Source organism: Aeromonas sp. S12(2024) (assembly GCF_041402305.1).
GTDB lineage: Bacteria > Pseudomonadota > Gammaproteobacteria > Enterobacterales > Aeromonadaceae > Aeromonas > Aeromonas veronii.
On the sequence record NZ_JBGLRB010000005.1, the window covers coordinates 115,343 to 171,060 of the forward strand.

The window sequence follows — 55,718 nt, forward strand, 5'->3', positions numbered from 1 at the left end:
TGCTCGTGGCGTTTAATAAAGATTCAACCCTCGGCACCGTCAGCGTGGTCACCGGCCTCTGTCTGGCCTGTTCCATCGTGGTATCCGTTGCCGCTGTGGGCCTGCGTTCTACCCAGCAGGAAAACAAGGCGCTGGACAAGCAGAGCAACATTCTCGCCGTAGCCGGTGTGGATGTAAGCGAAGTGGCCAAGCGCGACCTGGCCAAACTGTATGGCGAGAAGATCGAAGCGCGTCTGGTGGATCTGGCAACCGGTGACTTTGTTGACGGCGATGCCGACAACTTCGACACCAAGCAGGCAGCCAAAGATCCGGCCCGCAGCATCCGTCTTGCCGCCGCTGACGACAAGGCCAGCCTGCGTCAGATCTCCAAGCAGATCCCGGTATTCTTCGCCAAGGATGCCGAAGGCAAGATCGACAGCATCATCCTGCCCATCTACGGTCAGGGTCTGTGGTCGACCATGTATGCCTTCGTCGCCGTTGCCGCTGATGGCCAGACCATCAAGGGCATCACCTACTATGACCACGGTGAAACCCCGGGTCTGGGTGGCGAGATCGAAAACCCGGCCTGGCAGGCGCTGTTCAAGGACAAGAAACTGTTCGACCAAAATGGCATGCCGGCGCTGCGCGTCATCAAGGGCCATGCTCCGGCGGGTTCCGAGCACGAGATCGATGGTCTCTCCGGTGCCACTCTGACCGGTAACGGCGTACAGCATACCTTCGACTTCTGGATGGGTCCCAAGGGCTTCGGTCCTTTCCTGGCCAAGGTTCGTGCAGGAGAAATCAACAATGGCTGACAAGAGCGAAATGAAGAAGTTGCTGTTGACGCCTGTGCTGGGCAACAACCCCATCGCCTTGCAGGTGCTGGGTGTCTGTTCTGCACTGGCGGTTACCAGCCAGATGAAAACTGCGTTTGTAATGACCCTCGCGGTCATGGCGGTCACCGCCTTCTCAAACCTGTTCATCTCCCTGATCCGCAACCAGATCCCGAACAGCGTCCGGATCATCGTGCAGATGGCGATCATCGCCTCACTGGTTATCGTGGTTGACCAGGTGCTCAAGGCGTACGCCTATGACATCTCCAAGCAACTGTCGGTCTTCGTGGGTCTGATCATCACCAACTGTATCGTAATGGGCCGCGCTGAAGCATACGCCATGAAGAGTGCCCCGCTGCCCTCCTTCCTGGATGGTATCGGCAACGGTCTGGGCTATGGCGCCATTCTGCTGAGTGTCGCAACCGTGCGTGAACTGCTGGGCTCCGGCACCTGGTTCGGCATCGAGCTGCTGCCGCTGGTGAACAACGGTGGCTGGTATGTGCCCAACGGCCTGCTGCTGCTGCCGCCGAGTGCATTCTTCATCATTGGTCTGATCATTTGGGGCGTTCGCACCAAGGATCCCAAGCAGGTGGAGGCGAAGGATTAAGGTATGGAACACTATCTGAGTCTGTTGATTAAATCGATCTTCATCGAAAACCTGGCACTCTCCTTCTTCCTGGGGATGTGTACCTTCCTGGCGGTGTCCAAGAAGGTAAAGACCTCCATGGGTCTGGGTATTGCCGTTATTGTGGTGCAGACCATCGCGGTTCCTGCCAACAACCTGATCTACAACTACGTGCTTAAAGATGGCGCTCTGGTATCCGGTCTGGATCTGAGCTTCCTGAGCTTCATCACCTTCATCGGTGTGATTGCAGCACTGGTACAGATCCTGGAGATGGCGCTGGACAAGTACTTCCCGGCACTCTACAACGCGCTGGGTATCTTCCTGCCGCTCATCACCGTGAACTGCGCCATCTTCGGTGGCGTCTCCTTCATGGTGCAGCGTGACTACAACTTCATGGAGTCTGTGGTCTACGGTGTGGGTTCAGGGGCAGGCTGGATGCTGGCGATCGTTGCGCTGGCAGGTATCCGCGAGAAGATGAAGTATTCCGATGTTCCGGAAGGCCTGCGCGGTCTGGGCATCACCTTCATCACCGCCGGTCTGATGGCGCTGGGCTTCATGTCCTTCTCTGGTATCTCCCTGTAATCGGCTTTCCTGCAATCAGAAAGGAACGATAGATGGAAATTATTTTGGGTGTGGTCATGTTTACCGTGATCCTGCTGGCACTGGTGGCAGTCATTCTGTTCGCCAAGTCCAAGCTGGTGACCGCGGGCGACGTGACAATCAGCATCAATGGTGACCCGGCCAAGGCTGTGACCAGCCCGGCCGGTGGCAAGCTGCTCGGCGTGCTGGCTGGCAGCGGTATCTTCGTCTCCTCCGCCTGTGGCGGCGGTGGCTCCTGCGGCCAGTGCAAGGTACGGGTGAAATCCGGTGGCGGCGACATTCTGCCGACCGAACTGGATCACATCAGCAAGGGCGAAGCCCGTCATGGCGAGCGTCTGGCCTGTCAGGTTACCGTTCGCTCCGACATGGATATCGAACTGCCGGAAGAGATCTTCGGGGTGAAGAAGTGGGAATGTACTGTTATCTCCAACGATAACAAGGCCACCTTCATCAAGGAGCTCAAGCTGCAGATCCCCGATGGCGAGAGCGTGCCGTTCCGCGCCGGTGGTTATATCCAGATTGAAGCCCCGGCTCACCACGTGCACTACAAGAACTTCGATATTCCCGAGGAGTATCGCGGTGACTGGGATCGCTTCAAGATTTTTGAGCTGGAGTCCAAGGTCGATGAGCCGATCATCCGTGCCTACTCCATGGCCAACTATCCGGAAGAGTTCGGCATCATCATGCTGAACGTGCGTATCGCGACCCCGCCCCCGAGCAACTGGACTGCCCCTCCGGGACAGATGTCCTCCTACATCTTCAGCCTCAAGGCTGGCGACAAGGTGACTATCTCCGGTCCGTTCGGTGAGTTCTTCGCCAAAGATACCGATGCCGAAATGGTATTCATCGGTGGTGGTGCAGGTATGGCGCCGATGCGTTCCCATATCTTCGACCAGCTGCGTCGCCTGAAGTCCAAGCGCAAGATGAGCTTCTGGTACGGTGCCCGTTCCAAGCGCGAAATGTTCTATGTCGAAGATTTTGACATGCTCGCCGCCGAGAACGAGAACTTCACCTGGAACGTCGCCCTGTCCGATCCGCAACCGGAAGACAACTGGGACGGCTACACCGGCTTCATCCACAACGTGCTCTACGAGAACTATCTCAAGAACCACGAAGCACCGGAAGATTGCGAGTTCTACATGTGTGGACCTCCGGTGATGAACGCTGCCGTCATCAACATGCTCAAAGATTTGGGCGTTGAAGACGAAAACATCCTGTTGGATGACTTTGGTGGTTAATCCATGCACAGTGTTGTAAAGACCTGGCTAGCCTTCGGGCTAGCCTTTTTCTTGACTGGGTGCGGTCAGGAGACGGTCCAATCCAAACCGGAGATCCACATCACCGGTAGCACCATGGGCACTTACTACTCCATCAAGGTGGCGGACAGCGCCATCAGCGATCCGGCCAAGCTTCAAGCTGAGGTCGATGTCTTGCTGGAGCGGGTCAACGACCAGATGTCGACCTATCGCCCCGATTCCGAACTGTCGCGCTTCAACCAGAGCCGTGACAACAAACCGGTAGTGGTCTCCCGCGATACCGCACGGGTCGTCACAGAGGCCATTCACATTGGCCGTGAGAGCCAGGGGGCGCTGGACGTCACCGTTGGCCCCTTGGTCAATCTGTGGGGCTTTGGCCCGGACAAGAAGCCGACCAAGGTCCCTTCCGACGAGCTGATCACCCAGACTCGCCAGAAGACCGGTCTGGGCAACCTGCACGTCACCACCTCGGTGGATGCCGATACCCTGCAAAAAGACATTCCGGATCTCTACGTTGACCTCTCCGCCATCGCCAAGGGCTTTGGTGTGGACAAGGTAGCCGAGTATCTGGAGTCACTGGGTGCGCGCAACTATCTGGTGGAGATTGGCGGCGAGCTGCGGATCAATGGCGTCAACGGCAAGGGTCACCCCTGGCGCGTGGCCATCGAGAAGCCCACCGCAGGCACCGGCACGGTGCAAGAGGTGATCGTGCCCGGTGACAACGGGGTGGCTACCTCCGGCGATTACCGCAACTACTATGAACTGGATGGTCAGCGCTTCTCCCACACCATAGATCCGCGCAGCGGCAAGCCGATCCAGCACCGTCTGGTATCGGTCACCGTGATCCACCCCTCCTGCATGACCGCAGACGGGTTGGCCACCGTGTTTATGGTGATGGGGACCGAGAAGAGCCTGGCCTATGCCAACGAGCGCGGCCTGGCGATCTTCGTGATCACCAAGACGGACAACGGCTTTGAAGAGGCTTACTCCGATGCCTTCAAGCCCTATCTGGTCAAGAAGTAAGAGGTAGAGATGCAGATTTTTCTGATCACCTTCGGGGTATTCATGCTGGTGATAGCCGCCATGGCTATCGGTTACATCTTCCAGAAGAAGACCATCTCCGGCTCCTGTGGCGGTCTGGGTAGCGTCGGCATCGAGAAAGAGTGCGATTGCCCGGAACCCTGCGACAACCGCAAGAAGAAGATGGCCAAGGAAGAGGCCCGTCGCAAGATGCTGGAAGAGAACCGCATCATCTGATGACTCTGGTTTTTCGGTAAACAAAAGCGCGCCATCGGCGCGCTTTTTACTGGCCGTTATCTTGCGTTAACGGTCAGGGCTGACGTTCGATATAGAGGATCACTTCGCCAAGATGGATACCGAACTTGCTGATCTCGGCACGATTGATCAGACGATCTTCGTCCAGCAGGTACATCCAGTCATCGAAGCTCACCCGCACCACCTCGCCATCCGGCAGCGCCAGATCGAGCTGATAACGCCAGTTGAGGGCAAACCCTTCGCTTTTACCCATCGCCTCCCCCACCACATCGGAAGCAGTACCTCGCCAGTGACCGTCAACCCCCTTGCTCAGATACCAGGTACGAGTCTGTTGGCGGCCATCATCAAAGTAGAACTGCTCGAACAGCTCTCCCTTGCCATCTTTCCAACGACCCACCATCTCGACCCGAAAGCGACTGGTCACTTCGCCGCTGCGGTCGGTCACCAGGCCGTGAGCCACCAATTTGCCGTTGAAGAAACGGGCGAGATCCCAGTTTGGCCCCTGCCCACGATAGTCATCGAGACTGGCACCACAACCACTCAGCAGCAAAAAGGGGAGCAACAGCAACCAGCGGTATGCACGATAGAAAGACATCAAAGACTCCATGTTCAGGGTTGGCCACGCAGGCGGCGGGTCAGGGCGGGATCGCGGCTATTGTCAGCCAGCCAGATGGCGAGAAAAGCGGCCGAGAATTGCGGATCGGCCAGGGTGCCGAGGGGTTTCTCCTGCCACCAGAAGTGGCCTGCCCCGCCCTTGTCGACATAGAAGGTGAGCTTGTCGCCTGCCTGCACATCGGGCCAGAGTGCAGCGAGCTGGCCGAGCCAGCGCTGACGCTCGGCGTCAGAGCCAAGACCGAGTCGCTGCCACTCGGCGGCAGTGGCGCTCAGCAGATCTTCCCGCTCGATGGATCTGGCATAGGTGAGGGTCAGGGCCTGCGGATAGTGACCGGGCTGATAGCGCCCGCTTTCACTGTAGAGGGTGGCATCGTAGAGCTTGAACCAGAGCCAGTTCATCTCCCCCTGCCCGACCGGGCGCAGCTGCTGCCAGGGGGAGGCAGAGGCCTGCACTGCGGTTGCAGCCAAGAGCGTAAACGCCAGCAGTAGCGGGTTAATTCCACCCCATATGCCAGTGGTTGGGGTCTTCCAGTTCATGCCAGTCCATCTCCTGTTCCTGCAGGGTGTTGATATCCTGCATCACCACCTGCACCAGCCGACCTTGCGCATCCCGCTGGCAGGCAACCACCAGATAGAAGCGATCAGTCAGCTCATGCTGGCTCTCTTTGGTCCATTTGGAAAAAAGCAACGAGTCGGTCGAAAAGGTGTTTGTCATGACTCACCCTCCAGCTTGACCATTACCCACAGGAGTACGGGTAACCACCACATCCAGATCACAGCCAGCAGCGCCGAACTGATCCAGATGCCCCAGGGTAAGTTTACTGCCCCCATGGCGGCCCCCGCCACATAGGAGGAAGCACCGCCAAATACGCCAAACAGCGCCTGCTGCCAGCGAGGCAAGCGCAACAGCCAGCGCATACCGTGGGCCAGCGTCAGGGCAAAACCGAGCCAGAGCAGTACCAGCCAGAGGGGAAAACCGGACGGAAACCGGAACAGGCCGAGCTGCCAGAGCAGGACATCCAGCAGACAGCCGGCCACCGCGATGGGGAGCAGCCGCCAGTCACGCTGGCGGCTGGGTGAGAAGAGAAAGTGCAGCAGCAACATTGCCAGCAGCGGGCCCGGCTGCTGCCACTTCACCGCCAGCAACCAGTAGAGGTTGAACCCCAGCAGGTGAGCCCACTGCCACATGGTCAGTGACCGCTTACTGGCACATCACCCGACCAGCCCGCAGGTCCGGGCTTGGCGGCCTCCAGCTGCACCAGACTGATGGTGCGCTCCCAGAATCCCCCCTCGCAATAGGCGAAGTAGAAGTGCCACAACCGGATGAAATCCTGGCTGTAACCGAGCTTGGGCAGCTCGGGCGCCAGCGCCAGAAAGCGATCGCACCAGTGAGCCAGGGTGCGGGCATAGTGATGGCCGTGATCGTGCAACCGCACCAGCTGCATGTCGGTCTCCCGCGCCAGCAAACCCGCCATCTGGGAGACACTCGGCAGGCAGCCACCGGGGAAGATGTAGCGCTGGATGAAATCAACCCCGCGCAGATACTGGGCATGGCGCTGATCGGCGATGGTGATGGCCTGGATGAGCAGGCGACCACCGGGCTTGAGCAGCCGTGACAACTGGCGGAAATAGTCGGGCAGGAAGGCGTGGCCCACCGCCTCGATCATCTCGATGGAGACCAGCTTGTCATAGGTCCCCTCCAGCTTGCGGTAATCCTCCAGCAGCAAGGTGATGCGATCCCCCAGCCCCTCCCGCGCAATCCACTCCTTGGCATAGTCATGTTGGGCCCGGGAGATGGTAGTGGTCGTCACCCGGCAGCCATAGTGGCGGGCGGCATAGACGGCGAGGCCGCCCCAGCCGGTACCGATCTCCAGCAGATGGTCGTCAGGCCCCAGCGCCAGCCGCTCGCAGATGGTGCGCAGCTTGGCCTGCTGCCCCTCTTCGAGAGTGGCCTCGGCGCTCGGATAGATGGCGCTCGAGTACTGCATATGGCTGTCGAGAAACCCCTGATAGAGGGTATTACCGAGATCGTAGTGGGCGGCGATGTTGGATCGCGAACCTGTCAGAGTATTGCGGTTGAGCCAGTGGCGCACCTTGTTGAAGGGGAAGCTGAGCCAGCCGAGGCGCCGCTCGAGGGAGTCGAGCAGGGTCAGGTTGCGGGCCAGCAGCCGCACCAGCGCCACCGGATCCGGGCTGGTCCAGAGCCCCTCCACCCAGGTTTCCCCAGCGGCAATGCTGCCCCCCAGCAACAGGCGACGATAGAAGGCCGGATCCTGCACCACCAGTTCGGCATGCAGATCGGTACCCGCGACGCCAAAGCTGTGGCGCTCACCGCCATCCCGCAGCAACAGCTGGCCATGTTCTAGGCGACCCAGCAGATTGAGCAGCAGTTGTCTGGCCCCCTTGTCGATGAAAGAGGCAGAGAGGGTTGATTGAGCAAGTTCCATTAGCGGCTCTCCGGATGGGTAAATATCGGGGTTCGTTTGATAAAAAGACGCAGGGCCTGCCAGTAGATCCCGAGCAGCACCTTCATGGTCATCCATGGCCAGCGGGCCAGCAGAGCCACCAGCCCCTTGCGCGACAGCGGTTCGCGAGTGAGCGCCAGGGTTGCGTCAAACAGCTTAGCTTCACCGGATACGGGATGACTCTCGATGTGGATCAGTGTCTCCTGCGCGGGCGGCCTGATCCGCCAGTGATAACGCATCGCCAGCCCCATAAAGGGGGAGACGTGAAAATCCTTGTCATGGGGTGCCAGCGCCGCCAGATCCAGCAGGTAGTAGTGACGCTCGTTCCAGGGAGTGTTCGACACCTCTGCCAGCAGATAGCGCGCCTCGCCCTGCCGGTAGCAGAAGTAGAAGTTGACCGGGCTGAAGTAGAACCCCAGACAGCGCACATTGCCGAGCAGCAGCACCCGCCCCTCGGGCTCGGCATCGCCACCCAGCTCGCTCACCTTCTGCCACACCGCCTGCTTGAGGCTTCCCTCACTCCCCTTGAGATAGTCATGGCGGTGAAACGAGAGCAGCCCAGCCCGCTCCACCCCGAACCAGCGCCCCTGATCGAGCTGCGGCAGCTCGTCGAGATCCAGTCCCAGCATAAAGAGGCTGTAGGAGAAGGCGTGAGCCCGCGGTGCGAAACGGCGGTGGCGTACCGAGCCCTGCCAGATGGCGCTGGTGACGCCAGCCAGTTCGTCGGCACCCTCATGTGCGGTGGCCACGGTGGCGCCGTTCATAGCTCGGCTCCGAAGCGCCTGGCGACATCCAGCGCGCTGCGCACCCCATCCTCATGGAAGCCGTTGTACCAGTAGGCGCCGCAGAAGTGGGTGTGCTGCTGGCCGCAGATCTCCGCGCGCCGCTGCTGGGCGGCGATGGAGGCCTGATTGAACACTGGATGGTGGTAGACGAAGCGGCGCAGTACCTTGCTCTCATCCACCTTGCCCTTGGGATTGAGGCTGACGCAGAAGGGCTCTGGCGAGTTCACCCCCTGCAGGATGTTCATGTTGTAGCTCACCAGCGGCCGCGCCTCATCGTTGCCATCGAGCTGATAGTTCCAGCTGGCCCATGCCTTGCGGCGGGTGGGCAGGCAGCGCACATCGGTATGGAGCCAGACATCGTTGGCCTGATAGGGCATGTCGCCGAGGATGGCCTGCTCCCGCTCGCCGGGATCCGCCAGCAGCACCAGCGCCTGATCGCTATGGCAGGCGAAGATCACCTCGTCAAACCGCTCCTCACCATAACTGCTCTGGATCACCACACCGTCCGCGTCCCGCCGTACGCTCTGCACCGGACAGGCGAGGCGGATCTGCGACTGCCAACCCGCGGTAAGGGGGCCGATATATTCCCGCGAGCCACCCGGGATCACGTACCACTGGGGGCGATTGGCCACATCCAGCAGACCGTGGTTGGCAAAAAAGCGCAGGAAGAAGCCAAGGGGGAAGGCGCGCATATCGGCCAGGGTCGATGACCAGATTGCCGCCCCCATCGGCAAGATGTAGTGGCGGGCGAAGTAGTCGCTAAACTCCCCCGCCAGCAGAAAGTCTCCCAGCGTCAGCTCGGGGCCAGCCCCCTGATGTTGACCATCTGCTAGCCAGGCCCGTGCCTCCCGGTTGAAGCGCAAAATCTCGCCAACAAAACCGTAGAAACGGGGGCTCAACAGATTGCTGCGCTGGGCAAACAGGGTGTCGAGGTTGTGGCCGTTATACTCCAGCCCCTCCGGGCTCTTCACCGAGAAGCTCATCTCGGCCGGTTGGCGCGCCATGCCGATCCGCGCCAGCAACTTCAAGAAGTTGGGGTAGGTGCGATCGTTGAAGACGATAAAGCCGGTGTCGATGGCATAGCTGCGGCCAGCCTGATTCACATCGACGGTCGCAGTATGGCCGCCCAGAGTCGGCGCCGCCTCGAACAGGGTGATGTCATGGAGTTTGTGGAGCAGAAAACCGGCGGTGAGCCCCGAGATCCCTGAACCGACGATGGCGATCTTTTTCTTCATGAATGACTTCCTTTCGATACGAGTGCGCGGCCAAGGCGCAGCCAGAGCCCCACCGGCAGCGCACCAAGCAGGCGCAGCAACCAGATGAAACGGCGGGGAAAGTGGATCTGGTGACGACCAGCGGTCAGCCCGTCCATGATGGCGCGGGAGGCCTGCTCCACCGTCACCAGACAGGGCATGGGAAAATCATTTTTGGCGGTGAGCGGCGTCTGGACAAAGCCGGGGCGGATCAGGGTCACCCCGATCCCTTTGCTGGCCAAATCGAGGCGCAAGGTATCCGCCAGATAGTCGAGGGCCGCCTTAGAGGCGCCATAGGCCTCGGCTCGCGGCAGCGGCAGCCAGCTCACCGACGAGCTGACGATGGCCAGCCGAGATCCAGCCCCGAGCAACGGCAAGAAGGCGGCCAGCGCATGGCCTGTGGCGGTCAGATTGGTGTCGATGACACGGGCAAACAGCTCGCTGTCAAACCCATCGCCGACATCCATGTACTCGCAGTTGCCTGCGTTAAGGATCAGCAGATCGAGGGATGGCAGCGTAGCAGCCACCCCGTTCATAGCGGCCAGATCCCGGGCATCGAACTGCAGCGGCGTGACACCGTGCAGCCCCAGCGCCTGCAGCCGTTCACCATCGCGGCCACAACCCCACACCTGCCAGCCTGCCCGCCGGTAATCCAGCGCCAGCTGACGACCTATGCCAGAGGTCGCGCCTGTAATAAGCACTCGGCCGCTCATGCGCCAAGCCTCATCTTGATAGTGCGCACCACGGGCCCGAGCAGCGGCAACTGCTCGTAGAGCATGGCGCCCAGGTCAAAATAGTCCCGGTGCTGGCACACCTTGCCCGCCTCGTCGAATTCGAGGCGGGTGGCCCCCTCCACCGTCACCGGCTCACCACCACGCAATCTGGGGTGAGAGAAGGTCATAGTCCAGCCGAGCCAGGCCTGCGGCCCTTGCTGCTGCTGACTGGTGATGACGAAACGGCAGTAGGCGAGGCGCTGATAGAGGGCGGCAAAATAGTCGCCAAGGGCCGCCAGCCCCTCAATGCGGTGAGCTGGGTCGGTAAAGACCACCTGTTCGGCATAGACCTCGGGCAAGCGGTGCAACTGCTGTTTGTCCAGTTGCTGATAGAGGCCAATAAAGCGGGCCAGCGGCTCGTTCATCCTATTTCTCCAGAGAGCGAAACATCTCGATGGCTCTCACCCGGGCAACGGCGTGATCCACCATAGGTGCCGGATAATCCTGTCGCCCCTTGAGTCGCAGCCAGTCGTGGGGCTGATGCACATAAGCGGCGGGAATATCGGCAAGTTCAGTTACCCAGGTACGGATAAACTCCCCTTGTGGATCAAATCGTTGCCCCTGAGTGGTGGGGTTGAATACCCGAAAATAGGGCGCCGCATCGGCGCCGGTACCCGCCGCCCACTGCCAGCCGCCGTTGTTGGCCGCCAGATCTCCGTCGATGAGCCTACTCATGAAGTAATCCTCCCCGAGCCGCCAGTGGATATGGAGATCCTTGGTGAGAAAACTCGCCACTATCATCCGCAGCCGGTTGTGCATCCAGCCGGTGGTGTTGAGACAGCGCATCGCCGCATCGACGATGGGGTAGCCGGTGCGCCCCTCGCTCCAGGCGGCGAAGGCATCCGGGTCCCAGCTCCACGGCAAGGCTGCCGTCTCGGGTTTGAAGGGGTGATTCATGGAGAGGGTCGGGATCAGCACCAGCAGGTGGCGATAGAACTCGCGCCAGACCAGCTCATTGAGCCAGACAAAGCCGGGCTGGGCCTTGGACTGGGGCCGATAGCCAAGCCGCTGCTGAAGCGCCGCCACACACTGACGAGGACTGATGATGCCCGCCGCCAGATAGGGGGAGAGCACGGACGTGCCCGCGATGGCAGGAAAATCACGGGTCTCGCCATAGTCGAGCACTGCCTGTTCCAGAAAAATGTTCAAACGGCGCAGAGCTTCTGCCTCCCCCACCGGCCAGCGTGGATCAGCCGTCAGCTCGCCGAGCGCTTCATCAACCCACTCCCGCTCGGCCAGCGGCTGCCACGGCAAGGGCTCACCACGGCGCGCAGGTGCGCGATGAATGACAAAACCCTCTTCGTCGAGGGCCTTGAGCCAGGCGCGGCTGAAGGGGGTGAACACCTTGAACATCTCACCCGAGCCGGTCAGCACCTTCCCCGGCGGCAATACGCAACAGCCGTTGAGCCAGTGACAGCTCACCGCCTGCTCAGCCAGCGCGGCGCTGACGGCGTGATCGCGGCGCTGCTCGTCGATCTCGATAGCCTGATTGGCATAGAGCTGGGTCACCCCCTGCTCGCGGCAGAGGTCTGCCAACGCAGCGGGCGCCTCGGCAAAGGTCTCCACTCGCAGCAGATGGAGCGGAATGCCGAGGGCCGCCAGCTCGTGCCCCAATTCATCTACCTGCGCCAACATAAAGCGCTGACGGATGGGGGCCATTTTGTGCTGCCGCCACTGGGCAGGAGAGATGATAAAGAGCGCGGCGACCGGTCCATCACCGGCGCAGGCATGCCGCAGCGCGGGGTTGTCGGCAAGGCGCAGATCATTGCGAAACCAGACCAGCTTCATGATTTTTTCCTCCCGCGTCCGCTGGTGCCAGCAGCATCTGGGGCATCCGCCATCAGCTCGGCAAGGCTCGCCTGCCAGCCATGGGCTTTAAGCCACTCATCGTCGTAGAGGCGCCCCAGTTCGCCAAACAGGCGTGTGCCTGCAGGCCACCCGGCGGCCAGTTCCTGTTTGCCAAGACCGGTCCCCAGCAGCACCAGCCAGGGGGTAACGGCACGCCCCTCCAGCAGGCTGGCATGCCGCGGCTCGACCGCCCCCAGCAGTTGCACCTCATAGCCCAGGCCGATCAGCTCGTAGGCGGCCCAGACCAGATCGAGGGGGCCGACCTGTCCCCAGCTCGCCAGCGTGATCGACACGCCCTTCTCCTGCTCGATCAGGTGGCGGGCGAAGCGGGTATGGAGCCAGCCCAGCCACACCTGTTGCAGCAACTCGCCATCGGGCCGTTCACGCCACAACCCCAGCAGCCGCTCCACCAGCGGTTGCAGTATCCGGCTGCGTACCAGCTCGAACGGGTAGCTCGCCAGCAGATCGTTGAGCTCAGCCTCCGCCTTGCGCTGGTTGAAGGCGAGTAACGCCTGACTGAACTGCTCCAGGGTCTGCTGCCAATGATCGCTCACTGGCTCGGAATGGGGTTCGCTCAAGAGCCCCTTCACCTGCCCGATGCTCACCCCCCGCTCCAGCCAGCTCAGGATCTCGCCGATCTGGCGAATATCCTGCTCGCTGTAGAGGCGGTGGCCCTTTTCGGTGCGGGCCGGTTGCACCAGACCATAGCGGCGCTGCCAGGCGCGCAGGGTCACGGCGTTGACACCGGTGAGGCGGGAGACCTCGCGAATGGGGTAGATCCCCTCATCAGCGAGATGAGCAACTTCTTGCGATAAATCAGACATACAACGTCCATCAAACAGAGGTGTAAAGCGCCCGGTGCAAATAATGCACCGGGGCAACAGAGCGGGTTCAGAGCCCGTAACGCAATTTGAGCGTATCGGGGTGCGGATTGAGATAAACCTGCTCGGCGAGGTAGGGATTGGGGTACTCGCGCAGGTAGTGACGGATCAGGGTGAGCGGCACCAGCAAGGGGAAGATGCCGGTGCGGTACTTGTCGATGGTATCGGCAAGCTCCTGCTTCTGGGCCGGGGTCAGCACCCGCTTGAAGTAACCCTGCAGGTGCATCAGCACATTGGTGTGACTGCGGCGGTTGGCTCGCAGGGTCAGCGCCGTCATCAATCCCTTGATGTAGTTGTCGGCCACCTCCTGCAAATTGGTGGACTTGCCCAGATTGCCGAGCAGCTTGCCGAGCGCCCGGTAGTGGGTGGTGGCATGGGAGAGCACCAGATACTTGTAGCGTGAGTGGAAGCGGATCAGCGCAGAGGCGGTGATGCCGCGGGCGCAGAGTTGCTGCCAGTCATGGTAGGCGAAGACCCGCAGCACGAAGTTCTCCCGCAGGATGGGGTCGCACAGGCGGCCATCTTCCTCTACCGGCAGCAGGGGATTGGCCTCCATCAACGCCTTGGCAAACAGACCGATCCCCTCCTTGGCGCTCCCCTCGTTGTTGGCGCCATAGACCTTGACCCGCTCCATACCGCAGCTGGGTGATTTGGCACAGAGGATATAACCGGAGATAAAGTCGAGCTGGCGCGCTTTCTGCTCGCTGAAGGCAATCAGCTTTTCGGTGACATCGAAGCTACCGTTGCTCGCCTCAGCGCGGATCTCGCCGTTGCGCTTGACCAGCCGGATGGCGGCGCGAGGCGCCCCGAGACCAATGGCCATCTCGGGACAGACGGGGTGATAGTCAAAGTGAGCGCCAAGATCCCGTTCGCAGAAGCTGGAGCGCTTGTGGCCCCCATCGAAACGTACCTCTTGTCCCAGCAGGCAGGCACTGATACCGACTTTAATCTTGTACATGATGGCGCTCCTTGTATAAGCATTGATTCAGTTATAGCAGTTATACAAAAAAATGAAAGTTGTATAACTATTGCCGACTGATACGACACAAGGAGAAAAAAGAGATCACTGGAAAACGAAAAAACCCATGGCGAACGCCATGGGTAAAAATCAAGACACTACGGACTACTGGAAGGAGGATTAGAAGCTGTACTTCACACCCAGGCTGGAGATGGAACCTTTTTGCAGATCCCAGTTGCGATAGGTGTAATCGGCAGTCAGCGCCCAGTTCTGGTTGAGCTTGTAGGCACCGCCCACCTTGAAGTCGTGCATATCGTCGGTCATGTTGGCGTAGCGGTAAGCAGTGGAGAGCTCGACATTGCCGATGTCGTAGCGCAGGCCCACTTCACCGTACATGCTGCCACTGCTCTTGCGGCTCACCAGATCCCAGCCCTTGACGTCATACGCCTGCTCGCGCTCCATGGTGTAACCCATCAGACCGGTTTCACCGTAGAGGTTCAAGCCGGTGCTAAGCGGGGTGAAAACACCGATACCCAGGCTGCCGATACCCATGCTGTCATTGCCGTGCTGGGCAGAGGTGCCCTCGGAGAGCAGACGACCGTAGAAGTTGTTGGAGAACGATTTGGAGAGATCCAGCGTCACACCGCCAAAATCGCGAGTGCCCTGATTGCTGGCATCACGTGGGAACAGCGGGTTGTTGTTCAGATAGTCGGATTTGGTGTGCGCCCAGGTGGCGGAACCCTTGGCGTAGCTAAAGGCATCCTGCGCCATGACGGAAGTAGAGGCAAACCCGGCCAGAACCAGAAGAGAGACTGTTGCTTTTTTCATGATGATAACTCCATGTGATTGGGCCCGTTGCTAGCGAGCTGGTATGGAGTCATTGTGCGGTCAGGTGCTCGGCTTGCCGAGCTGCAAGCTGTTGCAGAACCATGTCAGATGTAAGCAGATATTGCAGAGGGTGTCAGCGGCAACATGTTGCCGGCCCAAGCGGTGTGCATGGGCCGGAACAACGCCAAATTAGCGGAAGACCACCTCGTCAATTTCGACCCGCACCAGCGGCTGACCGGTCAATCCGGCAGGACGGGGGATCTCGAGTGCCAGTGACGGACGGGCTTGCCCCTTGCGCAGATAGGTCTCCGGCAGGCGATTCTCGGCAACCCAGAAGCGGGCCTCCTGACGGCTCAGCTGCACCCCGTCAGCACTGAACAGGGTCACCATGCCACGCACCCCGACTACATTGCGGGTGCCGGTATTGCTCACCATAAAGGTCAGCACCAGCGGGTCAGATCCCTCGATCTTGTCCAGCTTGACCACCACACCGTCACGCGCCATCTGGGCAAGCAGTTCCGGATTGGCCTTGGCCTGATCGGTCAGCACCGGAGCAGCGACGGCCACCACGGCCCCAGCCTTCCCATCAGCAGCCACGCCCTGTACGGACTCAGCCGGTTTGACCACCAGATACTCCCAGGTGAAGTCGTCGTTGAGCTGAACCTGCCGACCATCGGGCAACGTCACCTGAGAAAGAGGGGCAGCCTGCGCCAATACGGGGGAGAGGCACAGGGCAATCAGCAGACGGGAGAAGGGTTTCATTGGGCGAAGCTCGGTAACGGGTGAAAGGGCGACAGTATAAACAGTCCCGTCGCCCCTTGCCTATGACGGCACTCACGTTCTGGCACCCGCATCGCTTGCCCGCAGGCTAGATGGCGAGATCGTGCCGCTCTTTCTGTGCCATATCCAGGGTCACCAGATCGAACTTACTCCCCTTGAGGGCAGACAAAATATCCGATTGCATATCAAATGCCTGCGCACGCTGATGTTCTGGCAGACGCACCCGGGCTAGGGTGGTGGAGCAGTCACACAGGGTATGGAAAAAGACCTGTGCCTCGTCCAGCCCCATGTCGGCCAGCATCTGCTCGGCCTGATCCACCATTCGCAAATAACGCTGCTCAAGCTGCCGTGGATTGGTGAAGCGATTGCTAAGGCAACCGTTGCTCCCCTTTCCCCAGCGACCGAGCTGACGCTTGTTGAAGCCGTAACGATAATCGCGGCGCATCAATCCGTTGTCGGCAAAAAACCAGATTGAGTTGGCAGGCAGAGACCCGAACTGGGCAAGATAATCATCACGCTCCTCCACCGCTGCCGGAACCAGCAACGGCAGATGAGCCCACTCAGAACGAGTCTGCACATACTCACCAATGCGGCGAACCGGGTCGATCAGCCCTTCAATATTTGGCAGGCGATCGCAAAAGACGATCTCGTCACTCTTGATGACCCAGTGATCGATGCCATAACGCTGGCAATAACGGCGGGCTCGGGCCACTTCACTGCGGCTGCGGGTCGGATTATCGAGGGTAATTGCATGGATTTTCACACCGGCAGCGCGGCACAGCTCGATGCTGTAGCAGGATTCCAACCGTCCCGAAAAAGAGACAACCAGCTCGTCAAAACTTGCCAGTCGCTCAATCAGCAGCTGTTCCCTGGCTTGAAAAGAGTGATCATATCCCTGATTCAGTACAACTACATTGGCACCCATTAAACAGCTCCGGATGATGAACAGGTGCAGTATTGTGCGGCAAACAAACTGAATAGACCCTTAAAGAGTCTGGTTAAAATTAAAACTTGATGATTATTTCCTGTGATTCTGCTGCTAAATCTTCATTTTGGGCGTCATAAATTCGTAATCTTGCTTGGTGAACCCGATGGGCTCGCAAGAAACCCTGCGCCTGATCCAGCGAGGTGAAAGTCAGGCGCCCTCCCTCGCTGTCGGTCAGGCAGAGGCACTCCCCTTCTGCCTCAACACAGAGCTGATAACCGCTGCCATCCTTGCAGGCGATGATCAGGGTCGCCTCGGGATAGTGACTGAGCCAATTGCGAAACCGGCCATGCTCCATAGTGCTCCTAGAGGGGCATCATCCCCTGCCGGTGGCGGGCAAACAGCCCAGCTCACCCAGTTGCTGGCGGCAACTCGCCGCGTCGGTAAAGACGATCCCCCTGATACCGAGGGCCTCGGCGGCCGCGATGTTGGCGGGACTGTCATCGATGAAGAGACACTCTGCCGGTTTCAGATCGAACGACACCAGCAGATAGCGGTAGATATCCGGCTCCGGCTTCATCATCCGCACCCGCGCCGACACCACCTTGCCGCTAAAGAAGCGCCAGAAATCCTGATGCTGTTCCAACCAGTCGATGCTGGCATGACCCATGTTGGAGAGGGCATACAGGGTGTGCCCCGCCCCGTGCAGCTCGGCTATCAGGGTTAGCATAGCGGGATCTGGCTGCAGGGAGGCGGGAACTGCCTGTAAAATGGCCAGATTCTGTGCCGCCGAGAGGCCGGTGCGCGCTTGCGCTTCCCGGGCCATGGTGTGGAGCGACATGGTGCCTCTGTCCACCTCCAGCCAGTCCGGATGGTTAAAGAGCTGCTCGGCCAACTGTTCGGCCCCTTGCGGGCCACGCACGGAACGCACTATGCCTACCGGATCCCAGCTCACCACCACCCGTCCCAGATCGAAAATAATCGCCATCGTCTTTACCTCCCCCACTGGGTTTCAGTCATCAAAACAGAGTTAATAGAACATCGCTCATACGCCATTTTCTTAACCGGATACCCTGCCCCCATCCCCGCCCGCGGGCAAGTTTTACTTGCATCAGACCGGCAAATCCCTTAATGGTTATGACGTTACTTCAAGGACACACCTATGCACGCACCATTCTTCTTTGCTTTCTCGTTTATCCGGCCCGCTTGAGGGAAGGCCTGTCGTCGTGTGAACAGAAAGCAAAGACGAATCGAGCCTCCCCTAGCGGAGGCTTTTTTTTGCATTAATATCAATCGATTACTTGGATAGGGAACAATCATGGCAACGCTCGACGAGATCAGACAAGACATCACCCGGTTGGATCAGGAGCTGCTTGCCCTGCTGGCGAAACGCAAGACCCTCAGCATCGAGGTCGCCCGTGCCAAGCAAGCCAACCCGCGCCCCATTCGTGACCACCAGCGGGAGCAGGAGCTGCTGGTTGCCCTGATCCAGAAAGGGCGCGTGCTTGGGTTGGATGCCCAGTACATCACTCGCATCTATCACACCATCATCGAAGACTCTGTGCTCTCCCAGCAGGCCTATCTGCAGAGCCTGCTCAACCCGGAGCAACAGGAGCCGATGACCAGCGTCGCCTATCTGGGGCCGCGCGGTTCCTACTCCAGCCTCGCCGCCCGCAAATATCTGGCGCGCTACAAGGATCAGGTGATCGAGGTGAACTGCCAGAACTTCCGTGAAGTACTGGATGCGGTGGAGTCGGGTCGCGCCGCCTTTGGCGTGCTGCCCATCGAAAACACCAGCTCGGGCTCCATCAACGAAGTCTATGACGTGATGCAGCACACCAGCCTCTCCATCGTCGGCGAGCTCACCTACCCCATCGAGCACTGCATTCTCACCGCCGTGCCGACCGAGCTGAGTCGCATCAAGACCTTCTATGCCCACCCGCAGGTGTTCCAGCAGTGCTCCCACTATCTGAGCAAGCTGGAAGGGGCGCGTCACGAGATCTGCGATTCCTCCTCCAGTGCCATGATGAAGGTGAAAGAACTGGCCAGCCCGGAGGCCGCCGCCATCGGCAGCGCCGCCGGTGGCGAACTGTATGGCTTGGACGTGCTGGCCGAGCAGCTCGCCAACCAGAAAGAGAACTACAGCCGCTTCATCGTGGTGGCGCGCAAGCCCATCGACGTGGCGCCGCAGATCCCGGCCAAGACCACTCTCATCATGTCCACCTCCCAGAAGCCGGGTTCGCTGGTCGAGGCGCTGCTGGTACTGCGCAGCCACGAGATCAACATGACCAAGCTGGAGTCCCGTCCGGTGCAGGGCAACCCGTGGGAAGAGATGTTCTACCTCGATGTCTCCGCCAACCTGCAGACACCGGCGATGCAGGCCGCACTGGTGGAGCTGACCAAGATCACCCGCTATATCAAGGTGCTTGGTTGCTACCCGAGTGAGGATGTGAAACCCACCGCAGTGCCGCCGGTGCTGATGGGGAACTAACCAGCCCACAACGACAAAAGGCGAGCACCCTGCTCGCCTTTTGTTTTGATGCCTGTTTTCAGGTCAGGCAATCAACTCAGAACTGACCGGCCATCAGCTGGTTGATGTTGTAGAGGGCACGGGTATCGAGCTCCATCTCGGTGGCATAGGTATTGCCGCGCGGATAAGAGGCTACCACCCGGGCACCACGCACCATACCAGCGACCGACACATCCAGCGAGTTGGAGGTCTGGGTCAAGTCGCGGTAGCTGCTCTGACCGCGCACCTGCTGACCATTGAGCTGCTCTGCCAGCTCGCGATAAGCATCCATCTTGGAAGCGCGAATGGCTTGCAGCATCTTCTCCGACTGGGAGGGGCCAGGCTGGATGTCGATCACCGCATAGCCCACCGCCTTGAGCACCGGAAAATCATCGGGCTTGCCACCCTGGGTGTAATCCACCACCCGGTTGTAGCTGCAACCGGTGAGCAAGAGTGCCAACAGGCAACCAAACAGGATCTTCATGACTCGCTCCTCACGGGGTCAGGTTGACCAGATGACCGCCCGGCCGGGCCTGACTGTCACGCATCAGATAACCGCGATTGATCGATGCCCGACCAAACGAATTGTTGGCACCGAACAGATATTTTTGCGGGATCAGGCTCTGGGCAGTGGTCTCCACCATCTTGGTGCGCATGTCGATAACGCGGGCATTGACCAGAATTCCCTTGCTGTTGCGGCTGAAGGTGCCGACCAGAATGCGGGAGATCGGCAAACGGGAAGAGAGCTCCTTGTAGTTGCGGCTCAGCACGAAGTCCCCCTGCGGCGTCACCTTGATACTGCCGGTCAGCTTGAAGTCCACCACCACCTCGCCGCGGCGGTTGAGCTCGTAGATAAAGCTCTCCTCAATCTGCTGCCCCATCCAGTTGGTATCCTGCAGGGTATCGAGATCGACGAAAGAGGCCACCGCGATGGGTTCGGTCAAGGTGGTCAGCGATTTGCGCTCCATCAGCTGGTCGGTCATACGCGCCACCAGCCAGTTGAGCTCCATCCCCTGCGCCGCCTGGCGGGGGTCACCCTGATCCCGATTGATAGGGTCGGAGCCGCACCCGGTCAATGCCAGGGCAAGCGCCAACGCCGTGATGAGTTTGTTCATGGATACCTTTCCTGTATCTGCACCTGACTTATTATCGGACGCGCCGGACAAAGCTTGAGCCGGGAATGAGGCATGATTCTTGCTTTTTAATGGACATCGTCAGCGCCAATGTGCGCTGCCACTTGGAACGTGTTGTGATCCATGTCGGCCAGCAGATGCCATTTCCTCAAAATGGCTCGGCTGCCCGCCAACTCAAGGTATCTGCTATGAAATTACCGCTGCTGTTGACCCTGCTGCTGGCCAGCCTGAGCGCCCGCGCCGAGCTTATCGAAGCGCAGGGCAGCGCCGCCATTCTGGGGGGCGATGAGGTCTATGCCCGCGAGCAGGCGACCCGCGACGCCCTGCGTCAGGCGCTGCTGGCCAGCGGCGCGGCCGTTTCCAGCGTCCAGCGTCTGGAAAATGGCAGCCTTCGCTCCGAGCAGATCCAGATCCGCTCCGGCGGCGACATTCGCCAGTATCGGCTCAAGCGGGAAGAGGTGCGCAACGGCCGCATGTATATCACGCTGGTCGCCGACATTCAGGCCGAGCGCCAGATCTGCCAGACCCAGCACTTCGCCAAGGATTTGACACTGGTGAGGCTGCGGATGCGCTATCCGGACCAAGCCAGCTACGGCGCCATGGACGACATGCCGGAAAACCTCTCGCGACGACTGTTCGAGACTCTCGCCAACGCGCCGCAAGGGGTCGCGGTGCGCCAGTGGCTGGATGAAAACCTGCGCATCGATCCGCTCCATCTGCAACAGGGAGATCGCAGCGCCCTCGAGGAGATCAAGGCCCTCAGCCTGCGTACCGACAGCCAGTATCTGGTGCTCGGCAGCATCGACGATCTCTCCATAGAGCCGCAAGGCAACCAGCTGACCAGCTGGTATGAGGATCCCGTACGCAACTTTCGCATGCAGCTCTACCTGTTTGACGGTATCAATGGCAGCCTGATCAACCGCAAGGTCTACGAAGGGCGCGCCACCTGGACCTTTGGCAAGCGGGAGCAAGTGGGCAGCAGCAGCGGCCAGTTCTGGCAGTCAAGTTATGGCCAGGAGGTCAACTACCAGTTGCAACAGGCGGCTCAGGATCTGGTAGCCCAGCTCACCTGCGCCCCGGTCACCGCCCGGGTGGTAGGCCAGAACGAACGTGGCCCCTACATCAATCTGGGGCGGCGCAACGGCGTCAAACTCGGCGATCAGTTCCGCATCCAGCACAACGCCGACTTCATCGACCCCTACGGCAAATCGCGCATGATGCGCAACCCGGCCGACGGACTCTTCGAAGTGGTGCAGGTGTTCGACGATGGCGCCATCATCAGCAGCCAGAACAAATATTCGCCGTTTAACATCCAGAACGGGGATTTGGCAGTATTGGAATAAGAATCAAGGGTTTAAAAGGGAGTTGCTTCTTGTATAATGCCCGCCACACAGCTCCCGTAGCTCAGCAGGATAGAGCGGTCCCCTCCTAAGGGACAGGCCACTGGTTCGACTCCAGTCGGGAGCGCCATACAAAACAAGGGGTTGGCATCATCATGGTGCCAACCCCTTGGTCGTCTTTGGCGACAATGAATCCGACCATCCAACCGTAATGACCCTCTCCTTTCTGCGTTCAGAGCATGCGATCTCTCTGATAGACTGCTTCTATTTGGCTTGTCTTTGAGGCCAAGCCCTGTTTCATCTTGCAAAGGAGTGTTGGATGTCCGGATGTTCCTGGTGGGATAGATCCACCGGTTTTGCACTACTGACCATTGTGCTGTGGGCCTCGCTGGCGGCGCTGACGTCACGGGTCACCAGCGTGTCACCGCTGGTGCTGGTCGGGCTGGTGCTGTTTTTCTGCGGGGTCGGGGCCTTGCCGTTCTGGCGCCAGTGGCGTGCTCGCCCTATTACCTGGCTGGTGACGGTTACGGCATTGCTGCTCTACCATCTGCTGCTCTTTATGAGCTTTCGCCATGCCCCGGTGCTGGAGGCCAACCTCATCAACTACCTCTGGCCGCTCTGCATCATTCTGTTCACCCCGCTGTTGTTGCCCGGCCATCCACTCCATGCCCGTCATCTGCTGGCTGGCGCCTTTGGTCTGGCGGGTTCCATGCTGGTGATGGTCAATGGCGAGCTGCAACTGCAGCAGGCCTATCTGCCGGGATACCTGTTGGCGCTTGGTGCAGCTGTCGTCTGGGGAGCCTACTCGGTATTATCACGCCGTCTGCCGCCAGCCCCTGCCGTGGTCACTGCGGCAGCCTGCCTGCCCGCAGGTTTGCTGGCGCTGCTGCTTGCCCGTCTGCTGGAGGGCCCCCTGCCGCTCGCGCAGATCCCCACCAGTGACTGGTGGCTGATCATCGGGCTGGCGCTGGGCCCCATGGGGGCGGCCTTTGTGACCTGGTATCTGGCACTGCGAGACGGCGATCCACGCCGGATCGGTGCCCTTGCCTACCTGACCCCTCTGCTGAGTACTTTGCTGTTAGTGGCATTGAACGGAGAAGAGCTGACCTCGCGCCATCTGCTGGCAGGTGCACTTATCATGGGAGGCGCCCTGCTCGGTATGCTGGGCCAACGCAACAGAGCACTGGCATCCCCAGCCAGTTAAGTCGGTAAAATAGGGCCACCTGACCATGCTGTCATAAAAACGCCATCATCCCTGTTTAGGCTCGGGCCACGCTCCCCCATGGTCTGTGCTGACAGGAATTACCCCGTGAAAATCACCCATTACGCCACCCTCTCCTCCCTTGTTTTGTTACTGGTCGCGGGAGGACAGGCGCTGGCCCTCTACCACGGCTGGCAGCAGCTTGCCCGTACCAATCAGGCCCAGCATCAGCACGAGACGCTGCAACAACTGGTGACAGTGACACTGCAAAACAGCCTGCGTGACTACCTCAACAGCGGCGATCCGCAACAACTGACCGCGGCGGAAAAGATCCGCCAGCAAGCGCTCTCCTCGCTGGCCGCTCAGGATGATGCCGTGGCGGCCCCGCTCAGACAGCAACTCGAACTGATGGCGCAGCGCATCGCACACGACTATCAGGCCGCAGGCAAGCTCTCGGGCAACAGCCAACTGCTGCTGCAAAATGCGGAGAGTGAGCTGGGCAGCCAGGCCATGGCGCTGATCCGCTATGGGGAGCAAGGCGCCAGCACGGAACAATCTGCCGCGGCACAGCAATATCGCCGCGGTGCGGCCGAAATCCTGGCGGGCCTGCCGCGCCTCGCCCATTTGCGCCAAAGCTATATGGAGCAGGGCAATGAGAAGTTGCTCGAAGGGATCCGCTTCGAGCTGGAGGCGCTGCAAAAACAGGCCCAAGCGCTGCAAGCCTTGCCGCTGCTCGGCCTGTATGAAGAGGCTCCCGCCGATGAGTTCACGCTGGGGGAGCCGGTACGCAAGGAGCTGGGAGATCAACCGCGCAGCGAATTACGCTCACTGCTGGGCCGCTATCCGCAGGAGCTGGCCAACAGCCGCACGGCGCTACAACAGCAACAGGCTGGCCGCCAGACCGTGCAGCAAGACATCATGGCCATGTTGCAAGCGACCAGACAGATGGGGGAACAACTTGCCCGCGAACGGCAAGCCGTCAATCAGGAGCTGGCCACCATCCTCGGCACGCTAGCGCTCTGTCTGGTGATAGTCGCCCTGCTGTTTGCGCTGGTGCAACGACGTTGGCTGCTCATCCCCTTGTTGCGACTGCGCGGAGCTTTTATGCAACTCGATCAGACGGGGCAGGCCGAGCCGTTGCCTGCCGGGCGCGATCGCAACGAGCTGGCCGATATTGTTGCCAGCTACAATCGGCTGATCGGTCGTCTGCAACTGGACCAACAACAGAAAGAGGGGCAGCTGTCAGCGGTATCCCTCAGCCTGCAAGGAATGGTCAGCCAGGTTGACGAGATCCATCACAGCACCCGCACCACCGAACAGGTGGTCGACGAGAGCGGCCAGATGATGGATGAGCTGAACCAGCTGGCCGGAGAGGTCCATCAGGTCGCTGCCGACATCGCCCAGCATGCCCACCATAACGAACAGGCGATGAGCCAGAGTGAAGATCTGGTGGGCAGCATGCTGCACGCTACTCATCAGACCGGACTGGCGATTGACGAGAGCGATGAGGCGCTGCAAGCCCTCACCCGCTCGGTTGCCGATGTGACGGCCATTGTCGATGTGATCGGTCATATCGCTCAGCAGACCAACTTGCTGGCCCTCAACGCTGCCATCGAAGCGGCCCGCGCAGGGGAACAGGGACGGGGCTTTGCGGTGGTCGCCGATGAAGTACGCCACCTCTCGGCCAATACCCAGCAATCCCTCAACCAGATCACCGATATTCTGGGGCGCCTGACCCAATCCGGCGAACAACTTGGCACTGTATTGAACCGAATCACCAGCGAATCAAGCCGCCAGCGGGCACAGGCGGAACAACTGCGCCAGACTACCCAGGCGGTGAGGGAGATCGCCCGCAACACCGCAGTGATCGCCCTGCAAGGCGCCGACAATGCCAAAAGTCAGGAACACAAGCTGGCCAGTTTTGCCGGTCTGATCACCCGTATCCATCAGCATGCCCGTCAGGTGAGTCAGCTCTCGGTGCAGGTCTCCTCCCATATTCACCATCAGGCGCAGCAGATCCCCCGCATCCTCGGCCAGCAAGGCTGAACCCTATTCGCTTCACATCTTTGCCAGATCACTTTCCCTCGACCAGAGGGAAAGTTTTTTTGTAGCACAAAATTATCTGTTATCGGCAGGTTAACTGACACCTCTTCCCCCGTACCGGATGAAAACCCGCATTGGCGCTGGCCGCAGCCTCAAGAAAACGCTCTCATCACCGTGATACCTGCCATGAGGCTGTTTACGACCTTGCCCATGATTATTTGCACTCGGTCATACTTTTGAAACGTTGAGGGAACTTTTCATTGATATTTCGCACCGCGAACGTACTCTTGGGGTTGTCCGATAGCCAAGAATCGGAACATAAAAAACAACATGTGATGATCAGGACTGCCAACTACAGATGTGCCAAGACATCCGGGTTTGCAGGTAGCCAAGACAAGATTTTTTGCCCTTCGGGGTTTTGATTGCAATGCCAATACCGAGCGGTAGGCCCGATGCCAACTGCCGGAAAAAAAGCTAAGTCCATAAAATCAGGAGCAATAAAAATGGAAAAAGTGATCTTCAAGCGCGCCGCTTTGAGTGCCGCTGTGGTAGCCGCTCTGGTCGCCCCCGGTATGGCGTTGGCAGCTCAGGACATGATGAGCCCGGAATATGGCCAGTCCTATGAAACCTTCGTCAAAGACTCCAAACTGACCGGCGGTCTGTTCTACTTCCAGCGTGATCGTCAGCGCATCGATGGTGACCCGACTGCCGCCAAGAAAGAAGGTAAATACCAGTCCAACCTGAGCCATTCCACCGTTCAAGCCGCTCTCAACTTCAACTCCGGTTATGCCTGGGACACAGTAGGTCTGGATCTGGGCGGCTTCGGTGCCTATGACCTGGCCGTTACCGAAAACCACCCGGTCAACCAGGAAAACGAATTCTCCTTCGCTGGCCGTTCTTGGGGCAACAACGCCAAAGATGGCTCCCCTGAAGGTGGTTTCAGCCTCTCCAACGCAGCGATGAAGCTGAAATTCCTGGACGGCGGCATCACTGCCAAGGGTGGTTATACCCAGCTATATGTCCCTGGCCAAATCGGTGTTAACTGGTCTTATCAGCCGGGTACCTATCGTGGTGGTCAAGTTGAAGGTAACTTCGGTGGCCTCTACCTGACCTACGCCATCGCTGACGAGTACAAGGCCCCCTGGTACAAAGAGACTCAGGTCTTCTCCCGTGCCAAAGCGTGGATGGATCCGTTCGCTGATGAAAACGTCATCGACTACATCCACGGTATCGCGGCTCGTTACACCTTCGAAAATGGCACTGCAGTGACCGGTTCCTTCGGTCAGTCCGAAGGCTATATGGATAGCTACCACTTCAAACTGGCTCACAAGTTTGACGTACTGGGCGGCCTCTCCACCAGCTACCAGTTCTATGGCTCCGAAACCGAAACCTACATGATGGGCGGCAAGGCCATCGAGACTTATGACGGCCTGGCATGGCAACAGGCGCTGACAGCGGCCTGGGGCATGGGCCCGTACGGCTTCCGTCTGGAAGGTCTGTGGACCAAAGCTGAAGGTGCGGAAGGCAACTACCTGCCCCGTCTGACCCGTGGCTACGCCAACTCCCAGGGCGCCAACGAAATTTGGTGGGATTCCCGCTCTGACTGGAACGCAAACAACGAGAAAGCACTGTTCTTCGGCGTGACCCGTTCTCTGGATGACCTGGTTGGTGCGCCTGGCTGGTCCGTCGGTGTATCCGGTGCTTACGGTTGGGATATCGAAACCGGTCAAGGCAAGAAAGCAGCCAACGGTGAAGATACCGAATGGGCAGCCAACTTCGATGTCACCTATACCGTGCAGGATGGCAAGCTGAAAGGCACCCTGTTCAAACTGCACTACACCGACTACAACAACGACATCAGCCAGGGCGGCGGTTGGACCGATTACCCCAACATCTTCGCCTCCGAGCACGACGTCAAGTTCCATATCATCATGCCGCTTACCTTCATGTAATCAGGCAATACGATGTCAGAAAACCGGGCCACTTGGCCCGGTTTTCTTTTTGCCGGTTGGCAAGCTAACATGCGAGCCGGATAAGAATTTTACCCGCTCACCTGCCCACACGCTTTTGTCAGCAGTCACAAGGACGCCATCATGCCCCGTTTTGTTCTGATCACCGGTTGTTCCAGCGGTATTGGCCTCGCCGCCGCACAGGCGCTGGGGCAGCACGGTTTTACCGTGATCGCCTCGGCACGCAAGGCGGAAGATGTGGCCCGTTTGCAGCAACAGGGATTGCTGGCGGTACAGCTGGATCTGGCGGACCCTGCTTCCATCGAGCTGGGTGCCAGTGCGGCGCTCCATCTGGCGGGCGGGCGCCTCTATGGCCTGTTCAACAATGGCGCTTATGGCCAACCCGGGGCGCTGGAAGATCTGCCCACCGAGGCGCTCAGGGAACAATTCAATACCAACCTGTTTGGCTGGCACCATCTGATCCGTCAGGTGCTGCCGCCGATGCTGGAGGCCAAAGAGGGACGGATAGTGCAGAACAGCTCGGTTCTGGGACTGGTTGCCATGAAGTATCGCGGCGCCTACAACGCCAGCAAATTTGCGCTGGAAGGTTATAGCGACACCCTGCGCCTCGAACTGGCGGGTAGCGGGGTACATATCAGCCTGATTGAACCGGGCCCCATCGATACCCGTTTTCGTGCCAATGCCCGCAGCGCCTTCTTGCGGCACATCGATCCGGCCCAGAGCCGTCATCAGTCGGCCTACCGCCAAACCCTGACACGGCTGGAAAAAGAGGGGGCCACCAGCAGCTTTACCCTCCCAAGCGACGCCTGCATCCCGCCACTGCTCCATGCACTGACCCACGCCCATCCCAAGGCGCGCTATCCGGTGACCACGCCGACCCGGCTGTTTGCCTTCCTGCGACGGGTATTGCCCACTCGCTGGCTCGATAAACTGCTGGCCAAATCGGCCTGATCCCGTGATGGGCGACAAGCATCCTGCCGCCCAAGTGGCGTTAGCCGGGTAGCGGCATCACCCGTCCCGCCAACCTGGTTTGTCCCTCTCTTCAATAGTGCTCGCCATTGCTGTAGTAGGCGCTCTTGACCAAGGGGACTACCTGCACCACCACATAGGTCTGCTCCCCCAGCACCCGTTTCAAATGGCGCGTGATAAGGCGCGCGGCAGCGTCCTGCATCTCCTGCGGCCGTTCGAACCAGTGCAACTCGACAAACGGAAATCCCGCCTCTGGCTCGCCGTTGCGGATCCAGCAGCTCTCCACCCGCTCCATGGTGACAAACTCCGGCTTGCCGCCGGTCAACTCGCAAAGCTCGGCCAGCAGCGGGCCGCTCACCTGTTGCAGGGTCTCGAGCGCCACGGCGCGAAAACGAAGATGGGGCATGGCAAACCTCTTGGTTATCTGAAATGAGGACTTATCATAGGAGTTATTGTCAGCAAGAGAAGTCACCAGGCGCATATTAAGGATTCCCATGAGATTTCATCGCACCCTCTTTGCCTTCCTGCTCTGCCTGCTGCTACCGCTGCACGCCTTTGCCGATCCCGCCTTCTATCGGGTGAGCAAGGGCAACCAGCAACACTGGCTGCTGGGCTCCATCCATGCAGGTAAACCAGCCCTCTATCCTCTGCCCGAGCCGGTGGAGCGTGCCTGGCTGCAGAGTCGCGCACTGGTGATGGAGGTGGACATGAACAGCATCACGCCGGATCAGTGGCAACAGACCAGCTCCCTCACCCGACTGGTGGATGGCAAACCGCTCAAGGATCATCTGCCTGCCGAGCTCTATCAACGCACCCTGATGGCGGGCGCCCGCTATGGCATCGACGAGGCAACCCTCGCCACCCTGCGCCCATGGTTTGCCGCCATTACCCTGACCCAGGCCGCCATGGCCCGCTCCGACTTCAAGAGTGAACTCGGGATAGACCAGCACTTTGCCGTCCGGGCCGCCAAAGAGGGCAAACCGGTAGTGGGTTTTGAAACCCTGCTGGAGCAGCTCGGTTATCTGGCCAGCGTGGGTGACAACCAGACCCTGATGCTCGCCAGCACCCTGGATGAGCTACCGATGCTGGAGAGTGGTTTCGCCGCCGTGATGAAGGCGTGGCAGCAGGGGGATGAGGCGACGCTCATCAATCTGCTCAAGGAGGAGATGGCCCCGCCCGCGCTACAAAGCTGGATGGAGCAGACCCTGCTGGCCGAGCGCAACCATAACTGGCTAAAAAAATGGTCCACCCTGCCCAACGAGAGCTTTATCGTGGTAGGCGCCCTGCACCTTTACGGCGAACAGGGGTTGCTGGCGTTGCTGGAGCAGCAGGGGTGGCGCATTACCCCGCTCACCACACCGGGTCCTGTGCAGGCTCGGTCGCAAGGAGTCCAGTGAGAACGATCACAGATCGCGCTGGTTATTAAACAACCTGAAAGGGAGTTGATCGGGATCATCCCGGACGGGGCAAAGAGGTATTTATCATACCTGTCATCAACCGGGTGACAGGAGCAATAAAATGGATTTTTGGCTGGACCTGATGTTTGGCAACAGCGTGGGATTGATGTCGATGCTGGTGATTATCGGCACCTTCTTACTCATCAGCTCTTACGCGGCCTACTTCATCTACAAGGTGATGCACTCGCAACCGCCTCATTCACAGCAACCCCATTCTCAACAGCCCAAAGAGGGAAAATAATCCTCTGACCACAGGCGGCAGCTCACACTGACCGCCTGTGCTGTTTTATGGTTCGCGACTGTGATTCCCGGGCCAGACTGCACCAGTGTCCATGCTGGGCGCCCCTTATCCCCTCCCCCTTTCCCCGTTTTCTGTGCCGGTTGCGGCCGTTATAATGGCCCCCACTTTTTCTTATGGGGAGCCTGCCGTGTCTCATAACGACGAACTCTCGCTATTTATGAATGAAGTGGCCGACGTGCGGCCCATTCGCAGCGACAACATCCATCCCCATGCGGCCAAATCCGCCCCGACCGAGGCGCAGCTCGCTCGCCGCCAGGCTGCCACTGCCGAACAACTCGCCCTCGACCACCTCACCATGGAGGCCATCGAGATGCGCGATCCGCACGAAATCGTCGGCTTCAAACGCGATGGGGTGCAGGAGGGGGTCTACAAGAAGCTGCGGCTCGGCAAATACGAGCTGCAGGCCAGCCTGGACTTGCACCAGAAAACCCTCAATGAGGCACGCCAGACGCTGGTGCAGTTCATTGCGGATTGTGAAGTCCGGGATATCCGCTGCCTGCTGATCCTGCACGGCAAGGGGGAGCGCAGCACCCCGCGTGCCCTGCTGAAAAGCTATGTCAGCGCCTGGTTGCCGCAACTGCCCGCCGTCATGGCGATCCACAGTGCCGAGCGTCGCCACGGCGGCAGCGGTGCTCTATACGTGCTGCTGCGTAAAAGCGAACGCAAAAAAGCGGAAAACCGCGAACGGCACCAGAAGCGGCTCGGCTAATCCGCGTTTCGCCCCCACGCCTTTGACCCGCCTGCATGAAGGTGGTCAACTATACAGCGGCGGTGTTAGCATCGAACGGCCCCGAGCATGCCAGGTACGGGGCGGCATACCATCAGGGACGATAACAAGGACAATCCCATGTCATATCAAAAGCTTGAACAACATCAGCAGCAGATCCACCGCTTTAGCCACCTCGCCGCCATCTGCGGCTGGGATCAGGCGGCCATGATGCCGGAAGGGGGCAACGGTGCCCGCGCCGAAGCGATGGCCGAACTCGGTCTGCTAATCCACCAGAAGCGCACCGCTCCCGAGCTGGGCGACTGGATTGCCAAGGCCGAGAGTGAGCCGCTGGATGAAGTGCAACGGGCCAATCTCGGCGAGATCAAGCGCCAGTGGCAAGATGCCAGCCTGCTGCCCAGTGAGCTGGTCGAAGCGCTGTCGCTCGCTGGCAGCAAGTGCGAGCACGCCTGGCGCAGCCAGCGCAAGAACAACGACTGGGCCGGTTTTGCTCCCAATCTCGAGGAGGTGGTGAAACTCTCCCGTGAAGTGGCACAACTGCGGGCCGATGCGCTTGGCGTGCGCCCCTACGACGCCATGCTGGCCCTCTATGAGCCGGGCATGACCAGCGCACGGCTCGATCAGATCTTCGGCGATCTCGCCAGCTGGCTGCCGGCTCTTATCCAGACCGTGAGTGAACAGCAGAAGGGCGATGCCCTGCTGCTGCCGCAAGGCCCCTTCCCCATCCCCACCCAGCAAGCGCTCGGTCAGGAGGTGATGGGACTGCTCGGCTTTGATTTCGCCCACGGCCGCCTCGATGTGAGCAGTCACCCCTTCTGTGGCGGCGTGCCAACCGACGTGCGGATCACCACCCGCTATAACGAGCAGGAGTTTGTCTCCAGCCTGATGGGCATAGTGCACGAGACCGGTCATGCCCGTTACGAGCAGGGGTTGCCGCGTCATCTGCTGGGTCAGCCGGTGGCCGAGGCCCGCTCCATGGCGATCCACGAGAGCCAGAGCCTGTTTTGTGAAATGCAGCTGGGGCATCATCCAGCCTTCCTCGCGCTGCTGGCGCCACGTATTCGTCACCACTTCGGCGAGCAGGCGGCGTTTGCGCCGGACAATCTGGCCAAGCTCTACAGCCGGGTCGAGCCGGGCTTTATCCGGGTCGATGCGGACGAGGTGACCTATCCGGCCCACGTTATTCTGCGCTACGAGCTGGAGCGCGATCTGGTGGAAGGGAAGATCGAGGTGGCCGACATCCCCGAGCTGTGGGACGCCAAGATGCAGCAGTGGCTGGGGCTCTCCACCAAGGGCAACTACCGCAATGGCTGCATGCAGGATATTCACTGGACCGACGGCTCGTTTGGCTACTTCCCGAGCTACACCCTGGGCGCCATGTATGCCGCCCAGTTGCGTTTTGCCCTCGAAAAAGAGCTGGGCAGCATGGGTGAGGTGATCGCGGCGGGCCGCCTGCCGGAGATCTTCGGCTGGCTCGGACGCAACATCTGGTCAAAGGGGAGCCTGCACAGCACCGACGAGCTGGTGCGCCGCGCCACCGGTGAAGCGCTCAACCCGCACTGGCTGCGCCGGCATCTGGAACAGCGCTACCTGAAGTAATGAGCACAGTAAGCTAACAGCAGAACGGGGCCCTTTTTAGTTGACCACTACAGGGCCCCGTTTTTATGGCGGTGCATGGCACAGCACGCTGTCACGGCAATGCTGTAAAAAGAGAGGGTTCAGAGGGGATCCGGGGAACCCAGCAACTCGCGCAGTTGCAGGATATTGCCCTCAGGGTCGAAGGCGTTGCGCACCACAAAGCCGGGCCCTGTCCACTGCTGTGACAACAAACCGCCGCCGAGATCCGCCGCCTTCGCTTCTGCCCAGGCGAGGCTGGAGACGGTGAAGAACAGCTTGATGGCCCCCTCTTCCCGCAGTGCCGGCGGCCGCTTGATAACGACTTGCCCGGCATAGGGCGCAGGAATGGCGTGGATCAGCAGCTGGATATCGCTGTTTTCCAGCACCACCAACTGCTCATCCTGACTGCAGACCACCATTTGCAGCAATGTACGATAAAAGTGGGTCAGCAGGCCCGGATCCTTGGCATAGATCAGGGCACCGGCGCGAGCGGGTCCTGGCATGGAGCTCTCCTCAACAGTGAACGGCTGGGTGGACAGATCTCCACCTTCTCACAGTTGCGCGCCCCGTTCGATCCTTTTTAGCGGCTCGCCAGCCTCACTGCACAAAGTGCCACTGCCGCAGTGCCAGCGTTGGAGACGGCCCCTGATCATCCCCCAAATCTGCCATGCCCAGCGCCTCGTCATAGTGCACACCGCCCGCGCCACTCTCGGTCAGGTGTTTTGCCCGCACCGCCCCGTACAGACCGCCACTTCCGCTGATCTTCATCTCGGTCAGCGGGGCATAGAGGGCGGCATAGAGCGGGGTATTGCCCGACAGCTTGATCCCATCCTTGCCGCTATAGGCGGAATAGATGGAGATAGCAGGCGTACCACCAGTGGTCAGCCCCTGCTTGGCTGCCGTCACCTCGGCACCGGCCCCAAGATCGACCTTGCCGCTGACGATCAGGGTCAGGCTGCTCCCCTCGCTCACCGTCAACTTGTTGCTGCCAGTCATGGTGAAATCCTTGTCGATCAGCAGCACCACATCCCCTTTGATGGTGAGACTGGCATCGGCCCCCATATTGAGGCTGTCGAGCTTGTAAACGGTCTGCTCCTTGCCAAACAGCTCCCCCTTGCCGGGTAGCGGCAGGTCGGGCTTGTGCTGGTTGCTGCTGGTGACCGAGCCAGTGGAGGGATCCGTGGTCAGCACCATCTGCTGGGTGGCCCCGAGCTTCAACGGGCCATTGATGGGCAGCGTTGCAGGAGGGAACGATTTGGGCAGCGCGGCCACATTGAGCGGGTCACACACCTGCCCGGCCACGGGTGGCAGCTTGGGATGAGTGCGGTACTGGGGATCCAGATACTTCTGATGCTTGGCATCAAGGAATGCCCCGTTCCCACCATAGTTCAACTTGTCGCCAGCAATGCTTGTGCCATGACCCATAGAAACATCACCATTGATCGCAACAGCTCCGGCAATATGCCCCCCTTGCAAGGCAAAATTTCCACTCCCGTTTACGCTGCCCTCAACCCTGACGACCCCATCAGAGGGAGAAATGGTGATATCGCCGCCAGCAAGTACATTACCCGCAACAGGTGAAGAGCCGTTCAAGGTCACCGAGCCGGTCGCCCGCACATCACCCCAGATGGGGGAGTGCCCGGCGAGCACTACATTGGCCTTGTCGCTGACGGTCGCCACCTTGGCGTTTTGCCCCTGATTAAGAGTCCCGGAAACAGACTCCTTGTACGCCCCCTTGCGCGAATCATAGCTGTCGATAAAACCACTACCGGAGAGGCTTAGCCCTTCGCATGCCACCACCGAATCCTGAAAGATGAGATTGCCGGGCTCGCGCTTGAGGGTAAACAGGGCGTTGAGACTGGCATTGCCCTCCAGATAGCGGCCATGGCTCTGCAACGCCAGCTTGCTGCCTGTGGAGGCATCCAGCTGTTCGATGCTGAAGCGGCTGCCCGCCATGGCTCCTTCCCCCTTGCCAGGCACCTTCTGCACCAGTTGCTCCCACTCTATCCGCGGTTCGGCGCCAAGCGCCTGATGCAGGGCACGATAACTCTCGTTCATCCCCTGCTCGGCACTGAGCTGCGCATTGATCTTCTTGTGAAAATTGCCGCTCAGGCGAGTCTGCAACTGGTTCTCCTGAATGCTGGTAAACACCAGCAGGCTCGACAGCAGGCTCACCACCAGCACCACCAGCAGCACGGCTCCCCGCTGCCCCTGCAATCCCTTGTTCATCCCGCTCCCCCTGCTGTGGCGTTGGCACCGGATGTGGCCAACGCTGCCGCCCAGACCGCCTTGCGGCGGGCCACCTGCACCTCTACCCCTGGCGCCAGATAGCTCGGCAGCCCTTCGGGCAAGATGCGGATATTGACCAGTGCACCCTGCTGGCCGAATTCAAGATCCTGAAGATGGGCCAGCAACAGGCGCGGGCCATCCCCGTCATCGCAACTGAGTACCGGCGGCGTGAAGCGGTACTGCTCGGTAAAATCGGCGGTTTTCTGGTTGCCAAGGCAGGAGAGCACCTGACTGCCCCCCTCTACCTTGAAAGCCAGCGTCAGGCGATCAGGGGTGACCGCTATCAGCTGATCCGTCTGCTTGATGCTGTTGGTAAAGGTGAGAGTGGCAAAGCGCAACACCTCGTTCGCCTGCTCCAGCGCCTTGCTCTGCTCGACCGTGCTCTTGATCGGGGCGTAACCGGCAAAAATCGCCAGCATCAGCATCAGACCGAGCACCATGGAGATCATCAGCTCGACGAGACTGACGCCTCGTTGCCGTGAGGGGACGCTCAGCATAAAGGCGGAAATCCTGCGTTCAACTCCACCCGCTTGGCGCCGGAGACCCGCTCATCCTGCCACTCGATAGCGACCACAAAGTTGTCGCTATAACGGCTCGGTAGCACCAGCCGGTGGCCATCCTGCAGGGTGAAGCGGGCAAGAAAATCGGCCTGAGTGAACCGCTCGGGCTTGCGCTGCACTTCACACAGCGAACTCCAGATCTGCTCCACGCTGTTGCTCGCCTCGATCGTAGCCAGCGTGCTCTGCAAGCTGTAATGCGCCTGCTGCAACGAGACCACCTGCCCCTTGGCGAGACCGAGAAACACCATCACCGCCAACACCATGGAGACCATGATCTCCACCAGATTGAAACCCTGCTGACGGGCAAGTGTGGCGTGTCTCATGAGCAGCTCCCTTGCAGCAGCTGGCCGCTCGGGGCCACGCAGAGCACCCGCTGCTCACCGAGGCGATTGGCCAGAGTGATCTCGGCGTGGCTGCTGCTGCCGGTTGGCGCGATCTGGATGGGGTCAAACGGCTTGATCACCACTCCGCCTGCAGGTGCTGCCGCCTGACGCAGCAACTTGCTGTCAGCCATCACCTCCCAGCCACCGTTCTCGGTGCCCTGCAGTACCACCGGCAGGGTCAGCTTGACCGCTTCGCTGCGGGCAAAGCGGTAGGCAGACGCGAGTTCGGTCGCACTGCGATCGAGCCGTTCGGCCGCCAGGCGCTGACTCATGGAGGGCAACCCGACCAATAGCAAGATGGCGGCGATGCCGACCGTGATCATCAACTCAATCAGAGTAAATCCGCGCACATTCATCTTATGATCCCCAGCAGTCATGGCGATTGGCCGCGCGATAACCGGTCTGATCGAGTGTCAGAGTGCCGCACTCATCCTGTTGTCGCGTCGTTGGAATGGCTTTGAGCAGGTAATCGCCAGCATCTTGCTGGCTATAGCTGAACTGGTAGAAATCCGTGCTGGAAGGGGTGGCAAACGTGTCGGGATAACGGCCCTGTTGGGTATAGATACGTTCGAGGGCGAGCGCCTGCTCCAGCAATTGCTGCTGCGCTTCGTAACGACGTCCCTGTTGCAGATAACCCTGATACGCTGGCAACGCGATGGCCGCGAGAATGCTGACAACCGTCATGGCGATCAACAACTCGATCAGACTAAACCCCCGGCAATGGGGCCATGCCTTACAGTCGTTCACTTATCATCCTTGGCAAGTGTTGTTGTTATTGGTCGGCCTAAGGCCGCAGATGTGATTACTTAATAATCATCAAAAATTAACTGACTCGATTGAACAACACAAAATCGCCACACTCAATGTAAAAAAGATAATTATGTGATCTGTTATTAATTTTTAAGCAGTTTTCACCGCCACTAATCTCGCTAAGCAAATAAAGCTAGGCCAATCGACATCCGTTATGCCCCCTTCTGTCGAGCCGCGATACATGGACAACAACGGAGCGAAGAGTGAAACCCGGCCGTGCAATGAAAGAGTAAAAAAACTTCGGCCAATTTTTGCTATCCCTGTCCGTTTCTGGCTAGTCACAGCCCCTGAGCCCCCTTACTCTCTTGCCATCTATTCCAGCAAAGCCGCCAACACCATGAATGCAAAGCCCAGCCCTGAGTCGTCACCGGATGAGGTGATCAACACCCTCAGCCGCGAACAGTGTCACGCCGCACGGCTCGCCCGCGACGCGCGCTTCGATGGCCGCTTCTTTACCGGCGTGCTCTCGACCGGCATCTACTGCCGGCCAGTCTGCCCGGCACGGCCACCGCACGAGCACAATGTGCGCTACTTCCAAAGCGCCGCGGCCGCCGAGCAGTATGGGCTGCGACCCTGCCTGCGTTGCCGCCCAGAGCTGGCCCCCGCAGCCCGTGGCGATCTGCCGGTTGAACTGGCACGTCTGCTGGCGCGCATCGATCGCGGCGAGCTGGCGGAAGGCACGCTTGCTGAACTCGCCGCTGAGGCCGGGATCAGCGAACGCACCCTGCGCCGCCAGTTCGAGCAACATCTCGGCGCCTCACCAAAACAGGTGGAGCAGACGCGCCGCCTGCTGCTCGCGAAACGACTGCTGACCGAAACCGGGCTGCCCATCACCGACATCGCGTTTGCCGCCGGCTTTGCCAGCATCCGCCGCTTCAATGACGCCTGGCTCAACGCCTACGGACTGGCCCCGCGCTCCCTGCGCCAGCAGGAGCAGGAGCAGCACGCTGACGCGCCAGAGCACATGAGCACGCAGCCGCGCGGCGCAACCCTGACCCTGCAACTGCCCTACCGCCCCCCGTATGACGTGACAGCCATGCTGGCGTTCTATCGGCTGCGGGCAATCCCGGGGCTGGAGCGGGTGGATGGTGAGGTGTATGAGCGGCGCTACCGGGTCGGCGATCAGGTCGCGCTGGTGCGTATCGCGCAGGGCAAGGGGCATAGCCTGCAGCTCACCGTCCATGATCTGCCGCTCGCTGCGCTGCCCGATCTGCTCTATCGGGTGCGCCGGATGTGGGATCTCGATGCCGATATGCAGCGGATCGGTGATCTGCTCGGTCAGGATCCGCTGCTCGCCCGCTTGCAGGTGCGCTGGCCCGGCGTACGGCTGCCGGGTGGCTGGGACGAATACGAGGTGATGCTGCGCGCCATCGTCGGCCAGCAGGTCTCGGTCAAGGGGGCCATCACCATACTCGGGCGACTGGTGGCGCGCACCGAGGCGCAATACGGGGTGGCGCAACTACCGACCCCCGCCCAGTTGTGCGAACTCGATCTCGACGGCATCGGCATGCCCGGCAGCCGCATTCGCACCCTGCGCGGAGTGGCGCAGGCGCTGGCCAGTGGCGAGCTGCCCCTCACGACAGCCAGTGACGAGCAGTTGCTGGCGCTGCCGGGCATAGGCCCCTGGACGGTCTCTTACTGGCGGCTGCGCTGCGGGCTGGATACCGATGCCTTCCCCGCCTCCGATCTGGTACTGCAAAAGGCACTCGGAGGCGGCACCAAGCTGCCGGTGAAAGAGGTGTTAACCCAAAGTGCGGCGTGGCAGCCGTGGCGCAGCTATGCGGCCAGCTGGCTGTGGCACGCTATGAGTGAAGCGCCCGATTTGCTGCTCCGTGCCACCGGCAACGAACAACAGCCAGATACCCAACAACAGGAGAGAACCCCATGATCCGCTACGATATCCTGCCGACCCACTGCGGCGATCTGTTGGTCGCCATCAATGAATCCGGTCTGGTGCACGTGGACTTTGTGGCGGGCCTGAGGGCACTGCCCGATATGAGTGGCTGGCAGCAAGATCACGAAGCGCTGGCTCCCTTCCTCGCCGAATTTGGCGCCTATTTTGCCGGTCGCTTGCAGCGCTTCTCCCTGCCCCTTGCAGCCCGTGGCACCGCCTTTCAGCAGGCGGTGTGGCAAGCGCTGTGCGACATCCCCTACGGAGAGACCCGCAGCTACAGCGATATCGCTCGCACCATCGGCAAACCCGATGCGGTACGGGCAGTGGGCGCGGCGAATGGCCGCAATCCGCTCTCGATCATCGTCCCCTGCCATCGGGTGCTCGGCCAAAACGGCAGCCTGACCGGCTATGCGGGGGGATTGGAGATTAAAAAAACGCTGCTGGCGCTGGAGAGGGGCAATTAAAGGAGGGTAGGCAGAGAACCTGCGATAAAAATTGCCCCTTTCCGGATGGAGAAAGGGGCTCATTGATCAGCGTTTCAGGCTGCCCATCACATGCATTTCGCAGCGGTTACAGTCAAAACGCAGGCGGAAGGTGTCTTTACCCATTTTGAGTTCCAGCGGCTCGGCCTTGAGACCTGGCACCTCGTTCGGGCAGAGGTTCTGGCTATAGCGGATGCAATGCTTGGTGATCATCAGCACCACTTCCCGCTCCTCCTTGTTCGCCTCATAGGCGGGAGCAATCCGATCCACCCCGTGTTCGCGGAAGAACTGCTCGGCCGCGCTGTTCAGCACATTGCCAAGGTAGGAGAGACGGTGCTGGGGATAGTTGATATCCCGCAGGGCAATGCGTCGCTCGGGGCGCTGGTAGCTGGCCACGCGTGCGGCCTCCAGTGCAGCGATGCCATCCCGGCGCAAACCGTTGAGCTGTGATGCGGCGATAAATAGCGGGTGAGTGAATGCCAACTCAATCTTGCGCGCCACAAACAGGGTATTGCCGAGTTTGCCAAGCTGATCCCGCGCCTGTTGCAGCGCCCGCTCCGGGTTGTCGGCAGGCTGCTTGTCGCAAGGCAGGGTCACCGCAACGCTGATGCCCTGCTCGTCGGTGAGCGTGAGGATCACACCCTCATCGCACTCAGCCAGCACCATATCGACCCGGATGCGGCGATCCGCGCTCGCCTTCTCCAGCATCTTGCTGAACGCCTGATCATGGTTGCGGTAGATTTCTGTCCCCACCTTTAGCCCCGGCATTCGTTCTGACAGGAGTAACTGCTTACCTTCGACCTTGTTGAGGCGCATCCCCACCAGCTCGTTGTTCGGCTTGAAGAAGCCCAAACCGTCGCCGTTGTTGAGGGTGACCTGTTTGCCATCAATCTCGATACCGTCACGGGTCACCTTGGTGACACGCCCCAGCGGTTCGCCCACATATTTCGGGCTTTTGGTGGAGTCGATCCCCTGCTGGCGGCCATGGAGGAAATAGTCGGTGCTGCCGCGGTTGAAGCTCTTCTTGGGGTCAGGCGTGAAGCTGTAGCTGCAACGACCCGCCGAGGCGGCCACCAGATCGGAGCGACTATCGAGAATGGCGTCCAGCTTCTGGCGATACCAGGCGGTAACGTTTTTGACGTAGTCGAGCCCCTTGAGTCGCCCTTCAATCTTGAAGGAGCGGATCCCCACCTCGATCAAGGCCTCCAGGTTGTCAGTCTGATCCATATCCTTGAGGGACAGCAGGTGGCTGTCGGCCACCAGCACTTCACCGTCCGGCTTTTGCAGCGAGCAGGGCAGACGGCAGAGCTGGGCACACTCGCCACGGTTGGCGCTGCGGCCGGTACGGGCATGGCTGATATTGCACTGGCCACTGTAGGAGACGCAGAGCGCGCCGTGGATAAAGAACTCCAGCTGCACATTGGTCGCTGCACTGATCTCGCGAATCTGCGCAAGAGACAATTCGCGCGCCAGCACCACCTGAGAGAAACCCACATCCTGCAGAAACTTCACCTTCTCCGGCGTGCGGTTATCGGTCTGGGTACTGGCATGGAGCGCAATGGGTGGCAAATCCAGCGCCAGCAGCCCCATATCCTGCACGATGAGCGCATCGGCCCCTGCTTCGTAGATCTGGTGGGTCAGCCGCCGGGCCTGCTCCAGTTCATGATCGTGCAGCAGGGTGTTGAAGGCGACAAAGACCTGGGCGCCGAAACGGTGGGCGTGACGTGCCAGCGCTTCGATATCCTCGATGGAGTTGCCCGCCGCACTGCGGGCGCCAAAGGCAGGGCCGCCCATGTAGACGGCATCGGCACCATGGTTGATGGCCTCGATGCCGTAGGCGAGGTTCTTGGCCGGAGCCAGCAGCTCCAACCGGTTGTTGTGGCTTAACGGGTGCTTGTTCTGGTGCATGGTCTCGGGATCAGGGCGGACAGCAAATGGGCGCTACTCTAGCCCATTCACCCCCCCCGTGCCTTGATCCCGCTTAAGGTATCCGCAAAATGCAGGATTAGATAACCACCTTGAGTGCCAGTCCAAGCAGCACCAGGCCGCTCACCTTATCGATCACAAAGGATTTGGCTTTAAGCCACGCCAATACAGGCCCGTGCGAGAGTACCAGCGCCACCAGCACGTACCAGACTGCATCGATCCCGCCAGCGGTGAGCATCATGATGCCCCCTTCGCTCCAGCCGGTATCGGCCCGCACAAACTGACTGAACAGAGCGATGAAGAAGACCGCCAGCTGCGGGTTGAGGAATGCCACCATAAAGCCTTCAAAGGCCCCCTGCCGACCGCGCAACTGATGTACCTCTTCATTCCCTTCGTCACTGGCTGGTTTTGCCAGCAGGGCTTTCACCCCGAGCCAGGCAAGAAACGCAGCACCGCCGTAGCGGATCAGATCAAACAGGATCGGGGTCTGGGTGATCAAAATAGAGAGGCCGAGCGCCGTGACCAGCGCATAGATACCAACCCCGAAGCCATGACCGAGCGCAGTGGCGACGCCGTGCCCTTGCCCGCCCTGCACCGTGTTGCGGATGATCAGCGCCAGACTCGGCCCCGGGCTGATGGCGCCCATCACGCAGATTGTGGCCAGTGCCAGCCAACTCGTCAGTTCCATGCATTTCCTCTTTATATGCTCGATATGATGACCTGCATTCAGGGTACGGGCTGAGCCATTATGCCAGTAGTGAAAGTTATGAATAGAACCCATAACCCATGGCTATAACGCCACACAACTGACCGGGGCTAACCGCCAAGATCGAGCAGCTTGTGACTCTCGCCGACGGTGCGTTGCAGGTGATCCCGCAGGAAGGGGTAGGCCAGCTCGCGAAACCAGCGGTGAGCCGGATCCTGATGATGGCGCTGATGCCACAGCAGATGATACTGCTGGTCGCGGGTAGCAAAAGGCAGATCGACAAAGGTGAGCTCATGGTCGCAGGAGAGCTGCCAGGCGATATGGGCCGGGGTGGTCATCAGGCAATCGGTGCGCAGCAACACCTCCACCGCCGCCTGAAAGAAGGGAACTCTGGCAAACCAGCGCCGACTCAGTCCCTGCGGCGCCAACACCTGCTCAACCGGACTGTCCTTGTCGCCTCCCCCGCTCACCTGCAGGTGAGGCCAGGCGAGATAGTCATCGAGACTCAGCGCCTTGCCCGCCAGCGGGTGATGACGTCCCATCAACACCGCTAGCCGATCTTCCCCCTGATGCAGACCTCGGATCTGCTCCGGTACCTGCTCGGTGATGGTAGAGACCAGATCCAGCTCGGACTGCCACAGCTGCGGCAGCTGACGTTTGTCCCACAGGCTGTACTCCAGCGCCGCCAACGGCGCCTCTTTGGCGAGCGCGGCACAGATATCGGGCAGGATATGCTGGGCAACATAATCAGAAGAGGCGAGTCGAAATACCCGCTCGCAGCGGCTCGGGTCAAATCCGGGCGCCTCGTAGAGCCGCTCCAGCGCACCGAGAGAATCCGCCAGCTGGGCGGCCAACAGTTCGGCCCGTGGCGTCAGCAACCAGCGTTGCCCCTCCCGCACCAGCAACTCGTCATCAAACTCGCTGCGCAACTGGGCAAGCTGCTTGCTGATGGAGGGCTGACTCAGGTGCAGCAGCTCGGCGGCGCGGCTGATATTGCGGGTCTCCAGCAGCACCTTGAGGGTCGGCAACAAGTTGAGATTGGCTCTGAGCAAGAAGATACCCTCATCGGTGGCGAAATGCCTATCTTAGGGCAGAGGAGTCCCGCGCTTTAAGCGAAATTTCCTGCCATGTTCGGCACATTGCAGCCCTTTGCGACCAGATGGCGCAGCCGCTCGCTCTGCACATAACCATGACCACAAGATGACAGTGGTTGTCTCGTACGGCATAATTGCACGATTTTCCGCCCGCGGGCGATCCACTTTGAGAAGCGGTAACAAGATGAAATACGCCAATATCACCGGCTGGGGCAAATGCCTGCCTCCCTCCGTGCTGACCAACGATGACCTCAGCACCATCATGGATACGTCAGACGAGTGGATCTATCCGCGCACCGGCATCAAGGCCCGCCGGATCTCCCATGTCAGCACCTCGGATCTCGCCACCTTGGCCGGTCGCCGCGCGCTGGCCTGCGCCGGTCTGGAAGCGAGCGATCTCGATGGCATCATCCTGGCGACCGCCACCCCGGACAACCTGCTGCCAAGTGCCGCCTCTGCGGTGCAGAAGAAGCTTGGCGCCGTCAACGCCGCTGTGTTTGACCTCAACGCTGCCTGCACCGGTTTCGTCTACTCCCTTTCCGTCGCTACCTCGCTGGTGCAGACCGGCATGATGAAGAAGGTGCTGGTGATTGGTGCCGAGCGCCTCACCTACCTGCTGGACTGGGCGCGCCGCGATACCGCCGTGCTGTTTGGCGATGGTGCCGGTGCCGTGGTGATCGAGGCAAGCGAACAGGAGTGTGGCCTGATCGCCAACAAGCTGGGCTGTGACAGCGAAGCCCGGGAGATCCTGCACGTACCGAACTTCGGTACCGATCGGGTGCGTTTTGCCGATATCGATGGGCTGTTCACCTTCAACTTCGAAGGCCCGGAGATCTTCAAACGCGCCGTGCGCGGCATGGGTGAAGCCACCAGCACTGTGCTGGCACAAGCTGGCATTGCGCCGGAGCAGGTCGACCTGATCGTTCCCCATCAGGCCAATATCCGCATCATCGAGACCCTCGCCAAACGGATGAATGCGCCGATGGAGAAGGTGATGGTCAACATCGAAAACTACGGCAACACCTCCGCAGCCACTGTACCCATCGCCCTGTGTGAAGCGCTGGAGCAGGGCCGCGTCAAACCGAACTCCTATCTGCTGACCGCCGCTTTCGGTGCCGGCCTGACCTGGGGTGCCGCCATCATCAAGTGGGGCGATCGTGTTACCCCCATCAAGGCGTGCGATGCCGAGCTGCCCCCGTGCGACCAGAGCGCGCTGGAGCTCATCGCCCATGCCGTCGAAGGGTGCCAGAAGGCCCACGCCAACGAGGCTTGATCCTCATCAGGAGCCTGAATCCTCAGGCTCCTTCTCTCCTTTTCATCCCCACCTGGCTCTTCCCCCCATTTCGCAAGCCGCTTGATACGGCAATCGCTGATACAAACAACTCCGATTTGCAGCCAATTAATTTTTTTCCGCTAACCTTATTGTGCCAACTATAAATAAAGAAAAGAGCGTCAAGGGGCACCATGACTGTTTCGGTCCCGCGCCTTTACCTCTTACCAGATAATTGCACAGGGATAAGCTACGTATGGCACAACACAAAAGTGGCGTGAACACACCGCTTTGGGAACCGGTTTGCTGGATTTGCTGCATCGGGCTTGCTCTGCTGAGCTGCCTGTTGCTGCAGCTCGCCGATGCGCTGTCACCTCTCTACCTGCTGCTCAATGTGCTGGTTGGTATTGCCGCCGCGCTCTGGACATCGAGTCACTTCCACCAGCACACACTCCGACATCGTGCAGGAGAGGAACAAACCGTCGCAACCGATCCTCTCGCCCACTCCATCATCGGGCTCGAACAGGTGTGCGAGAAGGCTCTACCTATCTGGTCCCAGCAAATTGAAAGCTCTCGTCAACAAACCGAAGCCGCGATGATTGACCTGACCCAACGCTTCAGCGGCTTGGCCAACAAGCTGGAAGAAGCTGTCAATGCTTCTCATCTGGCAGCCGGAGAACTGGGTGATGCCAATTCCCGTGGCATGGCAGGAGTCTTGAGCGAGAGCCAGCAGCAGCTCAATGAGGTAGTGGCCATCCTGCACTCCGCCCAGGCCAATCGGGACGCCATGCTGGGTGAGATAAAAAGCCTGACCACCTACACCATAGAGCTCAACACCATGGCCATGGATGTGGCCAAAATCGCCTCCCAGACCAACCTGCTGGCCCTCAACGCAGCCATTGAAGCGGCTCGTGCAGGGGAAGCAGGCCGTGGCTTTGCTGTGGTCGCGGATGAAGTGCGCAACCTCTCCCGCCTCTCCAGCGAAACAGCCCAGAAGATGACCGACAAGGTAGACACCATCAATACTGCTATCGGCCGCGCATTCCAGATTGCCGAAAATGCTGCCGCACGGGATCACGCCTCGGCGCTCAACTCGGAGCAGACAATCGAACAGGTACTGGCCCGTTTTCGCCATGCCACTGACAGCCTGGCGGAATCCGCCTCCCTGCTGCAAAACGAGAGCACCGATATCCATCGCGAAATCTCCAGCGTCATTGTCTCACTGCAATTTCAAGACAGGGTCAGCCAGATCCTCAGCCACGTCAGACAAAACATGGAGAGCCTCTCCAGCCATCTGGTTGCTTCGGAGCAGAGCAGCAATGCGACAGGGCCAATCCAGATCGATGCCAATCGCTGGCTGGCAGAGATGGAGCTCTCATACGCCACCGACGAACAGCGCAATATTCACCATGGTCGCACCACCCGTTCTGTCAACGCGCAACCAAGCAGCGCCGACATCACATTTTTCTAGGAGAGAGATATGGGCAAAACGATCCTGATCGTGGATGACTCGGCAACTATTCGCCAAGTCGTGGGCATGACCCTCAAGGGAGCCGGTTATGAGGTCATGGAAGCCTCTGACGGCAAAGATGCGCTCAATAAACTAGATGGCAAGAAGATCAACCTGATCATCAGTGACGTCAATATGCCGAACATGGATGGCATCACCTTCGTCAAAGAGGCCAAAAAGCTGGCCAACTACAAATTTACCCCTGTCATCATGCTGACCACCGAGTCTCAGGACAGCAAGAAGCAGGAGGGGCAAGCCGCGGGAGCCAAAGCCTGGGTGGTCAAACCCTTCCAGCCCGAACAGATGCTGGCCGCAGTCGCCAAGCTCATCATGCCGTGATCCGGAGCGCATCATGCAACTACAGAGTGAGCTACTCGACAACAAGGTAGTGGTGACCATGCCGGACGAGATCACCATTTATACAGTCAGCGAGCTGAAAGATGCTCTCTCACCCTTATTGCATCAGGGGAACGAACTGGAGCTGAATCTGGCAGCGGTATCCGAGATAGACAGCGCCGGGCTGCAACTGCTGCTGGCAGCGAAGAAGACCGCTCTGCAGCAAGGCTCCTCCCTGGCACTGGTCTGGCACAGCCATGTTGTGCTTGAACTGCTGGAGCTCTGCCAGCTCTCGGCCTTTTTTGGCGACCCCACCCTCATCACCCATGGCGAACGGCCCTGAGCCACCATGACAAGGAGTCACCGTGAGCATCGATCTTGATCAGGCTTTACAAACCTATATCGCCGAGGCACGCGAGTTGCTTGAAGAGATGGAGTCAGCCCTTCTATCACTGGAATCTGACCCTGACAATAGCGAGCTGATTGGTGCCATCTTCCGTGCTGCTCATACCATCAAGGGGTCAGCTGGCCTGTTTGGTCTGCAACCCATCGTCGGGTTTACCCATATCGTCGAGGATCTGCTCGACCAGATCCGCAATCAGCAGCTCACCGTCACCTCTCCTCTGATCAAGGATCTGCTGGAGAGCTGTGACCACATCCAGACGCTCATCAGTGTCGTTGCAGAACAGGGCAGCACGTTAAGCGATGGCGATGCCAACCAGGATGAACGGCTGAGGCTCACCCTCACCCGTCATCAGTGCGTCCCCCATGCCACGCTGCCAGATACTGTACATACGCCGGAACCCAAGATCGAAAAAGAGGGAGGGATTACCAGCTCCGCCTCCCTGTGGCATATCTCCCTGCGTTTTGGTCCCAATGTGCTGCGCAATGGCATGGATCCGGCCGCATTTCTGCGCTATCTCGGCACTCTCGGAACCATATGCTCGGTGGAGACCATCCATCAGGCGTTACCGGATTGGGAGCAGTTCGATCCGGAGAATTGCTATCTCGGCTACGAGATAGACTTCGACTCGCAGGCAGATAAGGCAGCCATCAGCGATGTCTTTGAATTTGTCAGAGATGACTGCCAGATCACCATCTTGCCGCCCCACAGCAAGATCGCCGAGTTCATCAACCTGATTGAGTCACTGCCGGAAGATAGCGCCATGCTGGGACAGTTGCTGGTCAACACCGGCGCCCTGACCGCAGAGGAGTTAGCGAGCGGTCTGCAGGCACAACAAGCGACCCCGGCAGAACAAGCGCCCAAACTCGGAGAGATCCTGATTGCGCAGGGTGCCGTCAACGAAGCCGTCGTCGATGCTGCTCTGAAAAAACAGAACCAGACCAAGGAGAGCAAGAGCAAAGAGGGCCGTTACGTCAGGGTGCATGCCGACAAGCTGGACGATCTAATCAATCTGGTCGGGGAGTTGGTAGTCGCCAGTTCAGGAGCCAATCTGCTGGCCCAACGCACCCGCGAAAGCCAACTGCAGGAAGCCACCTCAGTCATTGCCATGCTGGTGGAAGAGATCCGCGACAGTGCACTGCGCCTGCGAATGGTGCCTATCGGCGATACCTTCAACCGCTTCCAACGGGTAGTGCGCGATGTCAGTCAGGAGCTAAACAAGGATATCACCCTGGTGATCTCCGGAGCCGAGACTGAACTGGACAAATCGGTGGTAGAGAAGATCGGCGATCCGCTGATGCATCTGGTCAGAAACTCGATGGATCACGGCATCGAATCGGCAGAGCAACGGCTGCTGGCAGGCAAATCCCCCCGTGGCACCCTGAATCTCAATGCCTATCACGACTCCAACAGTATCGTCATCGAAATTCGGGATGATGGAGCTGGTCTCAACAAAGCCAGGATCCAGCAAAAAGCCATCGAGCGCGGTCTGATCAGCCCAACCACCACGCTGACGGATCAGGAGATATACAACCTGATCTTCGAGCCGGGGTTCTCTACCGCCGAGGCGATAACCAACCTCTCCGGTCGCGGGGTGGGCATGGATGTCGTCAAACGCAACATCACTGCCCTGCGCGGCACGGTCGATCTGGACAGCATCCCGGGAAAAGGAACCCGTGTGCAGATCCGTCTGCCGCTTACCCTTGCCATCATCGACGGCTTCCTGGTGCGAGTCTGCGACACCCACTACGTCATTCCCCTCGATATGGTGATCGAGTGCGTTGAATTGACCCAGAGTGCACTGTCCGATACCCAGGGTCGCAATTACATCAATTTGCGTGGCGAGGTGCTGCCCTTTATCCGCCTGCAACACTACTTCGATACCAATGGCAGCAAGGGGAGGCGCGAGAACATTGTCGTAGTCAGCCATGCAGGCAAAAAATCCGGACTGGTGGTGGATGAACTGCTGGGAGAATTCCAGACCGTCATCAAACCGTTGGGGAAATTGTTCCAGCGCCTGCAGGGCATTAGTGGTTCAACCATTCTGGGGGGGGGAGAGGTCGCCCTGATCCTCGACATTCCTTCACTGATCCAGCACGCAATCACTCAGGAATCCTGTCAGCTCAACAGGTTGACAGTGTCGCGCAACCTGCCTCAATCCAGCATCAACTGAGGGGACCATCATGTTAAAAAATTCCACCATCAAATTGCGTCTTATTGTACTGCTCTGCATGCTCTGCCTGCTGCTGCTGGCCGTTGGCAGCCTCGGGTTATACAACATGCAGAGCAGCAATACCGGGTTGCAGCGCGTTTACAACGACAGGGTGGTTCCCCTCAAGCAGCTGAAGACTATCTCCGACAGCTATGCCGTCTCGATCATCGACAACCTCAACAAGGCCAATGCGGGGCTGATCCCGGCAGAAGAGGCTTTGAAGCAGATACAACAGGCCCAGCAGACAATCAAAAACGAGTGGCATCACTACCAGTCCACCACTCTCACACCAGATGAACAGCGTTTGTCAGCCGAGGCGACAACCCTGTTCAACGCGGCCGATACCGATATTGGCAAGCTGGAGAAATACCTCGCCACCCAGCACGGCATGATAACTGGCATGCTGAACACTTTTGACGGTGCCCTCTATGGCTCCATCGACCCGATAGGCAACAAAATCACCGAGCTGGTCAACCTGCAGCTCAATGTGGCCAAGTCGGAATATACCGCAGCGCAATCCTGGTATGACGTGATGCTGATAACCATGGCGGTGGTTATCGCGGTCGGCATCGCACTCGCAGCTTGGTTTGGCACCCTGCTAATCAAAAGCATCATCACCCCTATCGAACAGGCTCTGCGCGTGGCCAATAGTCTGGCCGATGGCAATCTGGATGTATCGATCCAGATAGAGTCCAATGATGAAGCGGGTCAGCTCTTGATGGCGATGGATAACATGGTCAAGAAACTGGGGGCCTTGATCACGGATATCGAGACCTTGGTCACTGCCGCTGTCGAACAGGGCGACTTCAGCCACAAAATTGCGCTGGAGGATCGTCAGGGCTACATCAAGCGGGTATCCGAACTGCTGAATCGCCTCTCCCATGTGACAGATACCAGCCTGGAAGATGTGATGCGCATCGCCACCGCGCTCTCCAAGGGGGATCTGACCCAACGGATCGATGAGCCCTACCCAGGTATTTTTGGCCAGACCAAAGACGGCCTCAACCGGACCATCACTGCGCTGACCAATATCATCGAAGAGGTACGCAACGCCGCCGACAACCTGACCAATGCCTCCAATCAGGTGAGCAACACTGCGCAGGCATTGAGCCAGGCCACCAGTGAGCAAGCAGCCAGCGTTGAAGAGACCAGCGCCTCTATCGAGCAGATGAGCGCCAGCATCAATCAGAACACCGAGAACGCCAAGATCACCGACAGCATGGCCAGCAACTCGGTGCTGGAGGCCACAGAAGGGGGCCAATCCGTTCAACAGACGGTGACCGCCATGCAGCAAATCGCCAAGAAAGTCAGCATCATCGACGACATTGCCTACCAGACCAACCTGCTTGCCCTCAACGCCGCCATCGAGGCGGCTCGCGCCGGAGAGCATGGCAAAGGCTTCGCGGTGGTTGCTGCCGAGGTGAGAAAACTGGCAGAACGCAGCCAGATCGCTGCGCAGGAGATTGGCGAGCTCTCCTCCGACAGCGTCAGCAAGGCAGAGCGGGCTGGCAACCTGCTGGAGAGGATCGTCCCCTCCATTCGCAAAACCTCTGATCTGGTACAAGAGATCAATGCTGCTTCCGGGGAACAGGCCAGCGCAGCCAACCAGATCAGTCTGGCCATGAACCAGCTTAATCAGGTGACACAGCAGAATGCGGCCAGCAGCGAGGAGCTGGCGGCCACGGCCGAAGAGATGAGCTCGCAAGCCAGCGAACTGCAGCAAACCATGGCCTTTTTTGCTCTGGAGAAAAGTGCGCAGCTCAACACCAGGCCCCATGAAACCGGCCACAAGGGCATGCCTCCCAGAGGCAGTTTCATCGCCCCCCCACAACGGGCCAGCCAGCCCAATCAACCATCATCCCATTCCATTGATGACGCGGATTTTGTCCGCTTTTAACCGGAGGCGACCATGCATACATCCACCGACATCACGGTGCCATCAGCGGCCGCTGACGAGAGCAGTGGCGATGCCCAGTACCTGACATTTCTGATCAACAACGAGATGTTCGCCATCAATATTCTGGGGGTCAAAGAGATCATCGAATACGGCAATATCACTCCGGTTCCGATGATGCCGGGTTTTATTCGCGGCGTAATCAACCTCAGAGGAGCGGTAGTGTCGGTCGTAGACTTGAATGCCCGCTTTGGCAATGCACCTTCGGTCATCACCCGCCGCAGTTGCATCGTCATTATTGAGGGGGTGGCCCCGCAGGGCGATGAACCTGTAGGTCAGGATATTGGCGTTGTGGTGGATTCCGTATCGGAAGTACTGGGTATCCCACAAGCAGATATCGAGCCCCCACCCAGTTTTGGTGCCCGCATCCGGGCCGATTTCATCAGCGGCATGGGCAAGGTCAACGGCAAATTCGTCATCCTCATCGATACCGGGAAAGTGTTGTCACTCGATGAGATGGCTCAACTCAACGAACTGGCCCAGCCACAGGCAAGGTTGCCACAAGGCAACCTGCAACCCTCCTGAACAGGCCTCCATACTCCACGACATGCAGCATAAGGAAACGCTCATGACCCAATCACTCTTAGGAAAACTCTTCGGAGACAATGCCACCGAAGTGAGGCAGCGGACCCTGTTACTCGACGCAATCGGTCAACTGCAACACGCAGTCCTGGCAGAGCAGGTTCCAGCACCACTCGATCTTTCCGGTATGGATAGCCCCTTGCGTGAAGTAGGACATGCCATCAACGAGGTGGTCACCTTGCTCAGTGACAAGCTGGAACAAAGCCGCAACGACATTAAAAAGAACCAGGTGTTGCTCCATGAGAACCAGCTGGTTCGCAAAGCCCTCGACTGCGCCAGCACCAACGTGATGATTGCCGATACCAACCTCGACATTATCTATATGAACGAGGCAGTGACCGGCATGCTCAATCAGGCCGAGACCGACATCAAGAAAGAGCTATACAGCTTCAACGCCAATCAGCTGATGGGCGCCAACATCGACAGCTTTCATAAAAATCCCGGCCATCAGCGCGCCATGCTGGCCAAACTCAACAGCACCTACCGCACCCAGATACAGCTGGGGGGGCGCACCTTCTCCCTGATCGCCAATCCGGTCTTCAACGATACCGGAGAACGGTTGGGATCCGTGGTCGAATGGGCCGACAGAACCAAGGAGGTGATGATAGAGAAAGAGATGTCCGACATTGTGCAGGCCGTGATCAATGGCGAGCTGCACCGCAGGATGGAACTTGCTGGCAAGAGCGGCTTCTTTCAGGCGATGGGAGAAGGGATCAACCAGATTGCCGAAGTGATCGACAGCACCCTCAACGACGTCATCCGGGTCGTGCAATGTTTGGCAAAAGGTGATCTGACCCAACAGATTGAGGCGGACTACCCTGGCGTGTTTGGCACCACCAAGGATGCGCTCAACAAGACCATCGCTTCGCTCACCAACATCGTCACCGAAGTGCGCGGCGCCTCTGACAACCTCTCCAGTGCCGCCGAGCAGGTAAGCGCGACCGCCCAGTCGATCAGCCAATCCAGCAGTGAACAAGCCTCCAGCATGGAGGAGACCAGCGCTTCCATCGAGCAGATGAGCGCCAGCATCAACCAGAATACCGACAATGCCCAGGTCACCGATGGCATGGCCAGCAAGGCAGCCAAAGAGGCCGTAGAGGGAGGAGAAGCGGTCAAACTGACAGTGGATGCCATGAAGCAGATCGCCAGACGGATTGGCATCATCGATGACATCGCCTACCAGACCAATCTGCTGGCACTCAACGCTGCTATCGAAGCGGCGCGGGCAGGCGATCACGGCAAAGGCTTTGCCGTAGTGGCGGCAGAAGTGCGCAAACTGGCCGAACGCAGCCAGGTGGCAGCACAGGAGATTGGCGAGCTGGCCTCCAGCAGTGTCGAGATGGCGGAAAAAGCAGGTCGCCTGCTCGATCAAATGGTGCCCTCAATCAACAAGACCTCGGATCTGGTTCAGGAGATCAGTGCAGCTTCGGTTGAGCAATCCACCGGTGTCAGCCAGATCAATCAGGCCATGAACCAGCTGAGTCAGGTTACCCAGCAGAATGCCTCTTGCAGCGAAGAGCTGGCTGCCACAGCAGAAGAGATGAGCAGCCAGGCTGAACAGCTGCAGCTGGCCATGGAGTTCTTTACCCTGGAGGCCCACACCAAAGAAGGTAAAGCAGCCACCTCGCATCTTCACCCCAATACCCGAGGTCGCTTTATGAACGAGAGCACGGCCAACAGTCGGGAACGAGCCACCACAGTCCAACGCCCCACGGGCGATGGCGATTTTGTCCGGTTCTAGTCACGGGAGAGGCGTTGCCTCTCCCATCTCCGACAACACAGGTAGAGGGATAGTTTTTGTATCAAACCCAGCTGCATGATGATGAGTTCTCCCGTTTCCAACGCTGGCTTCATCAAACGGCGGGGATAGAGCTGTCTCCGGCCAAGAAGGCGCTGGTAGCCAGCCGCCTGGCGAAGCGACTCTGCCACTATGAGCTGGATAGTTATGACGACTACTTCCAGCTCATCATGAACGATCGCAGCAGCGAACTGCAGCTGGCGCTCGATCTCCTTACCACCAACGAAACCTACTTTTTCAGGGAGCCCAAACACTTCGAGTTTCTGACGCGGGAGATAGTCTCAACCCTCCCGCCAGAGCAATCGCTGCGAGTCTGGAGTGCCGCCAGTTCATCTGGCGAGGAGCCCTACAGTCTGGCCATGACCCTCGCGGAAAAACGCAGCACCTTCAACTGGGAGATCCTGGCCTCCGATATCTCGTCCCGGGTACTGGAACAGGCGATGAGCGGTCGCTACCCCATCGAGCGGGCGCAAAATATTCCACTGCCCTTTTTGATGAAATATTGCCTCAAGGGTGTGGGCCTGCAGGAGGGCATCTTCATCATCGATCGCAAGTTGCGGGACAAGGTGCAGTTCATGCAGATCAACCTCAATCAGGATCTGCCAGACATCGGCATGTTTGACGTCATCTTCATCAGAAACGTGATGATCTACTTCAACAAGGAGACCAAAGGGCAAGTTTTGCAGCGGCTGGTACCCAGACTCAAACCCGGTGGCTACCTGCTGGTGAGCCACGCCGAGAGCCTACATGGCCTGCACCACGGCCTGCAGCTTGTCTCTCCTTCCATCTATCAGAAGAGATAAGTCATGGCACGGGAGGTGATCCTGCAACCAGGAGAGCTCTTCTTTGGCAAGGAGGATGTGGTGGTCAGAACCGTACTGGGCTCCTGTATTGCCATCACCTTGTGGCATCCGGAGCAGAAACAGGGAGGAATGTGTCACTACATGCTGCCAAGTCGGCGCAATCCCTCAACCAAGCTGGATGGGCGCTATGCCGATGAGGCCCTCGCCTTGCTGCTGCAAGCGGCCAGTCACTATCCCGCCCCTATCCATGAATATGAGGCCAAGTTGTTCGGGGGTGGCAACATGTTTACCGAGCCTCAATACGCACAGAGCGACAACAATGTCGCCGCCAAAAATATTCAGGCAGCCTGGCAGCTGACCCGACACCTTGGCCTTGATATCAAGGCTCATCATCTTGGCCATAGCGGCCACCGAAGCTTGCTCTTTGAGCTCAGCAACGGCAGTGTCTGGCTCCGCCATCATCGTCTGCCACATCAACGGGAGTCGCGAGAATGAAGCAGATCCGGGTCATGCTGGTGGATGATTCCGCCGTGGTCAGACAGGTATTGCAAGCGGTGCTGGAGCAGGAGCCCGATATCCGGGTGATAGCCACGGCATCGGATCCCCTGTTTGCCCAGGAAAAACTGAAGAAAGAGTGGCCTGACGTCATCGTGCTCGATGTGGAGATGCCCCGTATGGATGGCATCACCTTTCTCACCAAGATCATGGCAGAGCATCCAACCCCGGTGGTGATCTGCTCCTCCCTCACCGAAAAGGGGGCCGAGACCACCCTGCAGGCAATGGCTGCCGGCGCGGTGGACATCATCACCAAGCCGACCATGGGGATAAAAAGCTTTCTGCAAGAATCTGCCCACGACCTGGCTATGGCGGTACGTGCTGCGGCCCAGGCCAATCTCAAGCGCGTGGGCAAGCCATCCTCTGTGCCGGTCAGCACCAAACTCAACGCAGATGCCATGCTGGCGCCCAACCAGCACGCCATGGCACAAACCACCGAGCGGCTCATCGCCATCGGCACCTCGACCGGCGGCACCCAGGCGCTGGAAGCCGTGCTGACTGCCTTGCCCCGGGTCAGCCCCGGTATCGTCATCGTGCAGCACATGCCAGAGAAATTTACCGCCATGTTTGCCGAACGCCTGAACGGGGTCTGCCAGATAGAAGTGCGGGAGGCGAGGAACAATGACCGGGTGATCCCGGGGCTGGCGCTGATTGCCCCCGGAGGCAAGCATATGCTGCTCAAACGCAGCGGTGCCTACTATCACGTCGAGGTGGTCGACGGGCCGCTTATCAACCGCCATCGCCCCTCGGTGGATGTGCTGTTTCGCTCCGTTGCAAAATATGCCGGCAAGAATGCCACCGGCATCATCATGACCGGCATGGGGGATGACGGAGCCCGGGGATTGCGCGAGATGCTGGATGCGGGTGCCAACACCTATGCCCAGGATGAGGCTTCCTGCGTGGTCTTCGGCATGCCCAAGGAGGCGATCAAGCTGGGAGCTGCCCGTCATGTGCTCCCCTTGCAAGAGATGCAATACGCCATCCTCGGCAAGTAATCCCTTATTGCGCGTTTTGACCATAAAAAAATCCGGCTCCCATTGGGGAGCCGGACTTTTTACATCAACCGGAACCGATCCGGTATCAGGCGAGCAGATTACTCTGCAGCAGGCGCTTCTTCTGCGGCCGGAGCGGCATCAGCAGCAGGTACAGTTGCTTCGGTCGGGGCGTTCGCTTCCTTGATGGAGAGACGTACGCGGCCCTGACGATCCACTTCCAGTACCTTCACCTTGACCACGTCACCGATGGTCAGGTGGTCAGCCACGTTCTGCACGCGAGCGTCGGTGATCTGGGAGATGTGTACCAGACCATCTTTGCCCGGCAGAATGTTGACGAATGCACCGAAATCGGCCAGACGAACAACTTTACCTTCATAGATGCGGTTCACTTCGATCTCGGCGGTGATGGCCTCGATGCGACGGATCGCTTCCATGGCGGCTTCGTTGGCCACAGCGGAGATACGTACAGTGCCGTCATCATCCAGCTCGATGTTGGTGCCGGTCTCTTCGGTCAGCGCTCGGATCACGGAACCACCCTTACCGATCACGTCCTTTATCTTCTCAGGATTGATCTTGATGGTGTGGATACGCGGTGCGAAATCGGAGATCTGGGCACGGGGAGCTTGGATTGCTTCATCCATCACTTTCAGGATATGCAGACGAGCGCCACGAGCTTGCTTCAGCGCAATCTCCATGATCTCTTTGGTGATGCCTTCGATCTTGATGTCCATCTGCAGCGCGGTCACACCTTCGGTGGTACCGGCTACTTTGAAGTCCATGTCGCCCAGGTGATCTTCGTCACCCAGGATGTCGGACAGCACGACGAAACCTTCTTCTTCCTTCACCAGACCCATGGCGATACCGGCAACGGAGGCCTTGATCGGCACACCGGCATCCATCAGCGCCAGAGAGGAACCACAAACAGACGCCATGGAGGAGGAGCCGTTGGATTCGGTGATTTCAGACACCACGCGCACCACGTACGGGAACTCGGCGGCGCTCGGCATCACGGCAGCAACGCCGCGCTTGGCCAGACGGCCGTGACCGATTTCACGACGCTTCGGGCTACCCATCATGCCGGTCTCACCGACACAGTATGGCGGGAAGTTGTAGTGCAGCATGAAACGATCGGCACGGTTGCCGGTCAGCTCGTCGATGTTCTGGGCATCACGCTCGGTCCCCAGAGTGGCGACCACGATGGCCTGAGTTT

60 protein-coding genes, 1 tRNA gene and 1 other annotated feature (2 of these 62 running past the window's edge) are annotated in these 55,718 nt (G+C 59.3%); of the genes, 31 read left to right on the forward strand and 30 right to left on the reverse strand.

Features of this window, described 5'->3' with window-relative positions:
* The 7 genes in view from ACB035_RS06805 to nqrM are tightly spaced (at most 32 nt apart) and all read left to right on the forward strand, a layout consistent with a single transcriptional unit that may run on beyond the window.
* On the forward strand, nt 1–16 hold the end of the coding sequence (locus tag ACB035_RS06805) for an NADH:ubiquinone reductase (Na(+)-transporting) subunit B (RefSeq protein ID WP_005338642.1). It extends 1,214 nt beyond the left edge of the window; 16 of the gene's 1,230 nt are visible here — the last part of the coding sequence; its start codon lies beyond the left edge, outside the window; the stop codon is at nt 14–16.
* Nucleotides 6–794, forward strand: a complete 789-nt coding sequence (locus tag ACB035_RS06810; RefSeq protein WP_005338643.1) for a Na(+)-translocating NADH-quinone reductase subunit C — start codon at nt 6–8, stop codon at nt 792–794. Before ACB035_RS06805 ends, ACB035_RS06810 begins: the two co-directional genes overlap by 11 nt.
* Entirely contained in the window at nt 787–1,419 is a 633-nt protein-coding gene (locus tag ACB035_RS06815; RefSeq protein ID WP_005338644.1) for an NADH:ubiquinone reductase (Na(+)-transporting) subunit D, read from the forward strand. The genes ACB035_RS06810 and ACB035_RS06815 overlap by 8 nt, the downstream gene beginning before the upstream one ends.
* A 3-nt stretch (nt 1,420–1,422) precedes the next feature.
* On the forward strand, nt 1,423–2,019 hold the full coding sequence (nqrE, locus tag ACB035_RS06820; RefSeq protein WP_005338645.1) for an NADH:ubiquinone reductase (Na(+)-transporting) subunit E: 597 nt from the start codon (nt 1,423–1,425) through the stop codon (nt 2,017–2,019).
* A 32-nt stretch (nt 2,020–2,051) separates the two neighbouring features.
* The gene (gene nqrF, locus ACB035_RS06825) at nt 2,052–3,275 is read left to right on the forward strand and encodes an NADH:ubiquinone reductase (Na(+)-transporting) subunit F (RefSeq protein WP_005338656.1); all 1,224 of its coding nucleotides are present in this window, start codon (nt 2,052–2,054) and stop codon (nt 3,273–3,275) included.
* 3 nt (nt 3,276–3,278) lie between these two features.
* Nucleotides 3,279–4,316, forward strand: coding sequence for an FAD:protein FMN transferase (locus ACB035_RS06830; RefSeq protein WP_270904741.1), 1,038 nt, complete (start codon nt 3,279–3,281; stop codon nt 4,314–4,316).
* A 9-nt stretch (nt 4,317–4,325) separates the two neighbouring features.
* Complete coding sequence (nqrM, locus tag ACB035_RS06835; protein ID WP_005338668.1) at nt 4,326–4,550, forward strand: (Na+)-NQR maturation NqrM; 225 nt, start codon at nt 4,326–4,328, stop codon at nt 4,548–4,550.
* Nucleotides 4,551–4,623: 73 nt separating this feature from the next.
* Here nqrM and ACB035_RS06840 read toward each other — a convergent pair whose 3' ends face one another.
* The 17 genes from ACB035_RS06840 to ACB035_RS06920 all read right to left on the reverse strand — a co-directional run bounded on the left by ACB035_RS06840 (nt 4,624) and on the right by ACB035_RS06920 (nt 17,667).
* Nucleotides 4,624–5,163, reverse strand: a complete 540-nt coding sequence (locus tag ACB035_RS06840; protein WP_139735716.1) for a DUF3833 domain-containing protein — start codon at nt 5,161–5,163, stop codon at nt 4,624–4,626.
* A 14-nt stretch (nt 5,164–5,177) separates the two neighbouring features.
* Nucleotides 5,178–5,720, reverse strand: coding sequence for a chalcone isomerase family protein (locus ACB035_RS06845; protein ID WP_371166952.1), 543 nt, complete (start codon nt 5,718–5,720; stop codon nt 5,178–5,180).
* A complete protein-coding gene (locus ACB035_RS06850) occupies nt 5,677–5,898 on the reverse strand; it encodes a TIGR02450 family Trp-rich protein (protein WP_019445887.1) in 222 nt (73 codons plus the stop codon). The genes ACB035_RS06845 and ACB035_RS06850 overlap by 44 nt, the downstream gene beginning before the upstream one ends.
* The gene (locus tag ACB035_RS06855; RefSeq protein WP_101530809.1) at nt 5,895–6,371 is read right to left on the reverse strand and encodes a DUF2878 domain-containing protein; all 477 of its coding nucleotides are present in this window, start codon (nt 6,369–6,371) and stop codon (nt 5,895–5,897) included. The genes ACB035_RS06850 and ACB035_RS06855 overlap by 4 nt, the downstream gene beginning before the upstream one ends.
* A 2-nt stretch (nt 6,372–6,373) precedes the next feature.
* Nucleotides 6,374–7,630 carry a cyclopropane-fatty-acyl-phospholipid synthase family protein gene (locus tag ACB035_RS06860; protein WP_021230329.1) on the reverse strand — a complete coding sequence of 419 codons (1,257 nt, stop codon included), beginning with the start codon at nt 7,628–7,630 and terminating at the stop codon, nt 6,374–6,376.
* Nucleotides 7,630–8,412: a DUF1365 domain-containing protein gene (locus tag ACB035_RS06865; RefSeq protein ID WP_371166953.1), complete on the reverse strand. Its 783-nt coding sequence runs from the start codon at nt 8,410–8,412 to the stop codon at nt 7,630–7,632. Before ACB035_RS06865 ends, ACB035_RS06860 begins: the two co-directional genes overlap by 1 nt.
* A complete protein-coding gene (locus ACB035_RS06870; protein WP_371166954.1) occupies nt 8,409–9,668 on the reverse strand; it encodes an NAD(P)/FAD-dependent oxidoreductase in 1,260 nt (419 codons plus the stop codon). The genes ACB035_RS06865 and ACB035_RS06870 overlap by 4 nt, the downstream gene beginning before the upstream one ends.
* The gene (locus ACB035_RS06875; protein WP_371166955.1) at nt 9,665–10,399 is read right to left on the reverse strand and encodes an SDR family NAD(P)-dependent oxidoreductase; all 735 of its coding nucleotides are present in this window, start codon (nt 10,397–10,399) and stop codon (nt 9,665–9,667) included. Before ACB035_RS06875 ends, ACB035_RS06870 begins: the two co-directional genes overlap by 4 nt.
* Complete coding sequence (locus ACB035_RS06880) at nt 10,396–10,824, reverse strand: nuclear transport factor 2 family protein (RefSeq protein ID WP_043819061.1); 429 nt, start codon at nt 10,822–10,824, stop codon at nt 10,396–10,398. Before ACB035_RS06880 ends, ACB035_RS06875 begins: the two co-directional genes overlap by 4 nt.
* Nucleotide 10,825: 1 nt before the next feature.
* Nucleotides 10,826–12,247 (reverse strand): deoxyribodipyrimidine photo-lyase, encoded by a 1,422-nt coding sequence (phrB, locus tag ACB035_RS06885; protein WP_371166956.1) that lies wholly within the window; start codon nt 12,245–12,247, stop codon nt 10,826–10,828.
* Nucleotides 12,244–13,131 (reverse strand): MerR family transcriptional regulator, encoded by an 888-nt coding sequence (locus tag ACB035_RS06890; protein WP_371166957.1) that lies wholly within the window; start codon nt 13,129–13,131, stop codon nt 12,244–12,246. Before ACB035_RS06890 ends, phrB begins: the two co-directional genes overlap by 4 nt.
* A 67-nt stretch (nt 13,132–13,198) precedes the next feature.
* Nucleotides 13,199–14,146 (reverse strand): DUF523 and DUF1722 domain-containing protein, encoded by a 948-nt coding sequence (locus tag ACB035_RS06895; protein WP_005343644.1) that lies wholly within the window; start codon nt 14,144–14,146, stop codon nt 13,199–13,201.
* 180 nt (nt 14,147–14,326) lie between these two features.
* Nucleotides 14,327–14,974 (reverse strand): hypothetical protein, encoded by a 648-nt coding sequence (locus ACB035_RS06900; protein ID WP_042054410.1) that lies wholly within the window; start codon nt 14,972–14,974, stop codon nt 14,327–14,329.
* Nucleotides 14,975–15,163: 189 nt separating this feature from the next.
* Complete coding sequence (locus ACB035_RS06905; protein WP_058057847.1) at nt 15,164–15,736, reverse strand: DUF3157 family protein; 573 nt, start codon at nt 15,734–15,736, stop codon at nt 15,164–15,166.
* A 106-nt stretch (nt 15,737–15,842) separates the two neighbouring features.
* Nucleotides 15,843–16,679: a hypothetical protein gene (locus ACB035_RS06910; protein ID WP_042054408.1), complete on the reverse strand. Its 837-nt coding sequence runs from the start codon at nt 16,677–16,679 to the stop codon at nt 15,843–15,845.
* Nucleotides 16,680–16,758: 79 nt separating this feature from the next.
* On the reverse strand, nt 16,759–17,037 hold the full coding sequence (locus tag ACB035_RS06915; protein WP_005338699.1) for a DUF6482 family protein: 279 nt from the start codon (nt 17,035–17,037) through the stop codon (nt 16,759–16,761).
* Nucleotides 17,038–17,055: 18 nt separating this feature from the next.
* The gene (locus ACB035_RS06920) at nt 17,056–17,667 is read right to left on the reverse strand and encodes an HAD family phosphatase (protein ID WP_257690580.1); all 612 of its coding nucleotides are present in this window, start codon (nt 17,665–17,667) and stop codon (nt 17,056–17,058) included.
* 170 nt (nt 17,668–17,837) lie between these two features.
* Nucleotides 17,838–17,959: a sequence feature (Phe leader region), on the forward strand.
* Between the two features lie 38 nt (nt 17,960–17,997).
* Here ACB035_RS06920 and pheA point away from each other — a divergent pair.
* Complete coding sequence (pheA, locus tag ACB035_RS06925) at nt 17,998–19,170, forward strand: prephenate dehydratase (protein WP_108541122.1); 1,173 nt, start codon at nt 17,998–18,000, stop codon at nt 19,168–19,170.
* Between the two features lie 76 nt (nt 19,171–19,246).
* On the opposite strand, the gene ACB035_RS06930 is transcribed toward pheA, so the two are convergent.
* Together ACB035_RS06930 and ACB035_RS06935 are read right to left on the reverse strand one after the other, a co-directional pair.
* Nucleotides 19,247–19,672, reverse strand: coding sequence for an LPP20 family lipoprotein (locus ACB035_RS06930; protein WP_101316234.1), 426 nt, complete (start codon nt 19,670–19,672; stop codon nt 19,247–19,249).
* Between the two features lie 10 nt (nt 19,673–19,682).
* Nucleotides 19,683–20,303 (reverse strand): FlgO family outer membrane protein, encoded by a 621-nt coding sequence (locus tag ACB035_RS06935; RefSeq protein ID WP_005338718.1) that lies wholly within the window; start codon nt 20,301–20,303, stop codon nt 19,683–19,685.
* 206 nt (nt 20,304–20,509) lie between these two features.
* Here ACB035_RS06935 and ACB035_RS06940 point away from each other — a divergent pair, with 206 nt between their 5' ends.
* From ACB035_RS06940 to ACB035_RS06965, 6 genes are all read left to right on the forward strand, one after another.
* On the forward strand, nt 20,510–21,664 hold the full coding sequence (locus ACB035_RS06940) for a flagellar assembly protein FlgT (protein WP_103251879.1): 1,155 nt from the start codon (nt 20,510–20,512) through the stop codon (nt 21,662–21,664).
* 50 nt (nt 21,665–21,714) lie between these two features.
* Nucleotides 21,715–21,791, forward strand: a tRNA-Arg gene (locus ACB035_RS06945).
* Between the two features lie 189 nt (nt 21,792–21,980).
* Nucleotides 21,981–22,865, forward strand: coding sequence for a DMT family transporter (locus tag ACB035_RS06950; protein WP_371166958.1), 885 nt, complete (start codon nt 21,981–21,983; stop codon nt 22,863–22,865).
* Nucleotides 22,866–22,970: 105 nt separating this feature from the next.
* Nucleotides 22,971–24,908 carry a methyl-accepting chemotaxis protein gene (locus tag ACB035_RS06955; protein ID WP_371166959.1) on the forward strand — a complete coding sequence of 646 codons (1,938 nt, stop codon included), beginning with the start codon at nt 22,971–22,973 and terminating at the stop codon, nt 24,906–24,908.
* Between the two features lie 500 nt (nt 24,909–25,408).
* A complete protein-coding gene (locus ACB035_RS06960; RefSeq protein WP_021230348.1) occupies nt 25,409–26,857 on the forward strand; it encodes an OprD family outer membrane porin in 1,449 nt (482 codons plus the stop codon).
* A gap of 141 nt (nt 26,858–26,998) precedes the next feature.
* Nucleotides 26,999–27,826 carry an SDR family oxidoreductase gene (locus tag ACB035_RS06965; protein WP_021230349.1) on the forward strand — a complete coding sequence of 276 codons (828 nt, stop codon included), beginning with the start codon at nt 26,999–27,001 and terminating at the stop codon, nt 27,824–27,826.
* Between the two features lie 91 nt (nt 27,827–27,917).
* Here the strand turns inward: ACB035_RS06965 and ACB035_RS06970 are convergent, their stop codons facing one another.
* Nucleotides 27,918–28,250 carry a DUF1904 family protein gene (locus ACB035_RS06970; protein ID WP_021230350.1) on the reverse strand — a complete coding sequence of 111 codons (333 nt, stop codon included), beginning with the start codon at nt 28,248–28,250 and terminating at the stop codon, nt 27,918–27,920.
* Between the two features lie 88 nt (nt 28,251–28,338).
* On the opposite strand from ACB035_RS06970, the gene ACB035_RS06975 reads away from it, so the two are divergent.
* From ACB035_RS06975 to ACB035_RS06990, 4 genes are all read left to right on the forward strand, one after another.
* Nucleotides 28,339–29,241, forward strand: coding sequence for a TraB/GumN family protein (locus tag ACB035_RS06975; protein ID WP_021230351.1), 903 nt, complete (start codon nt 28,339–28,341; stop codon nt 29,239–29,241).
* 121 nt (nt 29,242–29,362) lie between these two features.
* On the forward strand, nt 29,363–29,542 hold the full coding sequence (locus ACB035_RS06980; protein WP_005338733.1) for a DUF3149 domain-containing protein: 180 nt from the start codon (nt 29,363–29,365) through the stop codon (nt 29,540–29,542).
* A 187-nt stretch (nt 29,543–29,729) separates the two neighbouring features.
* Nucleotides 29,730–30,311: a DNA endonuclease SmrA gene (smrA, locus tag ACB035_RS06985; RefSeq protein WP_005338734.1), complete on the forward strand. Its 582-nt coding sequence runs from the start codon at nt 29,730–29,732 to the stop codon at nt 30,309–30,311.
* Between the two features lie 138 nt (nt 30,312–30,449).
* A complete protein-coding gene (locus tag ACB035_RS06990; protein ID WP_371166960.1) occupies nt 30,450–31,928 on the forward strand; it encodes a carboxypeptidase M32 in 1,479 nt (492 codons plus the stop codon).
* A gap of 119 nt (nt 31,929–32,047) precedes the next feature.
* Here ACB035_RS06990 and ACB035_RS06995 read toward each other — a convergent pair whose 3' ends face one another.
* From ACB035_RS06995 to ACB035_RS07020, 6 genes are all read right to left on the reverse strand, one after another.
* A complete protein-coding gene (locus ACB035_RS06995) occupies nt 32,048–32,449 on the reverse strand; it encodes a VOC family protein (protein WP_236288977.1) in 402 nt (133 codons plus the stop codon).
* A gap of 94 nt (nt 32,450–32,543) precedes the next feature.
* A complete protein-coding gene (locus tag ACB035_RS07000) occupies nt 32,544–34,175 on the reverse strand; it encodes a hypothetical protein (RefSeq protein WP_371166961.1) in 1,632 nt (543 codons plus the stop codon).
* A complete protein-coding gene (locus ACB035_RS07005; protein ID WP_371166962.1) occupies nt 34,172–34,732 on the reverse strand; it encodes a PilW family protein in 561 nt (186 codons plus the stop codon). The genes ACB035_RS07000 and ACB035_RS07005 overlap by 4 nt, the downstream gene beginning before the upstream one ends.
* A complete protein-coding gene (locus ACB035_RS07010) occupies nt 34,726–35,118 on the reverse strand; it encodes a prepilin-type N-terminal cleavage/methylation domain-containing protein (RefSeq protein WP_338454039.1) in 393 nt (130 codons plus the stop codon). The genes ACB035_RS07005 and ACB035_RS07010 overlap by 7 nt, the downstream gene beginning before the upstream one ends.
* On the reverse strand, nt 35,115–35,534 hold the full coding sequence (locus ACB035_RS07015; protein ID WP_058059418.1) for a GspH/FimT family pseudopilin: 420 nt from the start codon (nt 35,532–35,534) through the stop codon (nt 35,115–35,117). Before ACB035_RS07015 ends, ACB035_RS07010 begins: the two co-directional genes overlap by 4 nt.
* 1 nt (nt 35,535) lies before the next feature.
* A complete protein-coding gene (locus ACB035_RS07020; protein WP_041915426.1) occupies nt 35,536–35,925 on the reverse strand; it encodes a type IV pilin protein in 390 nt (129 codons plus the stop codon).
* Between the two features lie 400 nt (nt 35,926–36,325).
* Between ACB035_RS07020 and ACB035_RS07025 the strand changes: the two genes are divergently transcribed.
* On the forward strand, nt 36,326–37,876 hold the full coding sequence (locus tag ACB035_RS07025) for a DNA-3-methyladenine glycosylase 2 family protein (protein WP_371166963.1): 1,551 nt from the start codon (nt 36,326–36,328) through the stop codon (nt 37,874–37,876).
* The gene (locus tag ACB035_RS07030; protein WP_371166964.1) at nt 37,873–38,346 is read left to right on the forward strand and encodes a methylated-DNA--[protein]-cysteine S-methyltransferase; all 474 of its coding nucleotides are present in this window, start codon (nt 37,873–37,875) and stop codon (nt 38,344–38,346) included. Before ACB035_RS07025 ends, ACB035_RS07030 begins: the two co-directional genes overlap by 4 nt.
* A 66-nt stretch (nt 38,347–38,412) precedes the next feature.
* Here ACB035_RS07030 and ACB035_RS07035 read toward each other — a convergent pair whose 3' ends face one another.
* From ACB035_RS07035 to ACB035_RS07045, 3 genes are all read right to left on the reverse strand, one after another.
* Nucleotides 38,413–40,272 carry a U32 family peptidase gene (locus ACB035_RS07035; RefSeq protein ID WP_371166965.1) on the reverse strand — a complete coding sequence of 620 codons (1,860 nt, stop codon included), beginning with the start codon at nt 40,270–40,272 and terminating at the stop codon, nt 38,413–38,415.
* A gap of 97 nt (nt 40,273–40,369) precedes the next feature.
* Nucleotides 40,370–40,978 carry a LysE family translocator gene (locus tag ACB035_RS07040; protein WP_371166966.1) on the reverse strand — a complete coding sequence of 203 codons (609 nt, stop codon included), beginning with the start codon at nt 40,976–40,978 and terminating at the stop codon, nt 40,370–40,372.
* 128 nt (nt 40,979–41,106) lie between these two features.
* Nucleotides 41,107–42,048: a LysR family transcriptional regulator gene (locus tag ACB035_RS07045; protein WP_371166967.1), complete on the reverse strand. Its 942-nt coding sequence runs from the start codon at nt 42,046–42,048 to the stop codon at nt 41,107–41,109.
* A gap of 226 nt (nt 42,049–42,274) precedes the next feature.
* On the opposite strand from ACB035_RS07045, the gene ACB035_RS07050 reads away from it, so the two are divergent.
* The 11 genes from ACB035_RS07050 to ACB035_RS07100 all read left to right on the forward strand — a co-directional run bounded on the left by ACB035_RS07050 (nt 42,275) and on the right by ACB035_RS07100 (nt 54,508).
* Nucleotides 42,275–43,363, forward strand: a complete 1,089-nt coding sequence (locus ACB035_RS07050; RefSeq protein ID WP_042080660.1) for a ketoacyl-ACP synthase III — start codon at nt 42,275–42,277, stop codon at nt 43,361–43,363.
* Nucleotides 43,364–43,616: 253 nt separating this feature from the next.
* Entirely contained in the window at nt 43,617–44,831 is a 1,215-nt protein-coding gene (locus tag ACB035_RS07055; protein ID WP_021230363.1) for a methyl-accepting chemotaxis protein, read from the forward strand.
* Between the two features lie 9 nt (nt 44,832–44,840).
* Nucleotides 44,841–45,209: a response regulator gene (locus ACB035_RS07060; protein ID WP_005338778.1), complete on the forward strand. Its 369-nt coding sequence runs from the start codon at nt 44,841–44,843 to the stop codon at nt 45,207–45,209.
* Nucleotides 45,210–45,222: 13 nt separating this feature from the next.
* On the forward strand, nt 45,223–45,549 hold the full coding sequence (locus tag ACB035_RS07065) for an STAS domain-containing protein (RefSeq protein WP_005358513.1): 327 nt from the start codon (nt 45,223–45,225) through the stop codon (nt 45,547–45,549).
* 22 nt (nt 45,550–45,571) lie between these two features.
* A complete protein-coding gene (locus ACB035_RS07070; protein WP_371166968.1) occupies nt 45,572–47,782 on the forward strand; it encodes a chemotaxis protein CheA in 2,211 nt (736 codons plus the stop codon).
* A 10-nt stretch (nt 47,783–47,792) separates the two neighbouring features.
* On the forward strand, nt 47,793–49,718 hold the full coding sequence (locus tag ACB035_RS07075) for a methyl-accepting chemotaxis protein (protein ID WP_005349563.1): 1,926 nt from the start codon (nt 47,793–47,795) through the stop codon (nt 49,716–49,718).
* A 12-nt stretch (nt 49,719–49,730) separates the two neighbouring features.
* Nucleotides 49,731–50,300, forward strand: a complete 570-nt coding sequence (locus tag ACB035_RS07080) for a chemotaxis protein CheW (protein WP_042080654.1) — start codon at nt 49,731–49,733, stop codon at nt 50,298–50,300.
* A 43-nt stretch (nt 50,301–50,343) separates the two neighbouring features.
* Nucleotides 50,344–52,098, forward strand: coding sequence for a methyl-accepting chemotaxis protein (locus ACB035_RS07085; RefSeq protein ID WP_371166969.1), 1,755 nt, complete (start codon nt 50,344–50,346; stop codon nt 52,096–52,098).
* Between the two features lie 56 nt (nt 52,099–52,154).
* On the forward strand, nt 52,155–52,958 hold the full coding sequence (locus ACB035_RS07090) for a protein-glutamate O-methyltransferase CheR (RefSeq protein ID WP_064338649.1): 804 nt from the start codon (nt 52,155–52,157) through the stop codon (nt 52,956–52,958).
* Nucleotides 52,959–52,961: 3 nt separating this feature from the next.
* A complete protein-coding gene (cheD, locus tag ACB035_RS07095) occupies nt 52,962–53,453 on the forward strand; it encodes a chemoreceptor glutamine deamidase CheD (RefSeq protein WP_064338650.1) in 492 nt (163 codons plus the stop codon).
* Entirely contained in the window at nt 53,450–54,508 is a 1,059-nt protein-coding gene (locus tag ACB035_RS07100; protein ID WP_005338795.1) for a chemotaxis response regulator protein-glutamate methylesterase, read from the forward strand. Before cheD ends, ACB035_RS07100 begins: the two co-directional genes overlap by 4 nt.
* 98 nt (nt 54,509–54,606) lie before the next feature.
* On the opposite strand, the gene pnp is transcribed toward ACB035_RS07100, so the two are convergent.
* On the reverse strand, nt 54,607–55,718 hold the 3' portion of the coding sequence (pnp, locus tag ACB035_RS07105; protein ID WP_019445917.1) for a polyribonucleotide nucleotidyltransferase. It continues 1,036 nt past the right edge of the window; the window shows 1,112 of its 2,148 coding nt (coding positions 1,037–2,148); its start codon lies beyond the right edge, outside the window; its stop codon occupies nt 54,607–54,609.

Coding starts and splice junctions, on each gene's coding strand:
- ACB035_RS06815 (WP_005338644.1), top strand. CDS start 787: ATGGCTGACAAGAGCGAAATGAAGAAGTTGCTGTTGACGCCTGTGCTG.
- nqrE (WP_005338645.1), top strand. CDS start 1,423: ATGGAACACTATCTGAGTCTGTTGATTAAATCGATCTTCATCGAAAAC.
- nqrF (WP_005338656.1), top strand. CDS start 2,052: ATGGAAATTATTTTGGGTGTGGTCATGTTTACCGTGATCCTGCTGGCA.
- ACB035_RS06830 (WP_270904741.1), top strand. CDS start 3,279: ATGCACAGTGTTGTAAAGACCTGGCTAGCCTTCGGGCTAGCCTTTTTC.
- nqrM (WP_005338668.1), top strand. CDS start 4,326: ATGCAGATTTTTCTGATCACCTTCGGGGTATTCATGCTGGTGATAGCC.
- ACB035_RS06840 (WP_139735716.1), bottom strand. CDS start 5,163: ATGTCTTTCTATCGTGCATACCGCTGGTTGCTGTTGCTCCCCTTTTTG.
- ACB035_RS06845 (WP_371166952.1), bottom strand. CDS start 5,720: ATGAACTGGAAGACCCCAACCACTGGCATATGGGGTGGAATTAACCCG.
- ACB035_RS06850 (WP_019445887.1), bottom strand. CDS start 5,898: ATGACAAACACCTTTTCGACCGACTCGTTGCTTTTTTCCAAATGGACC.
- ACB035_RS06855 (WP_101530809.1), bottom strand. CDS start 6,371: ATGTGGCAGTGGGCTCACCTGCTGGGGTTCAACCTCTACTGGTTGCTG.
- ACB035_RS06860 (WP_021230329.1), bottom strand. CDS start 7,630: ATGGAACTTGCTCAATCAACCCTCTCTGCCTCTTTCATCGACAAGGGG.
- ACB035_RS06865 (WP_371166953.1), bottom strand. CDS start 8,412: ATGAACGGCGCCACCGTGGCCACCGCACATGAGGGTGCCGACGAACTG.
- ACB035_RS06870 (WP_371166954.1), bottom strand. CDS start 9,668: ATGAAGAAAAAGATCGCCATCGTCGGTTCAGGGATCTCGGGGCTCACC.
- ACB035_RS06875 (WP_371166955.1), bottom strand. CDS start 10,399: ATGAGCGGCCGAGTGCTTATTACAGGCGCGACCTCTGGCATAGGTCGT.
- ACB035_RS06880 (WP_043819061.1), bottom strand. CDS start 10,824: ATGAACGAGCCGCTGGCCCGCTTTATTGGCCTCTATCAGCAACTGGAC.
- phrB (WP_371166956.1), bottom strand. CDS start 12,247: ATGAAGCTGGTCTGGTTTCGCAATGATCTGCGCCTTGCCGACAACCCC.
- ACB035_RS06890 (WP_371166957.1), bottom strand. CDS start 13,131: ATGTCTGATTTATCGCAAGAAGTTGCTCATCTCGCTGATGAGGGGATC.
- ACB035_RS06895 (WP_005343644.1), bottom strand. CDS start 14,146: ATGTACAAGATTAAAGTCGGTATCAGTGCCTGCCTGCTGGGACAAGAG.
- ACB035_RS06900 (WP_042054410.1), bottom strand. CDS start 14,974: ATGAAAAAAGCAACAGTCTCTCTTCTGGTTCTGGCCGGGTTTGCCTCT.
- ACB035_RS06905 (WP_058057847.1), bottom strand. CDS start 15,736: ATGAAACCCTTCTCCCGTCTGCTGATTGCCCTGTGCCTCTCCCCCGTA.
- ACB035_RS06910 (WP_042054408.1), bottom strand. CDS start 16,679: ATGGGTGCCAATGTAGTTGTACTGAATCAGGGATATGATCACTCTTTT.
- ACB035_RS06915 (WP_005338699.1), bottom strand. CDS start 17,037: ATGGAGCATGGCCGGTTTCGCAATTGGCTCAGTCACTATCCCGAGGCG.
- ACB035_RS06920 (WP_257690580.1), bottom strand. CDS start 17,667: ATGGCGATTATTTTCGATCTGGGACGGGTGGTGGTGAGCTGGGATCCG.
- pheA (WP_108541122.1), top strand. CDS start 17,998: ATGGCAACGCTCGACGAGATCAGACAAGACATCACCCGGTTGGATCAG.
- ACB035_RS06930 (WP_101316234.1), bottom strand. CDS start 19,672: ATGAAGATCCTGTTTGGTTGCCTGTTGGCACTCTTGCTCACCGGTTGC.
- ACB035_RS06935 (WP_005338718.1), bottom strand. CDS start 20,303: ATGAACAAACTCATCACGGCGTTGGCGCTTGCCCTGGCATTGACCGGG.
- ACB035_RS06940 (WP_103251879.1), top strand. CDS start 20,510: ATGAAATTACCGCTGCTGTTGACCCTGCTGCTGGCCAGCCTGAGCGCC.
- ACB035_RS06950 (WP_371166958.1), top strand. CDS start 21,981: ATGTCCGGATGTTCCTGGTGGGATAGATCCACCGGTTTTGCACTACTG.
- ACB035_RS06960 (WP_021230348.1), top strand. CDS start 25,409: ATGGAAAAAGTGATCTTCAAGCGCGCCGCTTTGAGTGCCGCTGTGGTA.
- ACB035_RS06965 (WP_021230349.1), top strand. CDS start 26,999: ATGCCCCGTTTTGTTCTGATCACCGGTTGTTCCAGCGGTATTGGCCTC.
- ACB035_RS06970 (WP_021230350.1), bottom strand. CDS start 28,250: ATGCCCCATCTTCGTTTTCGCGCCGTGGCGCTCGAGACCCTGCAACAG.
- ACB035_RS06975 (WP_021230351.1), top strand. CDS start 28,339: ATGAGATTTCATCGCACCCTCTTTGCCTTCCTGCTCTGCCTGCTGCTA.
- ACB035_RS06980 (WP_005338733.1), top strand. CDS start 29,363: ATGGATTTTTGGCTGGACCTGATGTTTGGCAACAGCGTGGGATTGATG.
- ACB035_RS06990 (WP_371166960.1), top strand. CDS start 30,450: ATGTCATATCAAAAGCTTGAACAACATCAGCAGCAGATCCACCGCTTT.
- ACB035_RS06995 (WP_236288977.1), bottom strand. CDS start 32,449: ATGCCAGGACCCGCTCGCGCCGGTGCCCTGATCTATGCCAAGGATCCG.
- ACB035_RS07000 (WP_371166961.1), bottom strand. CDS start 34,175: ATGAACAAGGGATTGCAGGGGCAGCGGGGAGCCGTGCTGCTGGTGGTG.
- ACB035_RS07005 (WP_371166962.1), bottom strand. CDS start 34,732: ATGCTGAGCGTCCCCTCACGGCAACGAGGCGTCAGTCTCGTCGAGCTG.
- ACB035_RS07010 (WP_338454039.1), bottom strand. CDS start 35,118: ATGAGACACGCCACACTTGCCCGTCAGCAGGGTTTCAATCTGGTGGAG.
- ACB035_RS07015 (WP_058059418.1), bottom strand. CDS start 35,534: ATGAATGTGCGCGGATTTACTCTGATTGAGTTGATGATCACGGTCGGC.
- ACB035_RS07025 (WP_371166963.1), top strand. CDS start 36,326: ATGAATGCAAAGCCCAGCCCTGAGTCGTCACCGGATGAGGTGATCAAC.
- ACB035_RS07030 (WP_371166964.1), top strand. CDS start 37,873: ATGATCCGCTACGATATCCTGCCGACCCACTGCGGCGATCTGTTGGTC.
- ACB035_RS07035 (WP_371166965.1), bottom strand. CDS start 40,272: ATGCACCAGAACAAGCACCCGTTAAGCCACAACAACCGGTTGGAGCTG.
- ACB035_RS07040 (WP_371166966.1), bottom strand. CDS start 40,978: ATGGAACTGACGAGTTGGCTGGCACTGGCCACAATCTGCGTGATGGGC.
- ACB035_RS07050 (WP_042080660.1), top strand. CDS start 42,275: ATGAAATACGCCAATATCACCGGCTGGGGCAAATGCCTGCCTCCCTCC.
- ACB035_RS07055 (WP_021230363.1), top strand. CDS start 43,617: ATGGCACAACACAAAAGTGGCGTGAACACACCGCTTTGGGAACCGGTT.
- ACB035_RS07060 (WP_005338778.1), top strand. CDS start 44,841: ATGGGCAAAACGATCCTGATCGTGGATGACTCGGCAACTATTCGCCAA.
- ACB035_RS07065 (WP_005358513.1), top strand. CDS start 45,223: ATGCAACTACAGAGTGAGCTACTCGACAACAAGGTAGTGGTGACCATG.
- ACB035_RS07075 (WP_005349563.1), top strand. CDS start 47,793: ATGTTAAAAAATTCCACCATCAAATTGCGTCTTATTGTACTGCTCTGC.
- ACB035_RS07080 (WP_042080654.1), top strand. CDS start 49,731: ATGCATACATCCACCGACATCACGGTGCCATCAGCGGCCGCTGACGAG.
- ACB035_RS07085 (WP_371166969.1), top strand. CDS start 50,344: ATGACCCAATCACTCTTAGGAAAACTCTTCGGAGACAATGCCACCGAA.
- cheD (WP_064338650.1), top strand. CDS start 52,962: ATGGCACGGGAGGTGATCCTGCAACCAGGAGAGCTCTTCTTTGGCAAG.
- ACB035_RS07100 (WP_005338795.1), top strand. CDS start 53,450: ATGAAGCAGATCCGGGTCATGCTGGTGGATGATTCCGCCGTGGTCAGA.